At 56.2% G+C, this 57,671-nt stretch carries 47 protein-coding genes and 2 tRNA genes (2 of these 49 running past the window's edge); 34 read left to right on the top strand and 15 right to left on the bottom strand.

The genetic code is table 11. The features are described 5' to 3' along the window. Both fixJ and C7H08_RS17440 read left to right on the top strand, forming a co-directional pair. Positions 1-596: the 3' portion of a response regulator FixJ gene (gene fixJ, locus C7H08_RS17445; protein WP_106673482.1), read on the top strand. Its footprint begins 25 nt before the window's first position; the window shows 596 of its 621 coding nt (coding positions 26-621); its start codon lies off the left edge, out of view; its stop codon occupies positions 594-596. Positions 597-647: 51 nt separating this feature from the next. Continuing rightward, a complete protein-coding gene (locus tag C7H08_RS17440) occupies positions 648-2,213 on the top strand; it encodes an ATP-binding response regulator (protein WP_106673481.1) in 1,566 nt (521 codons plus the stop codon). Between the two features lie 3 nt (positions 2,214-2,216). Here C7H08_RS17440 and C7H08_RS17435 read toward each other — a convergent pair whose 3' ends face one another. After that, positions 2,217-3,089, bottom strand: a complete 873-nt coding sequence (locus C7H08_RS17435) for a MaoC family dehydratase (RefSeq protein WP_106673480.1) — start codon at positions 3,087-3,089, stop codon at positions 2,217-2,219. A gap of 245 nt (positions 3,090-3,334) precedes the next feature. On the opposite strand from C7H08_RS17435, the gene C7H08_RS17430 reads away from it, so the two are divergent. Both C7H08_RS17430 and C7H08_RS17425 read left to right on the top strand, forming a co-directional pair. Beyond that, positions 3,335-4,366 carry an AraC family transcriptional regulator gene (locus tag C7H08_RS17430; RefSeq protein WP_106673479.1) on the top strand — a complete coding sequence of 344 codons (1,032 nt, stop codon included), beginning with the start codon at positions 3,335-3,337 and terminating at the stop codon, positions 4,364-4,366. Between the two features lie 121 nt (positions 4,367-4,487). After that, positions 4,488-4,564, top strand: a tRNA-Asp gene (locus C7H08_RS17425). Between the two features lie 23 nt (positions 4,565-4,587). Here the strand turns inward: C7H08_RS17425 and C7H08_RS17420 are convergent. Further along, on the bottom strand, positions 4,588-5,628 hold the full coding sequence (locus C7H08_RS17420) for an AraC family transcriptional regulator (protein ID WP_106673478.1): 1,041 nt from the start codon (positions 5,626-5,628) through the stop codon (positions 4,588-4,590). Between the two features lie 141 nt (positions 5,629-5,769). On the opposite strand from C7H08_RS17420, the gene C7H08_RS17415 reads away from it, so the two are divergent. The 21 genes from C7H08_RS17415 to C7H08_RS17315 all read left to right on the top strand — a co-directional run bounded on the left by C7H08_RS17415 (position 5,770) and on the right by C7H08_RS17315 (position 32,603). Then, positions 5,770-7,833: an NADPH-dependent 2,4-dienoyl-CoA reductase gene (locus C7H08_RS17415; protein WP_106673477.1), complete on the top strand. Its 2,064-nt coding sequence runs from the start codon at positions 5,770-5,772 to the stop codon at positions 7,831-7,833. A gap of 140 nt (positions 7,834-7,973) precedes the next feature. Beyond that, entirely contained in the window at positions 7,974-9,206 is a 1,233-nt protein-coding gene (locus C7H08_RS17410; protein WP_106673476.1) for a DNA repair protein, read from the top strand. 113 nt (positions 9,207-9,319) lie between these two features. Further along, a complete protein-coding gene (locus C7H08_RS17405; protein ID WP_106673475.1) occupies positions 9,320-10,204 on the top strand; it encodes an NAD(+) kinase in 885 nt (294 codons plus the stop codon). A 2-nt stretch (positions 10,205-10,206) separates the two neighbouring features. Further along, entirely contained in the window at positions 10,207-11,220 is a 1,014-nt protein-coding gene (locus C7H08_RS17400) for a metallophosphoesterase (RefSeq protein ID WP_106673474.1), read from the top strand. 17 nt (positions 11,221-11,237) lie between these two features. Further along, entirely contained in the window at positions 11,238-11,912 is a 675-nt protein-coding gene (locus C7H08_RS17395; protein WP_106673473.1) for a rhomboid family intramembrane serine protease, read from the top strand. A 174-nt stretch (positions 11,913-12,086) separates the two neighbouring features. After that, positions 12,087-12,377 carry a YeaC family protein gene (locus C7H08_RS17390; RefSeq protein WP_106673472.1) on the top strand — a complete coding sequence of 97 codons (291 nt, stop codon included), beginning with the start codon at positions 12,087-12,089 and terminating at the stop codon, positions 12,375-12,377. Then, on the top strand, positions 12,374-13,210 hold the full coding sequence (locus C7H08_RS17385) for a DUF2797 domain-containing protein (RefSeq protein ID WP_106673471.1): 837 nt from the start codon (positions 12,374-12,376) through the stop codon (positions 13,208-13,210). The genes C7H08_RS17390 and C7H08_RS17385 overlap by 4 nt, the downstream gene beginning before the upstream one ends. Positions 13,211-13,278: 68 nt before the next feature. Continuing rightward, on the top strand, positions 13,279-15,918 hold the full coding sequence (gene pepN / locus C7H08_RS17380; RefSeq protein WP_106673470.1) for an aminopeptidase N: 2,640 nt from the start codon (positions 13,279-13,281) through the stop codon (positions 15,916-15,918). 177 nt (positions 15,919-16,095) lie between these two features. Further along, complete coding sequence (locus C7H08_RS17375; RefSeq protein ID WP_106673469.1) at positions 16,096-17,484, top strand: DUF1329 domain-containing protein; 1,389 nt, start codon at positions 16,096-16,098, stop codon at positions 17,482-17,484. 142 nt (positions 17,485-17,626) lie between these two features. After that, the gene (locus C7H08_RS17370; protein WP_227663326.1) at positions 17,627-18,775 is read left to right on the top strand and encodes a YCF48-related protein; all 1,149 of its coding nucleotides are present in this window, start codon (positions 17,627-17,629) and stop codon (positions 18,773-18,775) included. Between the two features lie 46 nt (positions 18,776-18,821). Next, on the top strand, positions 18,822-21,206 hold the full coding sequence (locus C7H08_RS17365; protein ID WP_106673467.1) for an efflux RND transporter permease subunit: 2,385 nt from the start codon (positions 18,822-18,824) through the stop codon (positions 21,204-21,206). Between the two features lie 185 nt (positions 21,207-21,391). Continuing rightward, positions 21,392-22,375, top strand: coding sequence for a TAXI family TRAP transporter solute-binding subunit (locus tag C7H08_RS17360; protein ID WP_106673466.1), 984 nt, complete (start codon positions 21,392-21,394; stop codon positions 22,373-22,375). Positions 22,376-22,456: 81 nt separating this feature from the next. Then, complete coding sequence (locus C7H08_RS17355) at positions 22,457-25,057, top strand: TRAP transporter permease (protein ID WP_106673465.1); 2,601 nt, start codon at positions 22,457-22,459, stop codon at positions 25,055-25,057. A gap of 153 nt (positions 25,058-25,210) precedes the next feature. Further along, entirely contained in the window at positions 25,211-27,136 is a 1,926-nt protein-coding gene (thrS, locus tag C7H08_RS17350; RefSeq protein ID WP_106673464.1) for a threonine--tRNA ligase, read from the top strand. Positions 27,137-27,138: 2 nt separating this feature from the next. Then, positions 27,139-27,678, top strand: a complete 540-nt coding sequence (gene infC / locus C7H08_RS17345; protein WP_106673463.1) for a translation initiation factor IF-3 — start codon at positions 27,139-27,141, stop codon at positions 27,676-27,678. A gap of 95 nt (positions 27,679-27,773) precedes the next feature. Continuing rightward, positions 27,774-27,965 carry a 50S ribosomal protein L35 gene (gene rpmI / locus C7H08_RS17340; RefSeq protein WP_106673462.1) on the top strand — a complete coding sequence of 64 codons (192 nt, stop codon included), beginning with the start codon at positions 27,774-27,776 and terminating at the stop codon, positions 27,963-27,965. Between the two features lie 50 nt (positions 27,966-28,015). Further along, positions 28,016-28,369: a 50S ribosomal protein L20 gene (gene rplT, locus C7H08_RS17335; RefSeq protein WP_106673461.1), complete on the top strand. Its 354-nt coding sequence runs from the start codon at positions 28,016-28,018 to the stop codon at positions 28,367-28,369. Between the two features lie 138 nt (positions 28,370-28,507). Then, a complete protein-coding gene (gene pheS, locus C7H08_RS17330) occupies positions 28,508-29,506 on the top strand; it encodes a phenylalanine--tRNA ligase subunit alpha (RefSeq protein ID WP_106673460.1) in 999 nt (332 codons plus the stop codon). A gap of 72 nt (positions 29,507-29,578) precedes the next feature. After that, positions 29,579-31,951 carry a phenylalanine--tRNA ligase subunit beta gene (gene pheT, locus C7H08_RS17325; RefSeq protein WP_106673459.1) on the top strand — a complete coding sequence of 791 codons (2,373 nt, stop codon included), beginning with the start codon at positions 29,579-29,581 and terminating at the stop codon, positions 31,949-31,951. 3 nt (positions 31,952-31,954) lie between these two features. Beyond that, entirely contained in the window at positions 31,955-32,257 is a 303-nt protein-coding gene (gene ihfA, locus C7H08_RS17320) for an integration host factor subunit alpha (RefSeq protein WP_044386556.1), read from the top strand. Further along, positions 32,238-32,603 carry a MerR family transcriptional regulator gene (locus C7H08_RS17315; protein WP_106673458.1) on the top strand — a complete coding sequence of 122 codons (366 nt, stop codon included), beginning with the start codon at positions 32,238-32,240 and terminating at the stop codon, positions 32,601-32,603. The genes ihfA and C7H08_RS17315 overlap by 20 nt, the downstream gene beginning before the upstream one ends. A 111-nt stretch (positions 32,604-32,714) precedes the next feature. Here C7H08_RS17315 and C7H08_RS17310 read toward each other — a convergent pair whose 3' ends face one another. Further along, complete coding sequence (locus C7H08_RS17310; protein ID WP_106673457.1) at positions 32,715-32,903, bottom strand: YgaP family membrane protein; 189 nt, start codon at positions 32,901-32,903, stop codon at positions 32,715-32,717. A 113-nt stretch (positions 32,904-33,016) separates the two neighbouring features. Here C7H08_RS17310 and C7H08_RS17305 point away from each other — a divergent pair, with 113 nt between their 5' ends. Continuing rightward, positions 33,017-33,658 (top strand): Crp/Fnr family transcriptional regulator, encoded by a 642-nt coding sequence (locus C7H08_RS17305; RefSeq protein WP_106673456.1) that lies wholly within the window; start codon positions 33,017-33,019, stop codon positions 33,656-33,658. On the opposite strand, the gene C7H08_RS17300 is transcribed toward C7H08_RS17305, so the two are convergent. Both C7H08_RS17300 and C7H08_RS17295 read right to left on the bottom strand, forming a co-directional pair. Beyond that, on the bottom strand, positions 33,644-34,783 hold the full coding sequence (locus C7H08_RS17300) for a glycerate kinase (RefSeq protein ID WP_106673641.1): 1,140 nt from the start codon (positions 34,781-34,783) through the stop codon (positions 33,644-33,646). The genes C7H08_RS17305 and C7H08_RS17300 overlap by 15 nt on opposite strands. A 41-nt stretch (positions 34,784-34,824) precedes the next feature. Further along, complete coding sequence (locus C7H08_RS17295) at positions 34,825-35,277, bottom strand: Lrp/AsnC ligand binding domain-containing protein (RefSeq protein WP_106673455.1); 453 nt, start codon at positions 35,275-35,277, stop codon at positions 34,825-34,827. Positions 35,278-35,479: 202 nt separating this feature from the next. Between C7H08_RS17295 and putA the strand changes: the two genes are divergently transcribed. Continuing rightward, positions 35,480-39,106, top strand: coding sequence for a bifunctional proline dehydrogenase/L-glutamate gamma-semialdehyde dehydrogenase PutA (putA, locus tag C7H08_RS17290; protein WP_106673454.1), 3,627 nt, complete (start codon positions 35,480-35,482; stop codon positions 39,104-39,106). Between the two features lie 40 nt (positions 39,107-39,146). Here putA and C7H08_RS17285 read toward each other — a convergent pair whose 3' ends face one another. Continuing rightward, a complete protein-coding gene (locus C7H08_RS17285; RefSeq protein ID WP_106673453.1) occupies positions 39,147-41,675 on the bottom strand; it encodes a chemotaxis protein CheB in 2,529 nt (842 codons plus the stop codon). Beyond that, positions 41,675-42,289 carry a PAS domain S-box protein gene (locus tag C7H08_RS17280; RefSeq protein WP_106673452.1) on the bottom strand — a complete coding sequence of 205 codons (615 nt, stop codon included), beginning with the start codon at positions 42,287-42,289 and terminating at the stop codon, positions 41,675-41,677. The genes C7H08_RS17285 and C7H08_RS17280 overlap by 1 nt, the downstream gene beginning before the upstream one ends. 269 nt (positions 42,290-42,558) lie before the next feature. Between C7H08_RS17280 and C7H08_RS17275 the strand changes: the two genes are divergently transcribed. The 3 genes from C7H08_RS17275 to C7H08_RS17265 are packed head-to-tail and all read left to right on the top strand — an operon-like array spanning position 42,559 to position 45,198. Beyond that, positions 42,559-42,960 (top strand): DUF4398 domain-containing protein, encoded by a 402-nt coding sequence (locus C7H08_RS17275; RefSeq protein WP_106673451.1) that lies wholly within the window; start codon positions 42,559-42,561, stop codon positions 42,958-42,960. Continuing rightward, positions 42,957-43,823, top strand: coding sequence for an OmpA family protein (locus C7H08_RS17270; RefSeq protein WP_106673450.1), 867 nt, complete (start codon positions 42,957-42,959; stop codon positions 43,821-43,823). The genes C7H08_RS17275 and C7H08_RS17270 overlap by 4 nt, the downstream gene beginning before the upstream one ends. A 4-nt stretch (positions 43,824-43,827) precedes the next feature. Beyond that, on the top strand, positions 43,828-45,198 hold the full coding sequence (locus tag C7H08_RS17265; RefSeq protein WP_165793980.1) for a diguanylate cyclase domain-containing protein: 1,371 nt from the start codon (positions 43,828-43,830) through the stop codon (positions 45,196-45,198). Here the strand turns inward: C7H08_RS17265 and C7H08_RS17260 are convergent. From C7H08_RS17260 to C7H08_RS17250, 3 genes are all read right to left on the bottom strand, one after another. After that, positions 45,180-45,917, bottom strand: coding sequence for a Crp/Fnr family transcriptional regulator (locus tag C7H08_RS17260; RefSeq protein WP_165793979.1), 738 nt, complete (start codon positions 45,915-45,917; stop codon positions 45,180-45,182). The two genes, C7H08_RS17265 and C7H08_RS17260, sit on opposite strands and share 19 nt — an antisense overlap. A gap of 226 nt (positions 45,918-46,143) precedes the next feature. Then, positions 46,144-46,220 (bottom strand) — tRNA-Pro (locus C7H08_RS17255). Between the two features lie 116 nt (positions 46,221-46,336). Then, on the bottom strand, positions 46,337-47,980 hold the full coding sequence (locus C7H08_RS17250; protein ID WP_106673447.1) for an FMN-binding glutamate synthase family protein: 1,644 nt from the start codon (positions 47,978-47,980) through the stop codon (positions 46,337-46,339). 280 nt (positions 47,981-48,260) lie between these two features. On the opposite strand from C7H08_RS17250, the gene C7H08_RS17245 reads away from it, so the two are divergent. After that, positions 48,261-49,853 (top strand): BCCT family transporter, encoded by a 1,593-nt coding sequence (locus C7H08_RS17245; protein WP_106673446.1) that lies wholly within the window; start codon positions 48,261-48,263, stop codon positions 49,851-49,853. Positions 49,854-49,916: 63 nt separating this feature from the next. Here the strand turns inward: C7H08_RS17245 and C7H08_RS17240 are convergent, their stop codons facing one another. The 4 genes from C7H08_RS17240 to C7H08_RS17225 all read right to left on the bottom strand — a co-directional run bounded on the left by C7H08_RS17240 (position 49,917) and on the right by C7H08_RS17225 (position 53,700). Then, positions 49,917-50,864: an alpha-L-glutamate ligase-like protein gene (locus tag C7H08_RS17240; RefSeq protein WP_106673445.1), complete on the bottom strand. Its 948-nt coding sequence runs from the start codon at positions 50,862-50,864 to the stop codon at positions 49,917-49,919. A 1-nt stretch (position 50,865) separates the two neighbouring features. Then, positions 50,866-52,383, bottom strand: a complete 1,518-nt coding sequence (locus C7H08_RS17235) for an inactive transglutaminase family protein (RefSeq protein ID WP_106673444.1) — start codon at positions 52,381-52,383, stop codon at positions 50,866-50,868. Further along, positions 52,380-53,180, bottom strand: coding sequence for an ATP-dependent zinc protease family protein (locus tag C7H08_RS17230; protein ID WP_106673443.1), 801 nt, complete (start codon positions 53,178-53,180; stop codon positions 52,380-52,382). The genes C7H08_RS17235 and C7H08_RS17230 overlap by 4 nt, the downstream gene beginning before the upstream one ends. 145 nt (positions 53,181-53,325) lie before the next feature. After that, complete coding sequence (locus C7H08_RS17225) at positions 53,326-53,700, bottom strand: hypothetical protein (protein ID WP_106673442.1); 375 nt, start codon at positions 53,698-53,700, stop codon at positions 53,326-53,328. A gap of 439 nt (positions 53,701-54,139) precedes the next feature. Here C7H08_RS17225 and C7H08_RS17220 point away from each other — a divergent pair, with 439 nt between their 5' ends. Continuing rightward, complete coding sequence (locus C7H08_RS17220) at positions 54,140-55,537, top strand: DNA recombination protein RmuC (protein WP_373284932.1); 1,398 nt, start codon at positions 54,140-54,142, stop codon at positions 55,535-55,537. Between the two features lie 4 nt (positions 55,538-55,541). Next, positions 55,542-56,423, top strand: a complete 882-nt coding sequence (locus C7H08_RS17215) for a tetratricopeptide repeat protein (RefSeq protein WP_106673441.1) — start codon at positions 55,542-55,544, stop codon at positions 56,421-56,423. On the opposite strand, the gene C7H08_RS17210 is transcribed toward C7H08_RS17215, so the two are convergent. Then, positions 56,424-57,443, bottom strand: a complete 1,020-nt coding sequence (locus C7H08_RS17210; RefSeq protein ID WP_106673440.1) for an AraC family transcriptional regulator — start codon at positions 57,441-57,443, stop codon at positions 56,424-56,426. It lies immediately after the preceding gene. A gap of 188 nt (positions 57,444-57,631) precedes the next feature. Between C7H08_RS17210 and C7H08_RS17205 the strand changes: the two genes are divergently transcribed. Then, on the top strand, positions 57,632-57,671 hold the 5' end (the start) of the coding sequence (locus C7H08_RS17205; RefSeq protein WP_106673439.1) for a CaiB/BaiF CoA transferase family protein. The gene runs 1,046 nt beyond the window's last position; the window shows 40 of its 1,086 coding nt (coding positions 1-40); its start codon is at positions 57,632-57,634; the stop codon falls past the right edge of the window.

Genomic DNA, 57,671 nt, shown 5'->3' with positions numbered 1-57,671 from the left:
ATGTGGTAGAGGACGACGAGGCAGTCCGCGATTCACTCGAATTGTTGCTGAAATCTGACAGCAAGCCGGTGAAACCCTATGAGAGCGCCAATGCGTTTCTTGCCGACTATTCCGACAAGATGGCTGGCTGCATTGTGCTGGATATCCGTATGCCGGGTATGGATGGCATGGAGTTGCAGAAAAGGCTCAACGACAAGCATTCTATTCTGCCCATCATCTTTGTGACCGGTCATGGCGATGTACCCATGGCAGTCGATGCCATGAAAGAGGGCGCGGTGGACTTCATCCAGAAGCCCTACCGCGAAGAGGCGCTGCTGGAAAAAATTGAAGCGGCGCTTGAGCAGGACCGTGAGCAACGTAAATCTCTTGGTGAAAGGCAGGAGATCGTTCGCCGGGTTAAAAGCCTGACGCCCCGTGAGCGAGAAATCATGGACCGCATGATCGCCGGGCAGGCCAACAAAGTGATCGCGATTGAGCTGGAAATCAGTCAGCGGACGGTTGAAATCCATCGCTCCAGAGTCATGCACAAGATGGGCACCCATTCATTGGCACATCTGGTGCGTATGGTTCTGTCCGTAAAGGAACTTATCGACTAGGTCTGTCGACGTCGTCATGATACGACGACGTTTTTAACCGGCCATGTTTCTATGACTGAAGTTGTCACTGAGAACTCCGAGGTGACGGTTCTGCTGGTGGATGACAATCCGCAGAACCTGAAGGTCCTCTACGAGACCCTGAAAGACAAAGGTTACCGGTTGCTCATCGCCAATGAAGGCGAGAAAGCACTGGACCTTGCTCACCGCCATCACCCTGAAGTGATTCTGCTCGATATCATGATGCCGGAAATGGACGGCTATGAAGTGTGTGAGCGCCTCAAAGCCGACCCGGAAACCTCAGACAGCGCGGTGGTGTTTCTTTCTGCGCTTGACGATCTGCAAGCCAAAGTCAAAGGTTTCAGCCTTGGCGGCGCCGATTACATCTCCAAGCCCTTTCAATCCCAGGAAGTGATCGTACGGGTCAAAACCCATGCCCGGGTGATCCGTCTGGAGCGGGAACTGCAGGCCCGTAATCGCGAACTTCAGGGCGACCAGGCCCGCATACTGAACTCCATCAACGAGGGCATTTACGGCCTCGACGAGCAGGGTGTTATCGAATTTGCCAACCCGGCGGCGGCCATGATCATGGGCTGTCCGGCGGAAGACTTGATCGGTAAGAGTTTTTTCAATCTGCATTTTTCAACTGCGGCCGAGTGTCAAGACAGCCTCCCGGTAATGGCAACCTGCGGCCAAGGTGTGGCAGAAGGCCAGCGTGATATCCGCATGTTGCGGGCCGATGGCAGCGGCTTTCCGGCCGAGTATCGTTCGACCCCCAAACTGGATGATGGCGAACTACATGGCGCCGTAGTGGTGTTCCGGGATATTACCGTTGAGCTGACGAACGAGCAGGCGCTGGACGACGCAAGAGCGCTGGTGCAGGAGCAGCGTGATCAGCTGGCGCATACCTCTCGGCTGACCACCATGGGTGAGATGGCGGCGGGCTTTGCCCATGAGATCAATCAACCGCTGACCGCCATTACCAATTATGCCCGTGTTTCCAAGCGCATGATGGCGAAAGAACAGCCGGATCTTGCGCTGTTGCAGGAGACGCTGGACAAAATTGAAGCGCAATCGCATCGGGCCAGCGAAATCATCCGGCGGATTCGCCGGTTCATGAAAAAGCCGGCGACTGGCAAAGAGATTGTTTCGCTACCAGCTTTGCTGGAAGACACCCGGCAATTCGCCGAGGTGGATATGCGTAACAACGACGGTGGCATCGAAGTATTTTTCGAAGAGGCTTTGCCGGATGTGCTGGCAGATCCGATTCAGGTGCAACAGGTTGCGCTTAATCTGATTCGTAACGCGCTGGAGGCGACGCGCAGCGCGGACTCATCGACACCGGTGGAAGTCAGCGCTCGCCGCTGTGCCGAGCATTGCGTCCGGATTCAGGTGCTGGATCACGGAGTCGGAGTGCCTGAAGACGCAGTAGAAAAACTTTTCCATCCTTTCTACACCACCAAAGATGACGGCATGGGCATTGGATTGGCCACCTGTCGCTCACTGATTCAGGCTCAGGGCGGCGATATTGGTTATGAGCGCCCTGAGCGGGGCGGGGCATGCTTCTTCTTCACCCTGCCGATAGCCGGCGCCGAGGGCCAGTCCTGCGTGACGGACTAGGCCTCAGAGCCATTCGATGCGGCCACTCAGGTGCGGCGCATCACCCTGAGCGTTGAGTAACTGATAATCCCAGCTGTCATCGCTGGTTCGCCAGTTCAGTTGAGCGGTACCCGGCAGAAACAGTGGTTTCTTGAATTGACAGCTTACCCGCACGGGCCCCGCTTTCCATTCATTCTGTTGCTCCAGTAAGGCCAGGATCCGGGCCTTGCTCCACATACCGTGTGCAATCGCCCGAGGGAAACCAAACGCCTTGGCGCTGAGCGCGTGCATGTGGATCGGATTGCGGTCGCCGGATACGCGGGCATACTGTCGCCCAAGGTTTTCGGCCACGGCAATGGTCTCGGAACAGGGATAGATCTCAAGCTCTGGTGGCGTTGATTTCGGCTTGCTACCCTTTTCGCTGGCGATCCGAAACAGGTTGGTGCTGCTCTCTTCCCAGATCAGTCGACCGGCCGAGCGGGCTTCCGTGATCAGGTCAAATTCAATGCCGCGGTTGGTGTTCTGCTGGTTGCCCAGCGTTACCCGGATGTCCAGGTTCTCGCCGGTGCTGATCGGCCGGTGCTGGGTGATCGTGTTGCGCAGGTGCACCAGGCCCAGCAGGGGCAACGGAAACTGGCTGTCTGTCAGGAGTTTCAGGTGCAGCGGAAAGGCCAGGATGTGGGGCCAGGTCAGGGGCAGCATGGAACCCGTGGAAAACCCGCAGACACTGGCGTAGCGTGGCAATACAGGCGTATTGGTGGCGGCGCCGAGCAGATCGACCTGCAACTCCGGTATTTTCGTGTTCACACCCGGCGTCTGCGATTTTGGCCGCAATGCCCGGCCGAACAGCGGCAGCAGCGCAGGTGCCTTGCTGTGGTAAACCAGTGGCTCTGTCATGTTGGCTATCTCCCGAACCGGTCTCGTCGACCGGATAGTTTCCCGTGAATCGTTAACGTAACTAAAGATTTACTCTACATTCTGGTACAACTGTGCGTTCGTGGCCTGATATGCTCTAATATGCGACGAAAGTCTTGACGGTCAAGTAGTCTGGCAAACCCGACCAGATCGGGCATTGACCGGCCGAGCCAATGGCACCGTCCGGCGGGTCAAAGTAGTAACCAATAAATAAAAAGCGGGATACTATGCAGGAATTACGTGATGCAGGTGTGATGTTGCGCCTGATATACGAGGCGATGAAAAAGAAGGGCGTGGATACTGACGCCATTTTCAGCCGCCTCGGCGTTGACGAGAAGTATGTATACACCGACCAGCTCCGAACTCCTCACAGCGCCCAGGTTTTTTTCTGGCAGGCAGTGGAAGATGTTTCGGGTGATCCGGACATAGGGTTGCACCTCGGTCCGCTTCTGCCAGCCTACAAGGGGCAGGTTCTAGAGTACCTATTCCTCAGCAGCTCTACTTTCGGCGAAGGTTTGCGCCGCGCCCAGAATTACCAGCGCCTGCTGAGTGACGCCGCTAACACCGAGTTCTTCATTGAGGGCGACGAAGCCTGCATGGTTCTGGATGCTGCATCGGATGAAATTCGGCGGCTCCGGCATTTCAACGAATGCTTCGTGCAGGGCTTGATCACCTTTTTCAAATCCATCACTGACGGCAATTTCTATCCATCCCGGATCGAGTTCGAGCACCAGCGGGAGCAGGGCCAAGACCATGTCAGGGAGCTGGTTGGCTGTGATGTGGTGTTTGGTGCCGAGGAGAACCGGTTGTACTTTCCGGTGGACATGCTCTCCCACGCATCGCCTCATGCCGAGCCGGAATTGCTGGCCTTGCATGAGCGCTTTGCCAGTGAGCAAGTGGCGCGACTGGAGAAGAAGGACATTGTCGGGCAGGTGGAACGTATCATCGCTGAGTTGTTGGACAGTGGCGAAGTGACGCTGGATGCCGTGGCCGAGCGCCTGGGTATCAAACCACGAACGCTGCGCACCCGGCTGACCGAGGCCGAGACCAGCTTTAATCAGGTGCTGGCGGATTTCCGCTATCGGCTGGCGCGCCAGTTGCTGGCAACTACGGATGAGTCCATTGATGAGATTGTTTACCTCACAGGATTTTCAGAGCCCAGTACCTTTTATCGTGCCTTCAAGCGTTGGTCGAATATGACGCCGATCGAGTACCGTAAAACAGCTCAGGGCAAAGACGCGATGGTTGATGCCATGTGACCGCCCGGAAGGGAAAAGTGAAAAAAGTTCGGAAAAATCGTTGACATAGCCGGGGGCCTCTATATAATTCGCCCTCGTTGTCACAGAGCAGTTGCAAAGCGGCTCAGTAGGCAACCCGCGCGGAGCGGTAGTTCAGTTGGTTAGAATACCGGCCTGTCACGCCGGGGGTCGCGGGTTCGAGTCCCGTCCGCTCCGCCATTTTTTCTCCCCCCTGTTATTCTTTACATCCCTTGTATCTGTTTTCTGCGCTCTCCAGGGCTTACGCCATGCCAGCGTTGATACGCCTTGTGAAATGCCGGTGGATTGGCAAAACCAAGCAGCCACGCAATTTCCGATAAGGAGCTGCCCGTTTCTTGGAGGTAGTCCTGAGCCAGTTGTTTTCGTGTGTCATCCAGCAATTGCCGAAAGCCGGTGCCTTCACTGGCCAGTTGTCGCTGCAGCGTCCAGGGTGTAGTCCCCAGTCTCGTGGCCAGTGCCTCCAAGGTAGGTGTCTCGCCTTTTAGCAGCGGAGTCATCAGGTATCTGGCCCGATCGGCAACACTCCAGCCTTTACGTAGTTGCTTGAGCTCCTGCTCGCAGCCATTGGTCAGTTTCTCGTGCATGCCTTCGTGCGCCTGGAAGGGCACCTGCTCCCAAACGCTTGCCTTCAAGCGTATCGAGTTCTCGGTTGCTCCGAATTCAACCGGGCAACGAAACCAGCTTTCGAACACCTCATCCAGCCCGATTGACGGGTATTCAATGCGCACCTGCTCCAGCACATCGTAGCGACCGGTCATATGGCGCACCATTTGGGTCCAGGCAGCCAGAATCGAATCCACCACAAAGCAGTTGTAACGGTTATAGGGTCGGATCGAATAGAACCGGGCAGTGCGTTGCTCCGGGCTGAGAGTGGATTCGCCACGGGAATTCTGACTGCTTAAAAGCGCGTAGCGGATCAGGGTGGCCAGTGCCTGCCCGATGGTGGGGCCGGTCTCGGCGGCGACACCGGCAATGCCGGCGTCAATCGGCCGGGTAAGCGCACCCATCCGCAAACCCAGGGCTTTATTGCCGGTGAGGGTGATCGCGGCATGGCCAAGGCGCATGAACCTGGGAATGCTGATCCGGGCATCTGGCGACGCCAATGCCGAGTCGCTCAGGTGATACTGCGTTTTTAGAGTGTTGGTATCGCCACCTTCCGCTTCTGTGGCTCGCAGAAGTACCAGAACATAGAGCAGGCTGATATCGCCGAGCCCGTTCTGTTTGGGTTTGTTGGTTTTGGTCATGCGCTTATTATGGGTGTTGTTTTAAGATAATTAAATGTAAGTTTTGGATATTGTTGGTGTGGACGATGCTGGGTACTGTAACGGCCATAACAACGGGAACCCTGGGTTACCCGGACTGACAATACGATGAGGAGATTACCGATGACCGCAAACGCTGGCGTCAACAAGTACCCGCACCTGCTCGAGCCCCTGGACCTGGGTTTTACCACCCTGCGTAACCGCTCGTTGATGGGTTCTATGCATACCGGCCTGGAAGAAGTGAAGAACGGCTTCGAACGCCTGGCCGCGTTTTATGCAGAGCGTGCCCGCGGCGGCGTTGGCCTTATCGTCACAGGCGGCATCGGGCCCAATACGGAGGGCGCTGTGTTCCAGCATGCGGCCAAGATGAGTACCGAGGAAGAGTCCGACAAGCACAAGGTGATCACTCAGGCGGTGCACGAAGCAGACGGCAAAATCTGTATGCAGATTCTGCACGCCGGCCGCTACGCCTATTCTCCGGAGCTGGTTGCTCCGTCCGCCATTCAGGCCCCGATCAACCCGTTCAAGCCCAAAGAGCTGGATGAAGCGGGCATCGAGAAACAGATTGACGATTACGTGAACTGTGCCGCCCTGGCCCAGCGTGCCGGCTATGACGGTGTCGAGGTTATGGGTTCTGAAGGTTACTTTATAAATCAGTTCATCGTTAAACATACTAACCACCGCACTGATCAGTGGGGCGGCAGTTATGAGAACCGAATTCGCCTGGCCATCGAAGTTGTTCGTCGGGTACGAGAGCGAGTGGGCGAAAACTTTATCATCATCTACCGCTTGTCCATGCTGGATCTGATCGAAGACGGCAGCACCTGGGAAGAAGTGGTTCAGCTGGCCAAAGCCATTGAAAAGGCCGGTGCCACGATTATCAACACCGGCATCGGTTGGCACGAAGCCCGCGTGCCCACCATTGCCACCTCTGTGCCCCGGGGTGCTTTCAGCAAGGTGACGGCGCGTCTGAAAGGCGAGGTCAGTATCCCTCTGGTGACCACCAACCGTATCAACATGCCGGACGTGGCCGAGAAGATTCTGTCTGAAGGCGATGCCGACATGGTATCCATGGCGCGGCCCTTCCTGGCGGACTCGGATCTGGTGCTCAAGGCCGCTGAAGATCGCGCCGATGAGATCAACACCTGTATCGGCTGTAACCAGGCGTGCCTGGACCACACCTTCAGCGGCAAGCTGACCACGTGCCTGGTCAATCCCCGCGCCTGTAACGAGACCGAGCTGGCCTATGTGAAAACGTCAGCGCCCAAGTCGATCGCGGTGGTCGGTGCGGGTCCTGCCGGTCTGGCTTTTGCCTCTGTGGCCGCAGAGCGTGGCCACAAGGTGACCATGTTTGACGCAGGCAGCGAGCTTGGTGGCCAGTTCAATGTGGCCAAGCGCATTCCGGGCAAAGAAGAATTCTATGAAACCCTGCGGTACTACCGGGTGATGCTCGACAAGCATGGCGTGGATGTACGTCTCAATACCCGGGTCTCTGCCGACGACCTGAAAGCCGGTGGTTTCGACGAAGTGGTTCTGGCAACCGGGGTCGAGCCACGGATGCCGGATATTGACGGCATCGACCATCCGAAAGTGATCGGCTATCTGGATGCCCTGCTGGAGCGTAAACCAGTGGGTCAGCGAGTGGCGGTGATCGGGGCTGGCGGTATCGGTTTTGACGTGTCTGAGTTTATCGTGCACAAGGGTGAGTCGCCTGCCTTGAACACCGACCACTTCATGAAAGAATGGGGTGTCGACCTGACGGTACAGCACCGTGGTGGTATTCAGGGTATGACACCGGAGGTTCCGGAGCCGGCTCGCGAGGTTTACCTGCTGCAGCGCAAGGCTTCTAAGGTGGGCAAGAATCTGGGTAAGACCACGGGCTGGATTCACCGCACGTCGCTGAAGAACCGCCAGGTTCAGATGGTTCCCGGGGTCAGCTATCGCAAGATTGACGACGAAGGCCTGCACATTACTGTCACGCCGAAGGGTGCCGAGCACGGCGAAGACAAACTGCTGCCAGTGGATACCATCATTGTATGCGCCGGTCAGGAGCCGTTGCGGGAACTGCAGTCGGGCCTCGAATCCGCAGGTGTACCAGTACACCTGATTGGTGGCGCAGACGTAGCGGCGGAGCTGGATGCCAAGCGGGCCATTAACCAGGGTAGCCGCCTGGCAGCGGAGATCTGATCACAAAACGTTGCAGTATTTCGCTGTGTTTCGGTAAAGGTCTGACTAGACTAGGGGAAAATCGGTCGGGTGAAAAACGGAACCTTTCACCCGGCCCAGGCGTCCCATAACAGGATCTTTCTGGAGCATGGAGATGGTGAATGGTTAGTGCCGGTCAGGCAGCCGACGGTTACTCGGCGGTTTACTTTATGGATGGCAGCCAGGTAGCCCGGCAGATGCGTTTGTCAGAGTTTGGCGCGTTTCTGGATGGCTATGTTGGCTTATCAGATCTGGCAGAGACCGATGTGAGGGCCATTCTGGTCAATATGAGCACTGATCTCAGCGTTCGTTCGTTGGTTTTCTTCCAGATCTGGTTTGATGAAGAAGGCAGGGCAGACAGCAGCTGGAACGTCCCCATCGAAGCGCTGGCGGAAAAGGGCGCCAAGGGTCCGAACATGGGCGGTGGCGCCATTAAGCTGGTATGCCGGAGCCAGTGTCCGGATCCTGCTTATGCCGAAGAGCTCTGGGATCCGGATATGACCCCTGGCAGCAACCATTTCCAGGCAATCCGCAAGGCAGTAGCTGCCAATACATTGCATTTTACGAAAATTGAGCCGGAAGAAGAAAATATTCCGGTTCTGACCACGTCCAATTCGCATCACGCTAATGACGACGATGAGCGAGATCGTTCGCGCCTCGCGCAGGTGCTCCGGGAGCAGCGGCTCCGGATCAAGACCCTGCAGAGTGTGCATCGGGATTCGCTGGCCGACCTTCAACGCGAACATCGTCTGGAAATGCAGGCGCTGCGCAGCGATTTGTCAGCTCTGGAGCAGCGTCATGAGCGCGTGCGGCTGAGTAATGAGCAGCTCAAAACACGGCTGTCACAGCGAAATGAACAGTACCTGTCGATGCAGGAAAAAATGGCCGAAGGCGATGCCCGGCAACGCCAGGAGTCCAACGCCGATGCCGAAACCGTGCTGTTGCGAGAGCAGCTTGAGCGTAAGCAGCGGGAGTTGGAGCTGCGGGATGAAAAAATCGTTGCCCTTGAACAGGAGAATCATGAACTCAGCCACCGCGAACCGCCCGAGGATTCCTTGCTTGAGCATTTGCGCAGTCAGGCGGTCTTTCTGGTGGCCTACCATCCCGGTGTCGGTCATATCACCCTGCCATACAGCGACATCGAAACCTATTTTGGTAACCCTCTGGCCTATGCCGCTGAGCGCTGCGGCATGAATGAGCCCGCTTACAAACAATGGCTCGCTCATTACGAGCACCCGGTCTGCGGTCACCTTGACGACGACGGAAAGGCCTGTGGCGAACCTATCATGCGCGTCACCCAGCCGGCGGAATTTCAGTCCGGGGTAGACGATCGTTGCGACCAGCATAAAGCCTGACGTGGATCTTTTTTCAGTATCTGCCTGAGTTTCGTTAAACTGTGGTTCTGTTTCGCACGGATCAGGGTTGGCGCAGGCCTTTCCTGTCTCATTCAGACACCACAGGATACTTCATGGACCAGTTCAGGAATATCGGCATTGTAGGGCGCATGGGCAGCGTCAAGGTGGTTGAATCGCTGCGGCAGTTGAAGCAGTACCTCACTGCCAACAACTACCAGGTGATCATCGAAGAAGACACCGCGACCATGATACCGGGCCACGGTCTTCAGGTGGCCAGCAAGAAGCTACTGGGCGAGATTTGCGATCTGGTCATCGTAGTGGGTGGTGATGGCAGTCTGCTGGGCGCCGCCCGGGAGCTGGCCAAATCCAAAATTCCCATTCTTGGGGTGAACCGGGGGCGGCTCGGCTTTCTCACCGATATTTCACCGTCTGATCTGGAAGAGCGCCTGGGCCAGGTACTGGCTGGCGAGTACATTGAGGAATCCCGCTTTCTGCTCGACGGTCATGTCGAGCGCAACGGTCAGCCTTTGGGCTTCGGCTCAGCCTTGAACGATGTGGTTCTGCACCCTGGTAAGTCCACTCGGATGATCGGCTTTGATCTGTATGTGGATGGCCATTTCGTATACAGCCAGCGATCTGATGGCCTGATTGTGGCGACGCCGACCGGCTCCACGGCTTACTCGCTCTCTGCCGGTGGCCCGATCATGCATCCGAAACTGGATGCCATTGTGCTGGTGCCCATGTTCCCCCATACCCTGAGCAGTCGCCCGATCGTGGTGGACGGCAAGAGCGAGATCAAACTGGTCATCGGGGAAACCAACGAGACCTATCCGCAGATCAGCTTTGATGGTCAGATGAACATCGCCTGCGCGCCCGGCGACATTATCCGTATCACCAAAAAGCCTTTCAAGATCCGTTTGATCCATCCGACCGATCACAACTTCTACGCCACCTGCCGTGACAAGCTGGGTTGGGCAAGCGAAATAGCAGCGAGTTGATTATGGCGGGCAAGACTTCAGCCGCGAGCCGCGGTTACGACATCATTGGTGATATACACGGTTGCGCGCGCACTCTGGAGCGGTTGCTTGAGCATATGGGCTACCGTAAACAGAATGGTATCTACAAGCATCCGCGCCGCCAGGCTATTTTCATCGGCGACATCATTGACCGCGGTCCGCGAATTCGCGAATCGCTGCACCTGGTCCGTGATATGGTTGAGCACGGCTCGGCCCAGATTGTGATGGGCAACCATGAGTATAACGCACTCGGGTATTGTACCCGGGCCCGACCTGGCAGTGGCAAACAGTTCTTGCGGGAGCACAATGCCCGCCACGACCGCCTGATCAAGGAAACTCTTGAGCAGTTTGATGCGTATCCTCATGAGTGGAACGAGTTTCTGGAATGGTTTTACACCATCCCGCTGTTCATTGAGGAAGATCACTTTCGGGCAGTGCACGCTTGCTGGGATCAGGAACTGATCGACAAGTTCCGGCACAGTCAGGGTGGCGCCTGCATCGATGAAGACTTCCTGCACGCGTCAGCAGCCATTGAATCCTTCGCGGGCCAGGTAATGGATACACTGCTGCGGGGCACGGACTTGCGGTTGCCGGAGGGGGTAAAAATTACCGGTCGTGACGGTTATGTGCGTGAGTTTTTCCGCACCAAGTTCTGGTCCGATAATCCGATAACCTACGCTGACGTGGTTTTTCAACCCGATCCCTTGCCCCCGGAAGTCGCCCGCATGGAACTCAGGAACGATGAGCTGAAACAGCTGACCACCTATTCGCAGGATGCGCCTCCGGTTTTTGTTGGGCATTACTGGATGGAGGGCGAGCCGGCCCCCTTGAAGCCAAATGTCGCTTGTATCGACTACAGCGCGGTGAAGTATGGCAAGTTGGTGGCATATCGGCTGGACGATGAAACGATACTTTCCCGCGACAAGTTTGTCTGGGTAGAGGTAGATCGGCCAGAACAGCCGGATTATCCCACCAGCGAAGACAGCGTGGCACGTTAACGATCAGCGAGGTCAACTTGGATCAACAGACATCTTCTCCGATTACCCCGAGTGGACGCTGGCAGCCGGCACCACAGCATGCACCTTTTGTGGTTGCCCTGATTGCGATCGCCTTGGTGATGGTATGGTTTACCTCGATGGGGCAGAACTCTGTGGCGGCCGCGATGATGGTCGTGGACCCACGGTCGCTGCCCTGGTACACATTCGACTCACTGGGTGGGCGTCTGGATGCGCTGTCCGCCACCATGGCGAGCGGTCAGATCTGGCGATTGATCACACCGGACTTTCTGCACTTCAGCTGGACCCACCTTATCTTTAATTCGGTGATGTTGTGGTTCCTGGGTAGTCAGATTGAATGGATTGATGGCCGGCCCCGTCTTATCGCCTTGTTTTTGGTGACCAGTCTGGCGTCTAACGGTCTTCAGTATCTGGTCTCCGGCCCGTTGTTTGGTGGTTTGTCCGGGGTGGTTTACGGCATATTGGGGTATTGCTGGCTGAGCCAGCGGCGCGGGCCCCGATTCCAGTTTCCCCCGGCGCTGGTGACCTTTGCCTTGGTGTGGATGGTCATCGGCTTTACGCCGCTCCCGGAAATGATTGGGGTGGGGCGCATGGCTAACGAGGCGCATCTTGGCGGTTTTGTCGCGGGCCTGGCTCTGGCTGCCATCATCCCGCCGCGGCGCAAGATAGGGTGACAGCACAAAAAAAGCCCCGCACAGAGGCGGGGCTGAAAAGAGCGTATAGCTCCTGATGAGAGAGACCAAATGATACGACCTTCTGTCATTTGGTGAAGTAATGATAATCGTTATCATTTGAGTCTGTCAAACGGATTTGCCGGTTTATTTATGAATCATTGTTCAGGAGGCATCATGACCTACGACGAATTGATCGAACGGCTGGACCCGATGGTGTATCGGAACCTCAAACAATCCATCGAACTGGGTAAGTGGCCGGATGGCCGGGCCATGACCCGCGAGCAGCGGGAAATCAGCCTGGAGGCGGTTATCTACTACGAGAACAAGCACGACATCCCGGAACAGCAGCGGGTGGGTTTTCTGGACCGCGGTGAAAAAGCCGGCACCGCATGCGATCCTTCGGTAAAGTTCAGCAAGCGCAAAAATGACGTCGACCCGGACCAGTTCGTCGAGGTCAAGGTTTGAGCGCAGTCATCGATGTTACTGGCCGGTTGAGAAAAATGCCGGCCGAAGCCGGAGACCCAGTGTCCTACACGCTCAAAGTGGGCGACACGGCGATCCCGTTAAATGAGCTGATTGGTCGCAAGGTGCGTCTGGATTTTGACGGTGTGATCCGTTGTATTCATTGCGACCGGATCACCAAGAAGAGTTTTAATCAGGGGTTCTGCTATCCGTGTTTTCGAAAGCTGGCCGCCTGCGACAGCTGCATTATGAGCCCGGAGAAGTGTCACTTTCATTTGGGCACTTGTCGGGAGCCCGAATGGGGCGAACGCAATTGCATGGTGGAGCATGTGGTCTACCTGGCCAATTCCAGTGGCTTGAAAGTGGGCATTACCCGAGGCACTCAGATACCGACCCGCTGGATTGATCAGGGCGCGGTGGATGCGATCCCCATGCTTCGCGTTGCCAGCCGTTATTTGTCGGGTCTGGTCGAAGTGGCCTGCAAAAACCATGTAGCAGACCGCACCAATTGGCGGACCATGCTAAAAGGCGACGTGCCGGAGCTGGATCTGTTGGAAGAACGAGGCAAAATACTGGCTCTGATTGCAGGCGATCTGGCGCAATTGAAGCAGCAGCACGGTGACAGCAGCATTCAGGTGGTCGACGAAGCTTCTTTAAACCTGGGTTATCCGGTGCAGGTGTGGCCATCAAAAGTGGCCAGTCACAACCTGGACAAGACCCCGGAAGTGGAAGGGCTGCTTGAGGGCATCAAGGGCCAGTATCTGATGCTCGATACCGGCGTTATCAATATCCGAAAATTCACCGGTTATGAAGTCCGGTTCCGGGTTCTTGACTGAACCCACAAGTCTTTTGTCTGGCCCAACACTTTTTATTCGGCCCGGCACCTTTTGTCTGGAGAGTGTGAATGCGTACCAACCAGCCACAAACGATCTACCTCAGCGACTATAAGGCCCCTGCGTTTCTTGTTGATCAGGTGGACCTGTGCTTTGAATTGTTCGAGGACGGCGCCCGCGTGCATAGCACGCTGTCTATGCGCCAGAACCCTGAGTCCGGCAGTGGTGCGCCACTGGAGTTGCATGGCGACAGCCTGAAGCTGGAATTTCTGGCGCTCAACGGCACGCCATTGTTAGCCGGTGCCTATCAGGACGAGGGCGACAAACTGGTGATCCCGGAGGTGCCGGCAGAATTCGAACTTGCGGTGGTGACCTGGATCGAGCCCCAGAACAACACCCGGCTGGAAGGTCTTTACAAGTCATCCGGAATGTTCTGCACCCAGTGTGAGGCCGAGGGCTTCCGTTGCATTACTTACTACCCGGATCGCCCCGATGTGATGGCGCGGTTCCGTACCCGCGTTGAAGCCGACAAGAGCGCGTATCCGGTGCTGTTGTCTAACGGCAACCCGGTTGAGCAGGGTGATCTGGACAACGGCCGGCACTTTGTGACCTGGGAAGATCCGTTCCCCAAGCCGGCGTATCTGTTTGCGCTGGTGGCTGGCGACCTGCTGGAGAAGCGAGATACCTTCAGCACCTGCTCGGGCCGGAATATAGAGCTGCGCATGTACGTGGAGCCCCGCAACTCGGAAAAATGCGAGTACGCGATGGATGCGCTCAAACGCTCCATGCGCTGGGACGAAGAGGTCTACGGCCGGGAATACGATCTGGATATCTTCATGATCGTGGCGGTGGATGACTTCAACATGGGCGCCATGGAAAACAAGGGCCTGAATATCTTCAACTCCTCGTGCGTGCTGGCCAGCCAGGATACCGCCACCGATGCCGCCTTCCAGCGCATCGAAGCCATTGTCGCCCACGAGTATTTTCATAACTGGTCCGGCAATCGGGTAACCTGCCGGGATTGGTTTCAGCTCAGTCTGAAAGAAGGATTTACTGTCTTCCGTGATTCGCAGTTTTCAGCCGACATGGGCTCGCCCACGGTCAAGCGGATTGAAGACGTCACCCTGCTGCGTACCGCACAGTTTGCCGAGGATGCCGGCCCCATGGCCCATCCGATTCGCCCGGCGTCTTATATGGAAATCACCAACTTTTACACCTTGACCATTTATGAGAAGGGTGCGGAAGTGGTACGCATGATTCATAACCTGCTGGGGGAAGAGCTGTTCCGCAAGGGCAGCGATCTGTATTTTGAACGTCACGATGGCCAGGCAGTAACCACCGACGATTTTGTTCGCGCCATGGAAGACGCCTCTGGCCGCGATCTCAGCCAATTCCGCCTGTGGTATGAGCAAGCCGGCACGCCGGTGGTCGCTGTGACAGACGACTATGATGAAAGTCGCGGTGTTTACCGCCTGACCATCAGGCAGTCGATTCCGAATACGCCGGGCCAGACCGATAAAAAACCGCAGCACATTCCCTTTGCAATTGGACTGCTGAATAGCGCAGGTGACCCTCTGCCGCTGAACCTGAATGCCGAAGAGCGCAATGGTCCGCTGGAGCGGGTGTTGGAACTGACCGAGACGGAGCACAGCGTGGAATTCCATGGCCTGCCAGAGCGGCCGGTGCCGTCGTTGCTGCGGGATTTTTCAGCGCCGGTTCGGGTGCAGTATCCCTGGACCCGCGAGCAGCTGCTGTTCCTGATGAGCCACGATCCGGATGGTTTCAATCGCTGGGATGCCGGCCAGCGGCTGGCGGTAGACGTAATTCAGTCCCTGCTGGGTGCGCCGGATGACGCAGCGGTTGAGCCCCGCCTGGTAGAGGCCTATCGCCATTTGCTGAATGACATTGAGCTGGACCAGGCACTGGTGGCCAAGATGCTGCTGTTACCGTCAGAAGCTTATCTGGTGGAGCTTTCTGATCAGGCCGATGTACCGGCCATTCATGACGCCCGCGAACAAGTGATGAAGCATCTTGCGCACGCCCTGCGCGATGAGCTTGTTGCCTGCTACCAGCGCAATCTGGATCAAGGCGATTATCAGCTGTCGTCAGAGGCCATTGCCCGTCGGAGCCTGCGCAATATCGCGCTGGCCTGGCTGCTGCATATTGACGATGAACAAGCGCTGGCACTGGCCGGCGAACAGTTCGACAACGCCGACAACATGACGGACCGCCTGGGTGCGTTGCGGGCGTTGGTGAATTCCGGCTTTGAGCATGAGCGTAATCAGGCGTTAGCGGCGTTCTATCAGCGTTTCAGCGAAGATCCGCAGGTCGTCGAACTGTGGTTCTCGGTGCAGGCCTCCAGCGATCGGGCAGGGCAGTTGCCGCAGATTCAGCAGTTACTGCAACATCCGGCCTTCGACTGGAAAAATCCGAACAAAGTGCGCTCCGTGGTGGGGGCCTTTGCGGGCCAGAACCTGGCGGCGTTCCACAGTCCGGATGGCAGTGGTTACCAGTTCCTGGCAGAGCAGGTGTGCCGGTTGGATGACAGCAACCCGCAGATTGCGGCACGGTTGGTGTCACCGCTGACCCGCTGGAAGAAATTTGCACCGCATTATTGTGAGCAGATGAAAGCGGCACTTGAACGCATTCGCGACAAGAGTGAGTTGTCCCGCGACGTATACGAAGTCGTCCACAAGAGCCTGGCAGACTGAGGCTCGGCCCGTATCCGGCGGTGATTGTAATGCCGTCGTCATCGCTGGATACAAAATCGCACTTTCGGTCGATAGACAATGTTGGTCAATCGGCTAATCTGGGTGAAAGTCTGCGATTGCATCAGACCATAACAATAAAGCCCAGCAAGGGCTTCCAGACGGATTTAAGGTTGCACAATGAGATACAACAAGAACGCACTTTTTGGCGGGCTGCTTGCGCTTTCCTTTGCAGCGGCCCCAGTCCACGCCGCGGTGTCCGCAGCTGAGGCCAATCGCCTTGGTAAGGATCTTACGCCTTTCGGTTCGGTGAAAGCCGGTAACTCAGCGGGCACCATCCCTGCCTGGAATGGCGGGCTGACGCAAGCACCGGCCGGATATCAGGGCAGCGGCCAGCATCACGTCAATCCTTTCCCGGATGACCAGGTTCTGTTCACCATTACTGCGTCCAATATGGATCAGTATGGTGAGCATCTGACCGATGGTGTCAAGGCTATGCTTAATACTTATCCCACCACGTTCCGCATCCCGGTCTACGAGTCGCGCCGCACCCACGCGATACCGGAATGGGTGGCAGACAATACCCGCAAAAATGCTGTTAATGCCGAAATTGAAGGCCAGGCTGAGGGCATCAGTGGCGCATTTGGCGGTTATCCGTTCCCGATCCTGCATGGCACCGATGAAGAAAAGGCCTGGCAAGTTGTCTGGAATCATCTCACGCGCTGGCGCGGCGTTTCCGTTACTCGTCGTTCCAGTGAGGTGGCGGTACAGACGAACGGTGACTACGGCCTGGTGACGTCTCAGCAGGAAGCTTTCTTCAACTTCTATAACCCAGAAGGTGGTGAAAGCGATCTGGATAACATTATCTTTTACTACCTGTCGTTTACCCAGTCTCCGCCCCGCCTGGCCGGCGGCGCCATTCTAATTCACGAAACCCTGAACCAGATTATCAATCCGCGAAATGGCTGGGGCTACAATGCCGGCCAACGCCGTGTTCGCCGCGCACCCAATCTGGGCTACGACTCGCCGATAGCGGCAGCCGACAACCTGCGCACCGCGGATGATACCGATATCTTCAACGGGGCCATGGATCGTTATAACTGGAATTACGAGGGAATGAAGGAAATTTACATTCCTTACAACAATTACCGGATTGGTGAAAAAGGTACGCCTTACTCCGAGATTCTGGGAGTTTCCCACCTGAATCCGGATCTGACTCGCTGGGAGTTGCATCGCGTTCACGTGGTTGAAGCAGACCTCAAGCAGGGCGAGCGCCATATTTACGGCAAGCGCCGTTTCTATGTGGACGCCGACAGCTGGAATACAGTGCTGCTGGACCAGTATGACGGGCGTGGTGAATTGTGGCGCGTGACCATGGGTATTCCGAAGAATTATTATGAATTACCGGGAGTGTGGACAGTGCTTGATGTATACCATGACCTTCAGGCTCGCCGGTATCACGTATTGGGACTGGACACTGAAGAGTCCGGCACCCGGGTGTTCACTGATGATGTGCCCAATGTACGTTATTTTTCACCGGCCTCGCTGCGTCGGCGGAGTGTACGCTGAGATTCCGGCGCACAACCTGATCCCGGGGTAGCGGCTGTGGTTTCACAGACGCCGGCGGCCGTACGGCTGCCGGTTTGCTTGTGTTTCTGCCACGCTACCGGGCGAAGCGTAACAAGATACAATCAACGGAAAGGCAATCTGAATGGCTAATAGGTTCATGTGCGAGACACTGGGGACTGCCTGTGTCGGGCTCTCCATGGCGCTGGCAGCGCCCGCGGCATTTGCGCTGCCAGATATTCTTGAAACCCCTGCGCGTACCACGCTGCTCGCTCCAAAATCATTGCTCAATGATGCAACCCGGGCCGGTGAGCGCATTGTCGCTGTTGGTGAGCGTGGACACATTATTTTCTCGGATGATGAAGCACAAACCTGGACTCAGAGTTCTGTTCCGGTTGCGCTGACACTGAACGCTGTCGATTTCGGATCTGAACAGCACGGCTGGGCCGTCGGCCACAGTGGCGTGGTGCTTCATTCCAGTGACAGGGGTGAAAACTGGTCCCTGCAGCTGACGGGCATTGAAGCCTCCGGACTGGCCATAGAAAGCAAGGAAGAACAGATTGCTGAAATGGAAGAACGGATCGAGCAGGCCCCGGAAGAAGAAAAGGCCGATCTCGAGTGGGCTCTGGATGATCTTCACTTCACGCTCGAAAACATGCAGGCCGATCTTGATGTCGGACCGGTCAACCCGTTCCTTGACGTCTGGTTTGAGGATGACAGCCACGGTTTTGTGGTGGGTGCCTACGGCATGATCCTGAGAACTCAGGATGGCGGCGAAACCTGGAAAGACTGGGCCCCGAAACTCGACAATCCGCAAAGCTTCCACATCAACAGCATTACTCAGGTAACTGGCGGTGCGCTGGTGGCGGTTGGTGAAGCGGGTCAGATCCACGCGTCTGTGGACGGTGGTGATACCTGGGAGCGTCGCGAAAGCCCTTACACCGGCTCTTTGTTCGGCGTTATGGGCACTGGCCAGGTGAATGAAGTAATCGCTTTCGGGCTCCGGGGTAACATGTTCCGGTCCACCGATCTCGGTCGCAGCTGGACGGTTGTGCCCAACGAGGGCGGGGCAACACTGAACAATGGTGCCGTGGCTGATGACGGCAGGATCACCCTGGTCGGCAACGGCGGCGCTGTGTTGATGAGCACGAACGCTGGAGAGAGCTTCCGTGTGACTTTCCGGAACGACCGGGAGGGCCTGATGGCCGTCGTTCCGCTGGCCGGTACCAACTTACTTCTGGTGGGCGAAGGCGGAGTTGTAATCTCCGACGCTCGTGGCCGGAATCCGAACTAACGCCCTGGTGTGGCATCAACAGATTAATGGATAGAGGGGCTTTTTAATGTCTAACCCGATGCACGACAGGGGTGAACATTACCTGACGACGCCAAAGGCGGAGCCGTTTCTTGAACGGCTGATTTTTAACAACCGGGCTTTAATCCTGGTTGGATTTTTTATTCTGACACTGTTTCTTGGCTACAACGCTACCAAGATCCAGCCGGATGCCAGTTTTGAGCGGATGATTCCGTTGGAGCATCCTTACATCGTCAACATGCTTGAGCACCGGGATGATCTGGATAACCTCGGTAACTTTGTCCGGATCGCGATAGCGGTTGAAGACGGTGACATCTTCACTGCCGAGTATATGGAAACGCTTAAACTGATCACTGATGAAGTGTTCTATCTTGATGGCGTTGACCGGTCAGGCCTGAAATCGCTCTGGACCTCGAACGTCCGCTGGGTAGAGGTAACCGAGCAAGGCTTCCAGGGCGGCACGGTGATCCCGGACGGCTATGACGGCAGTCGCGAGAGTCTGGAGCAGTTGCGCCAGAATGTGTTGCGCTCGCCCGAAGTCGGACGCCTTATTTCCGACAACTTCCGCTCAACCATCGTTTATGCACCGCTGTATGAGAAAAACCCGGAAACCGGCGAAGCGCTGGACTACGGTGAGTTTTCCCGTCAGCTGGAAGAGAAAATCCGCGACAAGTATCAGGCACAGAATCCTGATATCAGCATTCACGTGGTCGGTTTTGCCAAAAAAGTCGGCGATCTGATTGAAGGCATCGCCTCCATTGCCTGGTTTGCCGGCATTACCATCCTGCTGACCACGCTGTTGCTGTTCTGGTATTCCCGGTGCATCGCGGGCACGCTGGTACCGGTATTCACGTCGATTGTTGCGGTCTTCCTGCAGCTCGGCACGCTCCGTCTTCTGGGCTACGGTCTGGATCCGTACTCGGTTCTGGTGCCGTTCCTGGTCTTTGCGATTGGCATCAGTCACGGCGTGCAGATCGTTAACGCCATGGCGGTTGAGGCCGGCAAGGGCTTTGATGCCGTCACCTCGGCACGTCTGGCGTTCCGGGCACTTTATATACCGGGTATGCTGGCCCTGATTTCGGACGCTTTCGGCTTCCTGACGCTGGTCTTTATTGAGATTGATGTTATCCGGGATCTGGCCATTGCGGCCGGCCTGGGTGTTGCCTTCGTAATTCTCACCAACCTGGTGCTGCATGTTCTGATCATGTCGTACATCGGCATCACCAAAGGTGGTATCCGGCACGTTCAGAATCACGGTGAGAAACAGGACCGTAAGTGGCGCGTGATGTCCTACTTCTCGCATCCAGGTGTGGCACCGATTTCTCTGCTTATCGCGGTTATTGGCTTGGGTCTGGGGCTTTACTACAAGCAGGATCTGCAGGTGGGGGATCTTGATGAAGGTGCTCCGGAGCTGCGTGCCGATTCCCGCTACAACGTAGATAACTCCTACATCATCAACAATTACTCGACCAGTGCCGATGTTCTGGTGGTGATGGTGAAAACGCAGGAAGAGCAATGTACCCAGTACAATGTGCTGCGTTCGATGGATCGCCTGCAGTGGGAGTTGCAGAACACCCCGGGTGTCCAGAGTTCTGCCTCACTGGCCGACGTGTCGAAACTGGTGACCAAGGCTCTGAACGAGGGCAGCTGGAAGTGGTATGAGATTTCCCGCAACCAGACCATCATCAACGCCTCCATTCGTGATGCGCCGGCTGGCCTGATTAACACGACCTGTGACCTGACGCCAGTACTGGTTTTCCTTGAGGATCACAAAGCGGAAACCCTGCAGACCGTTGTTGACCGGGTTGAGGAATTTGCCGAAACCTATAACAACGAAGAGCACACCTTCCTGCTGGCAGCTGGCAACGCAGGTATCGAGGCAGCCACCAACGAGGTTATTTCGAACGCGAAAAATCTCATGCTGATACTGGTTTACAGTGTGGTCAGTTTGCTGTGTTTTGTGACCTTCCGTTCCATTCGTGCGGTTGCCTGTATTGTGATTCCGCTGGGCCTGACCTCCATTTTGTGTGAGGCGATCATGGCGGTGTCTGGTATCGGTATCAAAGTGGCAACGCTTCCGGTCATTGCGCTGGGTGTCGGTATCGGTGTCGACTACGGCATCTACATCTACAGCAAGCTGGAGAAGTTCCTGCTGGAAGGCAAAACCTTGCAGGAAGCCTACTATGAGACTCTGCGCTCTACCGGTAAGGCGGTCATCTTCACCGGTGTAACTCTGGGCCTGGGTGTGGTGACCTGGATCTTCTCACCCATCAAGTTCCAGGCAGACATGGGCTTCCTGTTGTTCTTCATGTTCCTCTGGAACATGATCGGAGCGATCTGGTTGCTGCCGGCACTGGCCCGGTTCCTGTTGCGTCCTGACAAGATGCTGGCAAAAGCACGAGCTGTGAAGTAACAGCCTGAAACAACAAAAAAGCCCGCAATTGCGGGCTTTTTTGTTTTTAGGTCAAACGCTTAGCGAGCTAACGCTTTCTTTATTTATGGCCAGAAGTGGTCTATCTTCTAAGACGAACGATAGGTTTGTCCGTAATTAAAAGCGGACATTCGATTATAACGACCAAGAAAAAAGGAAGAGCACACATGACACTGAAACTCAGAGCGTCCGTTTTCGCTGTTGCCGCTGCAGTTAGCTTAGGCGCGGTATCGACGGCCGTATCGGCCCAGGATCAGCGTTTCGTCACCATCGGCACCGGTGGTGTAACCGGCGTTTACTATCCTGCAGGTGGTGCCATCTGCCGCCTGGTCAATATGGATCGTAAGGAGCATGGCATCCGTTGCTCCGTTGAGAGCACCGGCGGTTCCGTTTATAACCTGAATGCAATCCGTGCCGGCGAGCTCGATCTGGCCGTTGCCCAGTCTGACTGGCAGTTCCATGCCTATAACGGCACCAGCCAGTTTGAAGACAGTGGCAAGAACGAAAAGCTGCGGGCTGTTTTTTCGCTGCACCCGGAACCGTTTACCGTTGTTGCCAGCAAGGGCTCGGGCATTAAAAACTTTGAAGACCTCGAAGGCAAGCGTGTTTCCGTGGGTAACCCGGGCTCAGGCCAGCGCGCCACCGCCGAGGTTCTGATGAACGAAATGGGCTGGAGTCTGGATAAATTCTCGCTGGCGGCCGAAATTAAGGCGGCAGAGCAGTCTCAGGCATTGTGTGATGGCAACATTGATGCGTTTTTCTACACTGTTGGCCACCCCTCCGGTGCGATCAAGGAAGCAACCACTTCCTGTGACAGCGTACTGGTGAACGTGGACAACTCGGCCTCTAAAAAGTTGATCGACGACAACCCGTATTACCGCAAGGCCATAATTCCGGGCGGAATGTACCGTGGTTCAGATCAGGACGTAACCACCTTCGGTGTGGCGGCAACCTTCGTGTCGTCCACTGATGTGCCCGACGATGTCGTCTACGCAGTCGTCAAGGCCGTGTTCGAGAACTTCGACAGTTTCAAGCGCCTGCACCCGGCCTTTGGCAACCTCAATAAAGAAGAGATGGTCTCTGATGCCCTGAGTGCGCCCCTGCACCCGGGTGCTGCCAAGTACTATCGTGAGGCTGGCCTGATCAACTGATCGGATAAGCATCCAACAGAGCGGGCGTCCGGCCCGCTCTGTTGATTCCAGTCTGGCTATATCCCACCACAGGAACATGCTATGGCAAAGAACGACCCCGGTGCCGGGGCGGGTACTGATGCCGCCAAGGTCAATCAAGTTTTACAGACAGAAGTCGGAGGCAGGGCGCTCACCGGACCCGCGTCTGTCATCCTCTTTGTCATACCGTTGTGCTGGTCACTGTTTCAGCTCTGGATCGCCTCACCGCTGCCTTTTATTCTGAATTTTGGCATATTCAATTCCACCGAAGCGCGCTCCATTCACCTCGCCTTCGCGGTTTTTCTGGCCTTTTCTGCCTTCCCGATGATCAAGGGCGTGCACGCCAACAAAGTGCCGGTCTATGACTGGGTACTGGCGCTGGCTGCGGCTTTTACGGCTTCTTACCTTTACGTTTTTTACAACGAACTCTCAACACGCCCGGGGGCCCCGATTACGGTGGATCTTTGGGTTTCTATGGCTGGTCTGGTCCTGCTCCTTGAAGCCACCCGCAGAGCGCTGGGCCTGCCGCTGGCGATTGTTGCTGCCATCTTTATTACCTATTCGCTGGCCGGCCCGTACATGCCGGATGTCATTGCTCACAAGGGTGTCAGTCTTAACAAACTGGCGTCACACCAATGGCTGGGTACGGAAGGGGTATTTGGTGTTGCGCTGGGCGTTTCCACCAGCTTCGTCTTTCTTTTTGTGTTGTTCGGCGCTCTGCTTGAACGGGCAGGGGCCGGTAACTATTTCATCAAGGTGGCCTATGCCATGTTGGGGCATATGCGCGGAGGCCCGGCCAAGGCTGCCGTCGTGTCCAGCGGCCTGAGCGGTGTGATCTCCGGATCCTCTATCGCCAATGTGGTTACAACCGGCACCTTCACCATTCCCCTGATGAAACGCGTCGGATTTCCAGCGGTCAAGGCTGGTGCCGTTGAAGTGGCTGCTTCGACCAACGGCCAGCTGACACCTCCCATCATGGGGGCCGCGGCTTTCCTGATGGTGGAGTATGTGGGTATTTCTTATCTGGAGGTCATCAAACACGCTATCTTGCCGGCGCTGATTTCCTATGTGGCACTGATCTACATCGTCCACCTGGAAGCCTGCAAGCTGAAAATGGAAGGTGTGGAGCGCCTGAACCGGCCAACTCTGGCCCAACGCATGCTGAATTGGGTGGTGTTGCTGATCGGGCTGATCGTGCTGACCTTCGCCGTCTATTACGGGGTAGGCTGGGTCAAATCCGCTTTGGGTGAGGCCGCGCCCTGGGTGCTTGGGCCTCTGTTAATCGCGGTGTATGTGGGTCTTATTGGCTACGCAACACGGTTTCCCGAGCTGGAGGAAGACGAGCCGGAGGCCGATTTGGGGGCGCTTCCCGAAGTTGGTCCTACGGTCAAAACCGGGCTCTATTACCTGTTGCCGGTGGTGGTGCTGGTCTGGTGCCTGACGGTGGAGCGCTTCTCGCCCCAGTTATCTGCCTTCTGGGCGACTTTGTTCATGATCTTCATCGTGGTCACTCAGCGACCTTTGAAGGCTTTTTTCCGTAAACACAGCGGCATGCTCAGCGAGTTCGCCGGGGGCTTTATGGATCTTGCGCACTCACTGGCCACCGGTGCCCGGAATATGGTGGGTATTGGTGTGGCGACGGCGACCGCAGGCATTGTGGTTGGCACTGTCACTCTGACTGGCATTGGTCTGGTGATGACCGAGTTTGTCGAGTTCCTGTCGGGCGGCAACCTGCTGCTGATGCTGATCTTCACTGCCGTAATCAGTCTGATACTGGGTATGGGCTTGCCCACCACGGCCAACTATATTGTAGTGTCCACCCTGATGGCCCCGGTCATCGTGACTTTGGGCGCCCAGAATGGGCTGTTGGTGCCGCTGATCGCTGTGCATCTGTTTGTGTTCTATTTCGGGATACTGGCGGATGATACGCCGCCCGTTGGTTTGGCCGCCTACGCGGCGGCCGCCATTTCTGGAGCTGATCCGATACGAACGGGTATCCAGGGTTTCGCCTACGATATCCGTACCGCAATCTTGCCGTTCATGTTCATCTTCAACACCCAGTTGTTGCTGATCGGCCTGACCGGCTGGGTAGATCTGTTGATCACCATTGCGAGTGCGGTCACCGCTATGCTGGTCTTCTCAGCGGCGACTCAGGGCTTCTGGTTTACCAAAAGCTACAAGTGGGAGAGCCTGTTGCTGGTGCTGATTACTTTCACCCTGTTTCGGCCCGGGTACTGGTGGGATATGGTTTATCCCCCATACGAAGAGCGGCAGGGTACCGAAATCATGGAGTATGTCGAAACCGTCCCCGTCGATGAGCCTGTAGTGTTCAGGGTCTCTGGCATGGGGTTTGATGGCAGAGACACCACCACCTATGTGAAATTTGACATGCCGGCGGGTGATTCGGCTCAGCAGCGGATGTCTGCGGTCGGCCTCGATGTCACGGATCTCGGAGACCAGCTCTCGGTTGGCTTTGTCGATTTCGGAAGTCCGGCACAGAAAGCCGGTATTGAATTTGGCTGGAACATCGAGGCAGTTCAGGCCACGCTTGACCGTCCACCCCGTGAGCTGATGTTCATTCCTGCCCTGCTGTTGCTGGCCATGGTGGCCTTTGGTCAGCTCAAGCGTAAGGCTCGCGAGGACGCCCAACCAGAGCCCGCCTGACGGATTCCTTGGAACTACTCAAAAGCCCGGCATTGTTGCCGGGTTTTTTTCTGGTAAACTCGTCTGCAAACCAGCCCGCGGTTTGTATCGCGGACGCTGGCAACCATGTGATCTTTGGTATAGATCACCGCTGAGAAACCACAGGAGAATTCCATGCCCGTCATTACCCTGCCAGATGGCAGCCACCGCAGTTTTGCAGAATCCGTTACCGTTCATGACGTTGCCGCCGACATTGGCGCAGGTCTGGCGAAAGCCGCCTTGGCTGGCAAAGTTGATGGCCAGCTCGTTGACACCAGCCATCTGATTGAAACCGATGCCGAACTGGCCATTGTGACGGAGCGAGACGAAGACGGCGTGGACATCGTTCGCCACTCCACTGCTCATCTGTTGGCCATGGCGGTCAAAGAGCTTTTCCCGGAGGCGCAGGTCACGATTGGCCCGGTGGTGGATAACGGTTTCTACTACGACTTCAAATACGACCGCCCGTTCACCAATGAGGACCTGGCGCGTATTGAAAAACGCATGGAAGAGCTTGCCAAGCAAGATCTGCCGGTTTCCCGGTCGGTTATGTCTCGCGAAGAAGCGGTCAAGCTGTTTGACGGCATGGGCGAAGAGTACAAGGTTCGTATTATTGAGGACATTCCTGGCGAAGAGGATTTGTCATTCTACCGCCAGGGTGACTTCATTGATCTGTGCCGCGGCCCGCACGTACCCAGTACTGGCAAGCTCAAAGCCTTCAAACTGACCAAGGTTGCTGGCGCGTTTTGGCGCGGTGATCACAACAACGAGCAGTTGCAGCGGGTTTACGGTACCGCTTGGGGCAACAAGAAAGACCTCAAAGCCTATTTGAATCGTCTGGAAGAAGCGGAAAAGCGCGACCATCGCAAGATCGGCAAAAAGCTGAAACTGTTCCATATGCAGGAAGAAGCGCCGGGCATGGTGTTCTGGCACCCGGATGGCTGGTCGCTGTATCAGGAGATTGAACAGTACATGCGGGGCAAACTGCACCGCCACGGTTATAAAGAAATCAAAACACCGCAGGTGGTTTCCCGCACACTGTGGGAAAAATCCGGGCACTGGGACAAGTTCCAGGACGCCATGTTCACCACCGAGTCGGAAAAGCACGACTACGCCATTAAACCCATGAACTGTCCCTGTCACGTACAGGTGTTCAATCAGGGCCTAAAAAGCTACAAGGATTTGCCGCTGCGGCTGGCCGAGTTCGGCTCCTGTCACCGCAACGAGGCCTCTGGGGCGCTGCACGGCCTGATGCGGGTGCGTGGCTTTACCCAGGATGATGCCCACATCTTCTGCGAAGAAGATGCGATTCAGGAAGAAGTGTCTGCGTTTATCAAGCTACTGCATGAAGTCTACGAGGACTTCGGGTTCAGCGAAATCCTTTACAAACTGTCGACTCGCCCCGAGAAACGTGTCGGTTCTGACGAGGTCTGGGACAAATCGGAAGCTGCTCTGGAAGAAGCGCTCAATAGAGTCGGTGTTGACTGGGAGCTGTTACCAGGTGAGGGCGCTTTCTATGGCCCGAAAATTGAGTTTTCTCTGAAAGACTGTATCGGCCGGGTGTGGCAGTGCGGTACTATTCAGGTCGATTTTTCAATGCCGGGTCGCCTGGGCGCTCAGTATGTGGCCGATAATTCCGAGCGGAAAACGCCGGTTATGCTACATCGGGCAGTTCTCGGGTCTTTTGAGCGGTTTATCGGTATACTGATCGAAGAATATGAAGGTGCATTCCCCACTTGGCTGGCGCCAACACAGATTGCGGTGCTGAATATCACCGACAATCAGCGTGATTACTGTCAAAATCTGGCCAAAAAATGGGATTCTTTGGGTTATCGGGTTAATGCTGACTTGAGAAACGAGAAGATCGGCTTTAAAATCCGCGAGCATACTCTTAACAAGGTTCCCTATCTTGTCGTTGTCGGCGACAAGGAAATCGAAAACAATGCGGTTGCTGTACGTACCCGCAAAGGCGAAGATTTGGGAACCCTATCGCTTGAAGCGTTTGAACAGCTGTTGGCTGATGACATTCAACGCAAAGGCAGAACCAAAACGGAGATCTAATTATTAAACAGCGAACGAATCGGGGTGGACGTACTCCAAAAGCGCCTATCAATGAGAATATTGACGCAACGGAAGTCCGCCTGATTGATGCCGAAGGCAATCAGGTTGGGGTTGTATCGATCGAGGAAGCCATCCGGATGGCGGAAGAAGTTACCCTTGATCTGGTGCAGGTTACGGATTCTGATCCGATCGTCTGTAAGATAATGGATTACGGCAAGAAGATCTTCGACGAGAAGAAAGCGAAGGCGGCTGCCAAGAAGAAACAAAAGCAGACGCAGGTCAAAGAGCTTAAGTTCCGTCCAGGAACTGAAGAAGGGGATTATCAGGTAAAACTACGCAACCTGATACGTTTCCTTGAAAACGGGGACCGCGGCAAGATCACGATCCGTTTCCGTGGCCGTGAGATGGCACACCAGGAAATCGGTATGAAGCTCATGGAGCGGATTGAAAAGGATCTCGAAGAGATTGCAACGGTTGAGATGCGGCCAAAAATGGAAGGCCGGCAGATGACCATGATTGTGGCTCCCCGCAAAAAGAAGTGAACCTGATCCTGTGATGGGTCCCCCGCACCAGCGGGGGATTTGTCGTTCAGGGGCACAAATTGTTTTACTTAAAATAGAATGCGGAGTTTTAAAAAATGCCTAAGATGAAAGCGAAAAGCGGAGCTACCAAGCGGTTCAAGAAAACCGCGACTGGCTTCAAGCACAAGCAGTCCTTCACCAGTCATATCCTGACCAAGAAGAGCCCGAAGCGTAAGCGTCAGCTGCGCGGCACCAAGCTGATTGCCAAGTCTGACGTGGCGTCTATCAAGCGTATGACGGCTTGCTGATTCAGCCGCCAACCATTCTTGCTCAGGTATAAAGGTAAAAGGACAAAAGTATGGCTCGTGTAAAACGTGGCGTGGTAGCACGTCGTCGTCACAAGAAGATTCTCAATCAGGCCAAAGGTTATTACGGCGCTCGTAGCCGTGTATACCGCGTTGCCAAACAGGCGGTTATCAAAGCCGGTCAGTACGCTTACCGCGACCGTCGTAACCGCAAGCGTGCTTTCCGCGCACTTTGGATCGCCCGTATCAACGCTGGTGCCCGTGCCAACGGTTTGTCTTACAGCCGTCTGATCGCTGGTCTGAAGAAGGCGAATGTTGAAATTGATCGTAAGGTTCTGGCCGATCTGGCCATGAACGAGCAGCAGGCGTTTACTGCTGTTGTTGAGAAGGCCAAGGCGTCTCTTTGATCGCTTAAGCTCTTTCATCGATTACTGATCGATCAGGGCGCCTCATGACATCATGGTGGCGCCTTCTGATAGGGGAAGGGCACGCTCTTCCCCTATTTTTGTTTTAACCTACCCCATTTCTGGTTTGGAGCAGGGTCAATGGAAAACCTGGAGCAACTGGTTCAGGACGGTTTGAACGCGGTAGAACAAGCGGACAACCTTCAGGCACTTGATCACATTCGCGTGGAATATCTCGGCAAGAAAGGGGTCATCACCCAGCAGGCGAAAACCCTGGGCAAGCTTTCTGCGGATGAGCGTCCTGCCGCCGGCCAGAAAATCAACGAAGCCAAGGGTCAGGTTGAACAGGCCATCAATACGCGCCGCACGGATCTTGAAAAGGTCGCGCTTGAGGCGAAGCTGGCCGGTGAATCCATTGATGTGACTTTGCCGGGCCGAGGTCAGGATCTGGGGGGGTTGCACCCTGTGACCAGAACCCTGCAGCGCATTGAGGATATTTTTGCCCGCGCCGGCTACAGCGTGGAGCAGGGGCCTGAAATCGAAGATGATTATCATAACTTCGAAGCCCTTAACATTCCGGGTCATCACCCGGCCCGTGCTATGCACGATACCTTTTATTTCGATCCGGGTACGCTGCTGCGCACTCATACCTCTCCGGTTCAGATCCGCACTATGGAAGCCGGTAAACCGCCGTTCCGAATGATCTGCCCGGGCCGGGTCTATCGCTGCGACTCTGATATGACCCACACTCCCATGTTCCATCAGGTTGAAGGCCTGTTGGTCGAGAAAAACGTCAGCTTTGCCGACCTCAAAAGCACGGTGGAAGAGTTTCTTCGGGTGTTCTTCGAGCGTGATTTGAAAGTACGTTTCCGCCCCTCCTACTTCCCATTTACCGAGCCATCAGCGGAAGTGGATATTGAGTGGGGCCGGGAGCCGGATGGCAGCATCAAATGGCTGGAAGTGATGGGCTGCGGCATGGTGCACCCGAAAGTGTTCGAGCATTGCGGTATTGATGCCGAAGAATATCGTGGCTTTGCCTTTGGCCTGGGTGTTGAACGCCTGGCCATGCTCCGCTACGGCGTGAAAGACCTGCGCATGTTCTTCGAAAACGACCTGCGTTTTTTGCGCCAGTTCCGTTAAGCCTGAGGGCAGGCCGGCGCACACAGGACTCCGAATCAACCGCATAAATCGCATCAGGACAAGGCAAGAACGATGAAATTCAGTGAACAGTGGCTGCGCGAGTGGGTTAATCCGAGCATTGGCTCTCAGGAGTTGATGGATCAGATCACCATGGCCGGCCTGGAAGTAGACGGTTTTGAACCAGTGGCGGGCGAATTTACCGGTGTGGTAGTGGGCGAAGTGCTCTCGGTTACGCCACATCCGGATGCCGACAAGTTGCGCGTTTGCCAGGTCAGTGATGGCACCCAGACGGTTCAAGTGGTCTGCGGTGCGCCTAATGTGCGCGATGGTCTGAAAGTACCGTTTGCCGTCGTGGGTGCCGTCCTGCCCGGCAATTTCAAGATCAAGAAGGCGAAGCTCCGCGGCCAGCCCTCTGAAGGCATGCTCTGTTCCGAATCCGAACTTGCTCTGTCTGAAAACCACGACGGCCTGATGGAGCTGCCAGCCGATGCCCCAACCGGTCAGGACGTGGCTGAATACCTGAAGCTGAATGACATTACCATTGATGTTGACCTGACCCCGAATCGCAGCGATTGCCTGTCCATCCGCGGTCTGGCGCGGGAAGTGAGTGTGTTGAACCATCTGGTCACCAATACACCTGAAATCGTAGCTGTCGAGGCGGTGCACTCCGAAGTGCCGGACATTCGGGTTGAGGCACCCACAGGATGCCCCCGTTACCTGGGCCGTATTCTGCGCAACGTGAATTTGCAGGCAGAAACACCGCTGTGGATGCAGGAAAAGCTGCGCCGCTCCGGTATCCGTTCTATCGATGCTGCGGTCGACGTGACTAACTACGTCATGCTGGAGCTGGGCCAGCCGATGCACGCCTTTGACCGTGATGAGATTGCCGGTGGTATCGTCGTGCGCATGGCCAGCACTGGTGAGAAGCTGGTGTTGCTGGATGGTCAGGAAGTGGCATTGACCCCGGACACCCTGGTCATTGCCGACCATGAAAAGCCGGTGGCTATCGCCGGTGTCATGGGAGGTGAGCATTCCGGCGTGAGCGCGAAGACCCGCGATCTGGTGCTGGAATCGGCTTATTTTGATCCGATCACCCTGGCCGGTAAGGCGCGACAGTTTGGTCTGCACACCGACGCCTCCCACCGTTTTGAGCGGGGCGTGGATTATCAGTTGGCCCGTGACGCCATGGAGCGTGCGACTCGCCTGCTGATGGAAATCGTGGGCGGTGAGCCCGGAGAGATTGTTGAGGTGGCGAGTAACGATCGCCTGCCCGAAGCCCGAATCATTGATCTGCGGGAACAGCGTCTGGCCAGCGTTCTTGGCCTGACCATTCATCGCACCACCGTTGAAGAGATCTTGTCCCGTCTTGGTTTGCACGTCGACAAGTTACTGAAGGACGGCTGGCGAATCAGTGTGCCGAGCTTCCGCCCGGATATCTCCATCGAGGAGGATCTGATCGAGGAAGTGGGGCGCATCTATGGCTACAACAATCTGCCGGTTACCGAACCCACCGGCTCTCTGGGCCTGAAGGCCCGGGACGAGGCTGTGCGGCCATTGTCGGCGATCCGGAATTTCTTTGTGGCCCAGGGCTATCAGGAAGCAATCACCTACAGCTTTGTAGACCCGAAGGTGCAGCAGATGCTCGATCCGGAGCGTGAGGGCATTGCTCTGGCCAATCCGATCTCAGCAGACCTGTCGGTCATGCGCACCACCTTGTGGAGTGGCCTGTTGAAAACAGTCATCCACAACCAGAATCGCCAGCAGCCACGCATTCGCATGTTTGAGACGGGTCTGCGTTTTGAGAAAAACGGTGCTGATATCAATCAACAGCCGATGCTGGCTGGTGTGGTGGCTGGCAACCAGACTCAGGAAAATTGGGTGAACGGTCGCAGAACGGCCGACTTCTTTGATGTCAAAGGAGAACTGGAAAGCTTGTTCCGTTTGCTGGGCATCGAGATTCAGTTTGTTGCCAGCCAGCACCCGGCATTGCACCCGGGCCAGACCGCAGAATTGCTGCGCAACGGCGAACATGTGGGCTGGTTGGGAACTCTGCACCCACAAGTACAGAAAAATCTTGAACTTAATGGCACGATCCTGATGTTTGAGCTATTCTTGGATTCGATCGTTACTGGATATGTGCCTAATTTCAAAGATGTTTCAAAATTTCCGGAAGTCCGGCGAGATTTGGCTATTATTATCGGAAGCGATGTGGCGTTCGCACAGGTTGAGCATGTGGCCCGTAAGCATGCCGGCGAACATCTGACGGCGTTGCGTGTGTTTGATGTATATGAAGGGGACAACCTGGGCGAGGGTAACCGCAGCCTGGCGCTGAGCCTGTTCTGGCAGCATCCTGAGCGCACACTCAACGAGGATGAAGTGCACTCGCTCTTTAATGGGGTTATCGAGGCCCTGCAAGAAGAGTTGGAGGCAACACTGAGGAGTTGACAGATGGCGGCTTTGACGAAAGCGGACATGGCCGAGCGCTTGTACGAAGAGCTGGGACTTAACAAGCGCGAAGCCAAGGAGATGGTTGAAGCTTTCTTCGATGAAATCAGAGGCGCACTCAGCCACAACGAACAGGTGAAATTGTCAGGCTTTGGCAATTTTGACCTCAGAGACAAAAAGCAACGGCCGGGAAGGAACCCGAAGACGGGTGAAGAAATCCCCATCAGCGCACGACGTGTCGTTACGTTTCGACCAGGCCAGAAACTGAAGCAGAAAGTAGAAGCGTATGCTGGAACCGAGTCATAACAACGAACTCCCCACGATCCCGGGGAAACGCTACTTTACGATTGGTGAAGTCGCTGAGCTGTGTGCGGTAAAAGCACACGTGCTGCGGTACTGGGAGCAGGAGTTTCCCCAGTTGTCGCCGGTCAAGCGCCGGGGCAATCGCCGTTATTACCAGCGGGCAGATGTGATCACTATCCGTCAGATCCGCAGCCTGTTGTACGAACAGGGCTATACCATCGGCGGTGCCAAGCAAAAGCTGAGCAGCTCCGAAATAAAAGACGACACTACCCAGTACAAGCAACTGATCCGTCAGATGATCACCGAGCTTGAGGAAGTGCTGGACGTGTTGAACGCACCTGTTCGCTAACCGCTAACGGTGAGGGTGAGGTGCCAAAGACCCCTTGCAGGTACACGCTGAAAAAAGGCCGGAGGCGACAATCGCCCCGGCCTTTTTGCGGTCATGTCCGGCCAGAGCCGCTCACTTGGTCTTGCAGGTTTTAATGCCGATCAGAGAGTAGGCCGGGCAATTGCCGATGGCCGCGGTGGCTAGTGGTACCAAGCCAATCCAGCCCCAGGCCGTTTGTGGTCCCACAAATACCAGGGCAATCAGGACAATGCCTACAATCGCACGGATGATCCGGTCCGCTGAACCCATGTTTACCGTCATCTTTATCTCTCCTGTGTGATGTCGGGTGATGGTCTGACTATAGGCCTGCAGTGGCGTTGCTTCAGTGATAAAGTCACAGAGGGCAAAACTTTTTAGCACTCAGGGCGTCGTTCATGGCAAAGCACAGCATTCTTGAAACTCTCAATGACAGCCTCCGCAAAGACACTCTGGATGAAATCAGCACAATGCGTTTTCCGCCCGGCCAGGTTTTGTTCAGTGCGGGAGAGCATTGCAGAGGATTGCCGCTGGTGCTAGGTGGCAGCATTAAGGTGCAGATGACCGGGGTGTCAGGGCATGGCATCGTGCTCTATAGAATGGGCGCCGATGACATCTGTACTCTGTCGATCGGGTGTCTGATGACTGGCCGTGGTTACCGTGCCGAAGCGGTGGTTGAGGAAGCGGCGGAAGTGGCGATTATTCCCAAAGGGCTGTTCGACCGGTTGATGGATCAGTCAGCAGATTTTCGGTTGGCCATTATGGAGTCTTATGGCCGGCGCCTGGATGATCTCATGTTGTTGGTGGAGGAAGTGGCCTTTCACCGCATGGATGAGCGCCTGGAAGAGTGGTTGCTGGCCCGGGCTACCCAGGGCCAGCGAGTGCTGACCATCACCCATCAGGAACTGGGGGTTGAACTGGGCACGGCCCGCGAAGTGGTCAGTCGATTGCTCAAGGAGCTTGAAAGGCGACAGCAGGTCAAGCTGGCACGAGGCAAAATTGAGCTGACCGGATTGGTCAGCGGTCTAACGACCGCCTGACAGGCTGTGCACCAGTCGGGCCAGCTGCTCGGCAGCTTGCTCAAGGTTGTCGGCCGCCTTGGCGTAAGCTTCCTGAAGATCCATTGGCGCAGGGGTAATCGAAAACGCCGCCGACAGCCCCGAATCATGCAATGCCTGCAACTCACTGCCGAGTTTTCCCGCCAGGCCGATCACCGGCACGCCGTATTGTTTCGCTAGTGCCGAAACCCCCGCAGGTGTTTTGCCATAGGCACTTTGGGAATCCATCGCGCCTTCGGCGGTAATGACCAGATCTGCCCGTTGTACATGGCTCTCCAGTGCCACCGTTTCCATCACCAGCTCAATACCCGGGCGTAGCTCCGCGCCCAGAACGCCGGCAACCATCCCGCCGATGCCTCCGGCGGCGCCACTTCCGGGGAAACTCGCCATATCCATGCCTTGGGCCTGAACCAGGCGGGCAAGGTGTGCGAGGTTATCGTTCAGTTGAATCACTTGATCGGCATTGGCACCTTTTTGCGGGCCGAAAATGGCGGCGGCACCGTCAGAGCCGAGCAATGGGTTACGGACATCGCAGGCCACCACCAGGCGGGTAGTACCCAGGCGATCCAGTGCCGGTTTCAAGTCCATGCTGGCGAGTTGTGCCAGGCCCGCGCCACCCGGCGGGATATCCTTGCCCTGGCTGTCCAGTAACCGGGCGCCCAAGGCCTGCAAAATGCCTGCGCCGCCGTCGGTGGTGGCACTGCCGCCCAGCCCCATGACCAAAGTGTCCGGACCATGTGCCAGCGCTGCCAGCATCAACTCACCAGTGCCATAACTGGAGGCATTCAGCGCATCGCGGGCTTTCGCCGGCACACAATGCAGTCCGCTGCCTTCGGCTACTTCCACAATCGCAAGGCGATTATCATCTACCAGTCCATAGTGTGCGGTGACCGTATCACCAAGCGGCCCGCTGACCGTAACCGCATGAAGTTGCCCGTGGCGTGCTTCGGTCAGCGCCACTGTGGTGCCTTCGCCACCATCAGCGAGAGGCACTTCCACAATATTGTCATCTGGGGCTCCTCTGCGCCAGCCGCGCGCGATGGCGCTCGCCACCTGTTCGGCGGGCAGGCACTCCTTGAACGAATCCGGGGCAATGACAACCCGCAATATGGATGGTTCATTCGGGCGATCCATGGTCTATCCTTACCTTAAAGGCCCCGGTCTTTAACGCTTTCCATCACCACAAAGGTACTGGTTTGCAGCACATGGGGCAGGCTGGAAATCTGTTCGCCAAGTACCTGTCGGTATTCGGCCATGTTCTTGGTGCGAATCTTCAGCAAGTAATCGAAGTTGGCCGCCATCATGTGGCATTGCTCTACCGCTGAAATCTGCCGCACTGCCTCGTTGAAGGCTGCCAGTGCTTTGCTGCTGGTGTCATTGAGAGTGACTTGCGCGAACGCTACGTGAGACAGGCCCAGCTTGGTCTGATTGACCATCGCACTGTAGCCGGTGATGTAGTTCTGTTCTTCCAGGCGTCGCATGCGTGTCTGGCAGGGCGTCTTGGACAGTCCGACTCTGGAGGCCAGGTCTGTCACCGTGATCCGGCCATTTTTCTGCAACTCCCGGATGATGGAGAGGTCAATTCTGTCCAGATCCGCCATGACTGCTATCCTTGGTAATAACCGGTCTGATTTTTCATTAAAAGGTGATAAGTCCCAAGTTTAGTGAATTTGTAGCCGAATAGGTATTTATAATCGGTTCAATAAAGGACAAAAGTAAACCAGATTTGGGTTTAACAGGTAAATACCTTGTGCGGGCTTCGTTAGAATGCAGTAAGCAAAAAATAATCAGGAGGGTACACCCATGAGTCCACAGCAATCCGTGATGCCAGAGCTCAGCACTATTCGTAAGGCGATTCGGGAGAACTACCTGGCAGACGAAGTTGAAGTCATTCACCGGATGATTGCTGAGGCACAGCTTTCTGATGACGAACGGCGTGCTATCTCCGCCCGGGCGGCCGAACTTGTGCGCGACGTGCGTAACGGCGCCCGCCCCACCATTATGGAAAAATTCCTGGCAGAGTATGGGCTGACTACCAAAGAAGGGGTCGCCCTGATGTGCCTGGCAGAGGCCCTGCTGCGGGTGCCAGACAACCTGACTATTCATGATCTTATAGAAGATAAGATCACCTCCGGAAACTGGGGCGCCCATGTCGGTAAAGCCAAATCCGGCATGATCAACTCGGCCACCCTGGCTTTGCTGATGACCAGCAATTTGCTAAAGGATAACGAGCGCCAGAGTGTAGGTGACACCCTGCGCAAGCTGGTCAAGCGCCTGGGTGAGCCCGTGGTCCGCACCGTTGCCGGTCAGGCCATGAAGGAAATGGGCCGACAGTTCGTTCTCGGCCGTGATATTGATGAGGCTCAGGAGCGGGGCAAGGCCCAGGAAGCGCAAGGCTACACCTATTCGTACGACATGCTCGGTGAAGCGGCCCGCACCGATGCCGATGCGCAGCGTTATTACGACTCCTACTCTGACGCGATTGACAGTATCAGCGAGCGGTGCAAGGGCGATGTGCGCACCAACCCCGGCATCTCCGTCAAATTGTCGGCTTTGCTCGCACGCTATGAATACGGTCACAAAGATCGGGTGATGAGTGAGCTGGTGCCGCGGGCCTTGAAATTGGTCAAGAAAGCGGCCGCTGCCAACATGGGCTTTAACATTGATGCCGAGGAACAGGATCGTCTGGACCTGTCCCTGGATGTGATTGAAGCGATTCTGTCGGATCCCGAGCTGAAAAACTGGGACGGTTTTGGCGTGGTGGTGCAGGCTTTTGGCAAACGCGCCTCACAAACACTGGACTGGCTGTATGCTCTGTCTGAGAAGCTGGATCGCCGTATCATGGTGCGCCTGGTTAAAGGTGCGTATTGGGATGCAGAAATCAAACGCGCCCAGGTGATGGGCCTGAGTGATTTCCCGGTGTTTACCCGCAAGGCCTGTAGTGACGTATCTTACCTTGCCTGTACCCGGCAGTTGTTGGGCATGACGGATCGGATCTATCCGCAGTTTGCGACCCACAATGCTCACTCGGTATCGGCGGTGCTGGAGCTTGCCAAAGACCTTGGCCGGGACAAGTTTGAATTCCAGCGACTGCACGGCATGGGCGAATCCCTGCATGATCAGGTAATGAAAGATGGCAAGGTACCTTGCCGGATTTACGCCCCCGTGGGTGCTCACAAAGACCTGCTGGCCTACCTGGTGCGCCGCCTGCTGGAGAACGGCGCCAACAGTTCGTTTGTAAACCAGATTGTCGACACCAGCATTACCCCGGAAGAAATCGCCAAAGACCCGATTGACGCGGTCAAGGCGCTGGGCCGAGACCTCTCCAGTAAGGCGATTGTGCATCCGTCCAAACTCTTTGGAGAGCACCGTCGCAACTCTAAAGGTTGGGATATTACGGATCCGGTGACGGTGGCGGAAATAGATGAAGGCCGCAATCGCTACAAGACTTATCAGTGGCAAGGAGGGCCATTGCTGGCGGTGCCGACGGCCAGCGATGAGGTTCAGGAAGTGCGCAACCCTGCTGATCCGGATGACCTGGTAGGACATATTACTTATACCTCAAAAGCGGACATCAGCGCTGCGCTGGACGCGGCTCAGCAAGGCTTCAGCCATTGGTCCACGGTGCCGGCGGAAAAACGCGCCGAATTGATTCGCAGGGTGGGTGATCTGTATGAAGAAAATGTGCACGAGCTGTTTGCTCTGACCACCCGGGAAGCCGGCAAATCCTTGCTGGACGCCGTGGCCGAAATCCGCGAGGCGGTGGACTTCGCGATGTATTACGCCAACGAAGGTATCCGCTACAAGGATGACGGCCAGGCCCGGGGTGTGATGTGCTGTATCTCCCCGTGGAACTTTCCGCTGGCCATCTTTACCGGCCAGATTCTGGCGAACCTGGCCGCCGGTAATGCGGTGGTAGCCAAGCCGGCCGAGCAGACCTCGTTGCTGGCGGTGCGGGCCGTTGAGCTGATGCATCAGGCGGGTATTCCGAAAGAAGCCATCCAGTTACTTCCGGGTGATGGCGGTACCGTGGGCGCGGCGTTGACCTCGGACTCACGGGTTGCGGGTGTGTGCTTTACCGGTGGTACTGATACCGCCAAACTGATCAACAAGGCGATGACCGAGAACATGGCGCCGGATGCACCGCTGGTGGCGGAAACCGGCGGCATGAACGCGATGATTGTCGATTCAACTGCCCTGCCAGAGCAGGTGGTGCGTGATGTGTTGGCATCCTCGTTCCAGAGTGCCGGCCAGCGCTGCTCGGCACTGCGCATGTTGTATGTGCAGAGCGACATAGCCGATAACCTGCTGGAAATGCTCTACGGCGCCATGGAAGAACTGGGTATTGGGAATCCCTGGCAGTTGTCCACAGACGTGGGCCCGGTGATTGATGAGGAGTCGCGCAAGAAGATTAACGATCACTGCGACAAGTTCGAGCAACAGGGTAAGTTGCTGAAGAAATTGCCCGTGCCGGAGAAAGGCCTGTTTGTGTCGCCGGCTGTGCTCAAGGTGAGTGGTATCGAGGAGATGGAAGAGGAGATCTTCGGCCCGGTGCTGCACGTGGCGACTTTTGAAGCGAAGAACATCGACAAGGTGGTGGATGCGGTCAATGCCCGTGGTTACGGCCTGACCTTCGGCATTCACAGCCGGGTCGATCGCCGTATCGAGCACATCTCCAGCCGCATCAAGGTGGGTAACACCTACGTTAACCGTAACCAGATTGGCGCCATTGTCGGTTCTCAGCCGTTCGGCGGCGAGGGCCTGTCGGGCACTGGCCCGAAAGCTGGTGGGCCGCAGTACGTGCGCCGGTTCATCAAGGGCGATGTGGTCGAGAAGGTAGCAGTTGATGGCAACGCGATCGCTGCAGGCAAGGTGCAGAAACTGATCGATCAGGTGGCCAGAATCGATGCGCCAGTAGCTGAAGGGCGCCGGGAAATGCTCAAAGTGTTTTTTGATTACGTGCCTGGGGCCCTGGATCTTGGCCATGAGGAAATGCCTGGCCCAACCGGTGAGCAGAACCACCTGTCCTGCCACGCTCGCGGTGTGGTTCTGTGTCTGGGCCCGGATGCCGAGTCGGCATTGGAGCAGGCCGGTACCGCACTGTCGCAAGGTAACAAGGTGGTGGTGGTTGCTCCAGGTACCGAAAAGGCCCTTGCCGACGCCATCAAAGCTGGCCTGCCCGTGGTCGCCTGCGACGGCCTACTGGAGCCGGAAGCTCTGGGCACGCTGGAAGGCTTTGAAGCGGTCGTCAGCGTGGCTGAAAAGCCCCTGTTGAAGCAGTATCGCCAAGCTATGCTCAAACGCGACGGCGCTCTGCTGCCGATCATCACGGAGCACAAGCTGGACCAGCGTTATGTGATCGAACGGCACCTGTGCATCGATACGACGGCCGCGGGCGGTAACGCCAGTTTGATTGCTGCTTCGGAGTAAAAGGGTCTGACCCTTCGGGGTCAGACCCTTTAGCCACAGCCTAACGCTCCCGCAGTGCCGACTCCAGTTTCTTGGTTGCGGTAATGTCCACCAGGGTTATCACTACGCCGTCAATGACGTTGTCCAGGCGCCGGTAGGGCATGATCCGCACGGAATACCAGCGATCATCCGTGGTGGTGATCTGCTTCTCACTGACCGCCAGGGTGTCCAGGGTTCGTCGGGCGTCTTTCTGTAATTCCGGGTAACGGAGGCTGCTGGTCAGATCACTGAGCGGGCGGCCAATGTCGCTTTCGCGCAGGCTGATGATGGTGGAGGTCCGTTCGGTATAACGCCGCACATTCAGCTCCTGATCCAGGAATAACACCGCAATTTCGATGCTGTTAAGCACGTTCTGCATGTCGCTCTGGGCCAGTGCCAGGTCATCCAGCTTGGTTTGCAGTTCGGTGTTGATGGTTTGCAGCTCTTCGTTCATCGACTGCATTTCTTCTTTCGACGTTGTCAGTTCCTCATTGGCGGACTGCAACTCTTCGTTGGTGGACTGAAGCTCTTCGTTAGAGGCTTGCAGTTCCTCCCGGGACTGTTTTGCCTGTTGCCGCAGACTGTCGATTTCCTCTTGATAACGCTGTACTTGAATCTGATACTCCGCTTCGGTGCCTGTGGCAGGTTTGCGGCGCCGGGACGTCACGGGTGTAGGCGCATCCCGGAACACCACCATGGTCATGTCTTTGAGAGCTTCGGGTTCACGGAGGCTCTGAATGGTCACGTCAACAGCCTGAGTCCCGGCACCGGTTTGCACCAACAACCCCTTGAGCTCCAAGGGCTCCGCCTGGTCTGGAGCCTGTTTCAAAGCGGTATACAGCGGCTCGCGCAGCCCTTCACGGGCCATGGCATGGATATTCCAGGTGGCCTTGCCAGCGGAGGGTTCAAGATATTTGCCGGTGCGCCCGCTGATGTACACGATGTCGGCGTCGGCATTGAGCACCACCGCAGCCGGTGAGAAGACCTGCAGCAGCACATTGTCCGCGGCAGACTGCAGGGAGTTGGTGGATTCCGGCGGTGGAACCTTGTTGGATGGCACGGAAAACTCCTTGGGCAGGGTAGACATGGGTGGAAACGATTTTAGCAGGAAGTCAGAGTGTCGGACCGACTCGAACTGCTTGCTGCGATAAAGACGTATTTTCGGTTTCAGAGGCTCGAACAGGTGGTTCAGTCGCCCGGTAGTTTCCGAGCCGCCCAGCAGCAGTAGTCCATTCGGAAGAAGGCTGTAGTGGAACAGAGGTAATATCCGTCTCTGCAGGGAAATATCAAAATAAATCAAAAGGTTGCGACAGGCAACCAGGTCCAGCTTGGTGAAGGGCGGGTCCAGAATAACATCGTGCTTGGCGAACAGGATTTTGTCCCGTACCGAGGGGGATATCTGATAATGGTCGCCGTGCTTGATAAAAAAGCGCGCCAGCCGAGCTTCCGATACTGAGTTCTCAATGCTGAGAGGGTACTGCCCGCGCCGGGCTACGGTAATGGCTTCCGGGCTGATGTCGGAGGCGAAAATTTGCAGATTGAAGTCTCGTACCGGTTTGACGTGTTCCACCGCTTCTGCAAAGGCCATAGCCAGAGAATAGGCCTCTTCCCCGGTTGAGCAACCCACTACCCAGGCGCGAAACGGATCTTCCGGTGGATGACTGGCAATCAATTCCGGCAGGCCGGTATTGATCAAATAGTCCCAGGTGTCCGGATCCCGAAAAAATTGGGTAACGCCAATTAATAATTCCCGGAACAACAGCTGGACTTCCTGGCTGTTGCTGGCCAGATAGTGGGTGTACTTCGCCAGGTCTGCAATGCCATGGATAGCCATCCGGCGCTCGATGCGCCGGTTCAGTGTGGTGGGCTTGTACAGGGAAAAGTCGTGCCCGGTATGTTGTTTCAGCAAATGCAGGATCGGGTCGAGCTGCGTCAGTGAGGATTCGGCGTATTGCTCCGGTTCAGCATGGGCCGGTTCTTGCTCCGGCTCGGGAACGCGGCGAACGTAGGCCAGTATGCGCGCCGGTAACTCATTTGCTGGAGCCACAATATCGCCACAGCCTGCGGCGATGGCGCTTTTGGGCATGGCATCGAATTGCGCCGTGCCGGGGCTCTGGACTACAGACAATCCGCCGGTGGCCTTGATGGCCTGCAGGCCGAGGGTGCCATCAGAGCCCATGCCGGAAAGCACCACCGCAATGGCTCGCTCGTTCTGGGCGCTGGCCAGGGATGAGAACAGCACATTGATCGGCAATCGTAGCCCCCGGGGTTGCGCTGGCGGCTCCAGTTTCAGGATTTCATTTTGCACCCGAAGTTCCCGGTTCGGTGGGATGACATAAACCGAATTGGGATGAATGGCCATATTCTGCCGGGCTTCTTGCACCGGCATTTCGGTATAGCGTTGCAGAAGTTCCGGCAGCAGGGCCTTCTGGGTGGGGTCCAGATGCTGAACCACCAGAAATGCCATGCCGGTGTCAGAGGGCGTATTGCGAAAAAAGTCCTCTAGAGAGACCAGCCCGCCTGCAGATGCACCAATGCCAACAATACGCATCACGGCATCGCGGAAAGTGTCATGGGACCGGTCAGGATCATCAGAATGCTGTCTCCGGTGGCGGCTGACCTTGCGCTTGCTGAGAGCGGCCCGTGGTCGATCAGTTCAAGCGAGTCTTTGGCGGCGCCTTTGCCCGCTTGCAGGCCTGCCGCGTTTTGCAGCAGCGCCTCCACCGCGTTGTTCTGACCCGGTGCCAGGAATGCAGACAATGCCATGCCAGTCAATTCCGCGGCGGGCCTCCCGAAAAGTTCGGCAGCGGCCCGGTTGCCCTGAATAATTTCGCCATCGTTAGCCAGAATCAGAAAGGCGGCAGGCGCCTGCTCATAGAGCGATTTGTAGTAAATGAGCTCTTCATTGATTTCATATTCATTGGCCTGAAGCTGTTCATAAAGAAGATCAAGCTCCACCTGATAGGTTTGTAGCTCATGCAGCAACTTGAGGGCGTCGGCCGCGGATTCCGGCTTGCTGGCACGTTCGTACAGTAATTGCAGGGCATCCACACTGAGGTTGCCACCGCCGTTGACTGGTGGCACACCGCTGTCGATCAAGTCCTTGGCGCATCGGCGCAGTCGGTCATGGCTTTCGGCATGCGTGTGGCCATTCTTGTCCGCCATAGAATCTCCTTATTTGATGCCTTGCTTTAGGTGCTTTCCTAATCGGCATCTGATTAACATCCCTTTGATACTACTCCAACTGAAGTCTTTGGAGTAGTAAGTGTAGGCTGTTTTTATAAATGAAATCATCTATGTGCGTTACCGTACGGACGCCCTCAGCGCCGCGCTTTAGCATCAGTGACAAGGAGAGTTGTCAGACCATCGGGGATGACATTACCTCGGGCTCATTCGTGAGCCTCAGGTAGATCTGTCTTACAAGGAGCCATGCTATGAATAACGTCATGATCCGGCGGGTTGCTGAGCGCGCTGGCCTATTTATCATGTTGATGTTTGCCACACTGACCCTGGTTGCTTGTGCGTCTGCACCAGTTCCACCCACCGAATCACTGAACATGGCCAGAGAGGCCATAACCAATGCCGAGCAGGCTGAAGCACGGCGTTATGCCGGTGCTGAGCTGGAAGAGGCTAACCGGCATCTGGACGCTGCCACAAAAGCCGCGGCGGCTGAGCGTATGACCGAAGCCGATCGCCTGGCCAAACAGGCCGTTGTGGCCGCTGAACTGGCCATGGCCAGAACAGAGGCTGCAAAGGCGACTGAAATCAACCGGGAAATGGGTCGTGGTGCCGAGGCTCTGGATGAAGAAATGCGCCGTCAGGGAGATCAGCAATGAATATTCAATCAGTTATCAAAACCATTCCCGGCAAAAAGACGGGTGCCGCTCTGGTGCTGTCCTCGTTGCTGCTGGCAGGCTGCGCAATGTCGCCAACCAGTCCCGATGGCTCTGAGGATGTGCGCAGCAAATTGATGGCACTGCAACAGAACCCGGACATGAGAACCCACGCTCGCATTGAATTGCGGGATGCCGAAGCCGCCGTCGAGCTTGCTGAACAGCCGCTGGGCAGCGGTGAAACTGCACTGGCAGAGCACCGGGTTTATATGGCCGATCGGATGGTTGAAATCGCTCGCGCCAAAGGCGAAACCCGGCTGATGGAAGCCGATCGTGAGCTGTTGGGAGAAGAGCGCGATGCCGCCAGGTTGGCCGCCAGAACCCGTGAGGCGGACCAAGCTCGCGCTGATGCCGAGAGTGCTCGCAGTTCACAAGTCGACGCCGCGGCAATGTCTGCCCGTGAAGCTGAAGAGCTGCAACGGCAAATCGACATGCTGGAGGCGAAAGAAACCGAGCGGGGGCTGGTGCTGACCTTGGGCGACGTGCTGTTTGCCACCGGCAGTGCACAGATTCAGGGCGGCACTAACCAGAATCTTGAAAAACTGGCCAACTTCCTGAACCAGTACCCTGAGCGTCGGGTGTTGATTGAAGGCCACACGGATAACGTGGGCAGTGCTTCGTTTAATCAGAACCTGTCACGCCAACGGGCTGAGTCCGTCCGCCAGTATTTGACAGGGCGAGGCATCGACAGCAACAGGCTGTCTGTGTCTGGATACGGTTTTGACCGCCCCGTCGCCAACAATGACACCACCATGGGCCGTCAGCAAAACCGCCGAGTTGAAGTCGTTATCCAAAATGGAGAGTAATACGATGCTGCGATATCGCGACTTCTTTCCGCTGGCAGCAGACCCGCAGTCTCATGCGGGTCTGGGTAAGGGGGTTCGGTTGAGTGATGCCTTGCCGTTGGGCATTCTGGTGACCGACCGCGAAGGCAAATGTCTCTACAGCAACGAAGCCTATCAGAAACTCTGTGGCTGGAGTGGCGATGAGCTGACGGGATCGCATTGGAGCGCGGTCATCCATCCGCAGGACCACGCCAAAGCGATCCAGCATTGGGATGCGGCGGTGCTTGGGCACGAAGCTTTTTTGTGTGAGTTCCACTTGAAGTGTATGGACGACAAAACAGTCTGGGTGCGGCACAACGCGGCCTTGTTAACGGACAACATACCGGGCGAGGGTTATGTGCACACGGTGGAAGATATCAGCGTTTATAAAGCTCATGAGCGGGCCAGAAAAAAGGCAGAGGAAGCGCTTTTCGAGGAGAAAGAACGGGCACAGGTAACCCTGGACTCTATCGGCGATGCGGTGTTGAGTACTGACATGCACGGCCGGGTGTCGTACATGAACCTGGTGGCAGAAACCCTGACTGGTTTTAATCGCCATGAAGCCATCGGCAGACCCTTGGGCGAAATTTTCCGGGTGGTCGATGCGGATACCCATTTGCCAACCGATGATCCTGCACGCCGAGCCATTCAGTCAAACAGCATTGTGGCGCTTGAGGCAAACGCCTTGCTGGTGGCCCGAAACGGCTCAGAGCTGGCCATTGAAGACTCGGCCGCACCGATCCACAATCGCTACGGCGCAGTTATCGGAGCGGTGATTGTGTTTCATGATGCCCGTTTTTCCCGGGCAACCACCGCCCGCATGGAGCATCTGGCGCAGCATGATGTACTTACCGGATTGCACAACCGCAACGCCTTTTATGAGCGATTTGACCAGTCTTTGGCCCTGGCGCGGCGCCATGACAAACAGATGGGTCTGTTATTCATTGACCTGGATAACTTTAAAACCGTTAACGACCTTCTCGGTCACGATATCGGCGACCGAATTCTGGTGGCGCTGGCGGACAAGCTGAAATCATCCGTCAGGACAACGGATACGGTATGCCGATACGGTGGCGACGAATTTGTGGTGTTGCTGGGCGAGATTGCCCAACCTGACCATGCCTACGCCGTTGCCGATAAAATCCGGGAGACCGTCGCTGTGCCCATGACTATCGGTGGCCATGATGTGGCGCTGCAGCTAAGTATCGGAGTGAGCGTGTTTCCGGACCATGGACAGACCGCTGATGAGCTATTGAAAAAAGCGGATACGGCAATGTATCGGGTCAAGGCATCTAATCGCAGGCCTGACCCAGAGAATTTGTTACTCGCTCACGAGTATCAGCAACAACTGATCTGAGGTTTGATATTGCCGACGACCAGGCGGTCAGTTTCACGCTTGACCACTGAGTAGCACTCACAGCATAGCTCCTCTAGCCCTGGTCGGTTAATGACGCGGATATGACCACGATGGTATTCGATAATTCCCAGGTTTTGCAGTTTGCTGGCGGCTTCGGTGACGCCTTCGCGGCGAACGCCAAGCATGTTAGCGATCAGTTCCTGGGTCATTACCAGATGATTGTCCGGGAGACGGTCCAGCGATAACAGCAACCAGCGACACAATTGCTGGTCAATCGTGTGGTGGCGATTACACACGGCGGTTTGGGACATCTGGGTGATCAGTGCCTGGGTGTAGCGCAGTAACAGCATGCGCGCTTCTGTATGGTTGTTGAACTCGGTCCGGAGCTCCGCAGCAGGCAAGCGATACATGGACCCCTTGCTCTGGACAACCATCCGGGTGGGGGTGCTCTCACCGCCCATAAACACCGCAATGCCCGCCATGCCGTCGTTGCCTACCACCGAAATTTCGGCCGAGGCGCCAGTGAGCGTGACGTAAAGCAGCGAAATGATGCAATTGGTCGGAAAATAGACAAATTCAATTGCCTGGCCTGATTCGTAAATGACATCGCCCAGCTTTACCTCAATCAGTTTCAGGTGAGGAAAAAGCCGTGTCTGGGCACTAGTCGGCAGGGCAGCCAACAAATAGTTCTGTCGGGGATGAGTCGGTGTGTCTGACAAAGTTGCCTCCCTGGCTAAGCTGTCATTGAAGTGGATCTGAAGATCGGCGACAGCCTGTACTACACACGCCAACAATGATTCTAATTTAGCACATAATGAGTATTCAAGCTTCAACAATAAATGGGGCAGCCCCCCACCCCATAGGCCAAACCCCAAGCACTTTGCTTTAACCTGACACATACGAAAAAGGGCCTGTCTGAAGACAGGCCCTTTTTCGTTTTGAATCTGGTCGGGACGGTAGGATTTGAACCTACGACCCCTTGCACCCCATGCAAGTGCGCTACCAAGCTGCGCTACGCCCCGATTCGCCGTAAGTCACCGAGTAAAACTTGAGAGTAATCTCAGTGGCTTAGCGGGAGCGAAGTCTACACCAGCCCATCAAAAAAATAAACAGGTGGCTGGCGTTTTTTCTTGGGCCGTTAACGCAGTTTGGTTTCTCTCAGTTTAAGGATGAATTCCGGCGGCTCGAAGGTGTCTGGTCGGGCGTCTGCCCAGTATTTATCGAACACGGTCAGCCCGATTTTGCCCTTGAGCAAAGCACCGGGTTCGAGGAACGGAAACAGATCCAGATAGGTGTGTACCTCGGTTTTAGATACCCGTCTTACAATGTGTTCCGGGCCCAGTTCGGAGGGGTGTCTCAGCCCGGAGGCCTCAAGCAGGTTTTGCAGCGCGTCCAGGGTGTTGCTGTGAAAGTTGAACACGCGTTCGCTTTTCAGCGGAACGTCCAGTTTGTTGCCGCGTCGCGGATCCTGGGTTGCGATGCCGCTGGGGCAGCGGCCGGTGTGGCAGTTCAGGGCCTGGATGCAACCCAGGGCAAACATGTAGCCGCGTGCGGAGTTACACCAGTCTGCGCCCAGCGCCAGGGTGCGTGCGATGTTGAAGGCTGAGGTGATCTTGCCGGCAGCGCCTATGGCAATGTCTTCGCGCAGGTTGGCGCCCACCAGGGTGTTGTGCACCAGCAGCAGGGCTTCGGTCATTGGCATGCCGAGTCGGTTAATGAACTCCAGCGGAGCGGCCCCGGTGCCACCTTCACCGCCATCCACCACAATGAAGTCCGGTTTTTTGCCAGTCTTCAACATGGCTTTGACGATAGCGAACCACTCCCATGGGTGGCCGATGGCCAGTTTGAAGCCCACTGGCTTGCCGCCAGAAAGCGTGCGTAGCTGGTCAAGAAACTCGAGCAATTCAATTGGGTTGGAGAAGGCCGAATGGCTGGCGGGAGATACGCAATCTTCACCGATCTGAACGCCACGGGCTTCGGCAATTTCCTCGGTTACCTTTTCACCGGGGAGTATGCCGCCGTGGCCCGGTTTTGCCCCTTGAGATAGTTTGACCTCTATCATTTTTACCTGATCCAACCTGGCATTTTCCTCGAACATAACCGGGTTGAAGCTTCCATCTGGATGTCGGCAGCCGAAATACCCGGAGCCGATTTCCCATACCAGGTCGCCGCCGGGCTCCCGGTGATAACGGGAAATAGAGCCCTCTCCGGTATCATGATAGAAGGCGCCTTTTTTTGCTCCGGCATTCAAACTGAGAATAGCGTTGGCGGACAGTGAGCCGAAACTCATGGCAGAGATGTTGAAAACGCTGGCGCTGTAAGGCCTTTCGCAGTGTTTGCCAATGACAATTCGAAAGTCGTTGGAGCCTATCCTGGTAGGGGTCAGCGAGTGGTTCATCCACTCATAACCCTCATCGTACATGCCAAGTTGGGAGCCAAACGGGCGCTTGTCCAAGATGTTTTTGGCGCGCTGGTAAACTATGGTGCGCTGTTCCCGGGAGAACGGTTGCTCTTCGGTATCAGATTGAATGAAATACTGCCGGATCTCTGGTCCGACCGACTCAAACAGGTATCGAAAATTGGCCATGATCGGGTAATTTCGGCTCACGGTATGGCTGCGTTGCAGAAAGTCTCGTGTGCCGAGGGCCGACAGGGCGGCAAAAATGGCAGGGAAAATATAGCCGGAGCCCGCCCAGAGTGACAAGGGCAGGGAAACGATCAAGCCAGTGATGCTGAGAGCATAAGCGGAATACCGAAGGGGAAACGTTGTCGTTTTCGCCATGGAAGCCTCTTGAGATGAGAACGAGTTTGGTATGTTTATGGATTTCAGCCAAAGTTGTTACGAATCCTGGTGGATTGGGGATTTGTTCGCCTTAAAACAGTAAAAACCTTGGGTTCGGTAAACTGGTCTACGCTTTTAAAGGAGATTTTGACAGGTATCGGATTTTGATGTTTTGAGTTCAAAGTAATAAGATGGCCGGCTTGTAATGTTTGAAGCTAAATTCACGGTTACATGACCGGAACGAATATTCAGTAGTCACACCAGATCAGGAGGCTCCCACGTGGGCAAGGTAGTGAAAGACGAATATCAGACGGACTATGTCGCAGGCCAAGATAATATCAGGCCCTTCGGTCTCGATCTTCATAACTGGGTTTTTCCGGTAACAGCAGTCCTTGTTTTGCTGTTTGTCGTTGGAACCCTGATTTTCCCCTCAGCCGCCAAAGAAATGCTCGATGGTCTCAAGTGGGACATTATTGGCATGTTTGACTGGTTTTTCCTGCTTAGCGCCAATATTTTTGTGGTTGTTAGCCTGGCGCTGATTTTCATGCCTGTTGGCAAAATCCGGATAGGTGGTCAGGAGGCAAAGCCCGAATTCTCCAGAATGTCGTGGTTTGCCATGCTGTTTGCTGCCGGTATGGGCATCGGGTTGATGTTCTGGGCGGTGGCAGAGCCGGTAGCCTATTATACCGGGTGGTATGAAACCCCGTTTAACGTGGAGGCCAACACGGCGGAAGCCCGGAACATGGCGATGGGGGCAACGCTTTATCATTGGGGTCTGCACCCTTGGGCGATTTACGCGATTGTTGCGCTGTCGTTGGCGTTCTTTGCCTACAACAAGAATATGCCACTGACAATCCGCTCGGCGTTTTTCCCGTTGTTGAAGGATAAAGTGTGGGGCTGGCCGGGCCACATTATTGACGTGCTGGCGGTGGTTGCCACCATCTTTGGTCTGGCAACGTCTTTAGGGTTTGGTGCCCAGCAGGCCGCGTCCGGCCTTGATTACCTGTTCGGGATTGGTGCCGGCATCAATGTACAGATGGCCATTATTGTCGGGGTGACCTTACTGGCGTTGATTTCCGTACTGCGAGGCCTGGACGGCGGCGTCAAGGTTCTCAGTAACATCAACATGATCACCGCCGGTGTGTTGCTGTTCTTCGTAATCTTCGCGGGCCCAACCCTCGCAATTGTTGAAACCATCTGGATCACCTCATCAATGTATGTGTCAAACGTGGTGCCACTCAGCAACCCGTTTGGTCGTGAGGATGAGGCCTGGGTTCATGGTTGGACCGTATTCTACTGGGCCTGGTGGATCTCCTGGTCGCCGTTTGTCGGCATGTTCATCGCGCGGGTTTCCAAAGGACGCACGGTCAGGGAGTTTGTGACCGCGGTACTGATTATCCCGACCCTGATCACCACGGTGTGGATGAGCGCTTTTGGTGGTTCTGCGCTTGAGCAGATTCAGCAAGGTGTGGGTGCGTTGGCGGACGAGGGTTTGACCAACGTGTCTCTGGCTACGTTCCAGATGTTCGCAAACCTTCCGTTAACCGAAATAGTTTCGTTTGTGGGGATCGTGCTGGTACTGGTGTTCTTTGTAACGTCTTCGGATTCCGGCTCGCTGGTGATCGATAGCATTACCGCTGGTGGTAAAACCGATGCACCGACTGCGCAGCGTGTGTTCTGGGTAGTAATGGAAAGCGCTATTGCGGCGGCCCTGATCTTTGGCGGAGGCGATGATGCCCTGGGCGCTATTCAGGCCGTGGCTATTAGTGCCGGTTTGCCGTTCACGGTAATACTGCTGATCATGACCTGGGGCCTGCTCAAAGGCCTTACCCAAGAGCGAAAGCTGATGTTGCAGCGAGGCGAGTTACTCTGACCCGCCAGCTTGCATAAAAAAACCGGAGCATTTTGCTCCGGTTTTTTTATGCTTCAGGATTGTTCAGTGCTTGCCAAACGCTTCCATGGCGTAATGTACTCGTTCTCTGGGGCTGAAGTGCGGGCGCTTGAGTGCTTCGATATTGGTTAGTCTGGGCAGCAGGCCTTCACCATTGGCCATCTGAATGGCCAGTCCTGGTCGGGCATTAAGCTCAAGCAGAAGCGGTCCTTCATTGGCATCCACCACCAGGTCAACACCCATATAGCCAAGGCCGGTTGCCTCGTAACATCTGGAGGCCATCTCGAGCATGTCCTCCCAACCGTCAATCTTTATATTCTCCAGTGGCAATCCTGTGTCTGGGTGCAGGGTAATGGGCCGATTGAACTGAACTGCATTGAGGCTGCGGCCGGTGCTGAGGTTAAGACCAACGCCAACGGCACCCTGGTGCAGGTTGGCCTTGCCGTCCGACGCTTTGGTTGCAAGCCGGAGCATGGCCATCACTGGATAGCCCTGGAAAATGATGATGCGGATGTCCGGAACGCCCTGAAAAGAGAACTTCGCGAGGGCAGGGGATGATTGCACCAGGCTCTCAATAATGGCGACATCCGGGGTTCCTGCCAGGGAATACAGGCCGGCGAGAATGTTGGTCAGATGGCGCTCAAGCATGGCGACGGAAATCCGCACGCCTGAGGCTTTGACGAAGTTGTCTTCATCGCGCCCGACAATGACGGTAATGCCTTTGCCGCCGGAGCCCTTGGCGGGCTTGATGGCAAAGCCGTCGAGGTCTGCTGACAACTCGCGAAAGTGGGAAATTTCATGTTGCTGGCGCACAATCTGCAGCAGTTTTGGCGTTTTCACGCCGTACTCGCTGACTGCCAGCTTGGTTTTCAGCTTGTTGTCGACCAGAGGGAATGATGACCGTTCATTGTACCGGCCAATGTAGCCCACATTGCGCCGGTTCATGTTCAGTATGCCCAGTTTTTTCAGTTTGCCCGGAGAGATCCAGTCCATATCAGTCGTAGACCTTCATCGGAGTGAAGCGACGCAACTCGCTGAGCTTGTAGCCGGTGTACTGGCCCATCAGCAGAATCACACCAAGCACCACCAGGTGCAGCTCCGGAAAGTTGAAGGTCAGATGGCTGGCCAGCGAGGTGCTCATGACCAGATAGGCGCAAATGGCCACAAACAAGCTGCCACTGCCTTGAGCCAGTACCTCCCGGGCGCCTTCCTCTTCCCACAGTATGGACATACGCTCGATGGTCCAGGCAATGATGACCATCGGGAAGAAGGTCACCGTCATGCCGGTATTGAAGCCCATCTGATAGCCGATGATGCTGAGCCCGGCGGTAATGAAAATGACCAGAATGATCAGCGCCGAGATCCGGGACACCAGCAGCAGGTTCAGGCTTGAGAGATAGCCCCGCAACACCAGGCCAATGGCCACCACTGACAAGAAGGCTATCAGCCCCGGCACCAGAGTGGTCTGGACAAACGCCACCGCAATCAGCACCGGCATGAAGGTGCCGGACGTGCGGATGCCAATCACGATGCGCATGAAAGCGACAATCAGGGCGCCCAGGGGCAACAGGAGTAGCATTCGGAACATGCTTTGTTCTTCGATCGGGAGCTGATAGAACCCGAGTACCCCCAGCCCTTTCTGGTTCGCTTCCAGCGTTGCTAATTGCAGTGCGGGCACGGTTTGCCTGAGCATGGAGAAGCTGACCTGAGAGTTGCCGCCACCAATCACATCCAGCAGAGATTCCGCGCCCTGGCGCCAGAGCAGCAGATTTTCCGGAACACCCTGTTCGGCAGTTCTCGGATCAAAGGTAAGCCAGCGTTCGCCGTTGTGAATCTGCAGGAAAGGCATTAGCTGCTGACGCCGGCGGGCATCTTCCAGCTTCAGGCCGTCGGCCGTGCGAGCGGGAATGCCGGTGTGATTGAGCATATGAACCAGCAGCTGCAGGTAGTTGTCATCAGACACCAGCAAGGTCGTGTTCTGGGTACGGCTGTCTGGCTGTAACAGCTGGATCAGCTCGCGGGTGAGGCTTTCCGGGGAGCTGGAGCGCTCGGTGGCTTGGCGCAGCAGCTCCCGCACCGCGGTTGCCTGGGGCTCTTCCCAGAATGCCGGGGTGGGTCTTGGTTTTCGGGTAAGGGCACTTTCGGTGGCGGATTCCTCGGGTACAAACTGCACCTTGAAGTACAGCGTTTGCGGCCCGGACACCTCGCGCTTGGTCCACTCGGCCCGACGGCTGGCTGAGGTTTCCAGAACCGAGAAGCCGTAACCAGGAGAGGCCGCCTGCTCGGTCAAAATGCTGAAGCCAGGTGGTTGCTCGGGGATGTGCAGGCTAACCTGAGCGGCTTCGTTAAGGCCTTCAAAATCGACGCGGGCTTCAATCATCCAGACCGGACGTTGTTCCCCGGTCATCCAGGGCACGCCAAGTTCGATATGTCGCCAGGTGGCGATGCTGATGCCGGCTGCGATTAACAGGAAGACGAAGACGTAAAACGGTGCTCTGGAGCGCACGATCATGAGTCATCCCCGGTTGTGGCGCGCTCACGGTAGGAGTCAGGGAGTTCAGTGGCAAATTCCTTGCCGACGTCTATCAGCATCACGTCTCGCAGAATGTTGCGTCCGATGAGGACTTCGTAGGTAAGGTTGGCGCGGTCGGCGAGGGTGAATTCGGCGACCTGTTGATGGTCGCCGATGGCAAACTGGAGCTCGACCACCACCCGGCGTTCGGCTTCTTCGGCGCTGGCCTGGATAACCCGAACCCGGCGAGAAATTTCCCGCTCCATGGTCGCCCATTCGCCGTCTGCTCCGGGCACCGGCACCTCAAAACGTACCCAGTTGCCGCCGTCGCGCTCAAAGCGCTTGACGTTGCGGGCGTGAATCGATGAGGTTTCGGCGCCGCTGTCAATGCGAGCGGTGTAGATATGCCCGGGACCGGCCAGATAAAACTTTTCCAGTTCACCCACAATGACCTTGCCTTTAAGCCGATCGGCCCGGCCCCGATCTTCCGAGACGCTCGGGCAGACCGGTTGGACTGCAGGCGGGCACGATGGCCGTTCTACCTGGGTACTGATGGCGTCAAGAATGGACTGGGTGGCAGTTTGGTTGTGCTGAAGCAGTTGCTCCTGCCGAACCGTTGCGTTGTTTTCCATGGTGACCAGAGTGGCCCTCTGGGTATGCACGGCCGCCCTGATGTCTTCTACTCCGTCCTTGGGAACCATGAAGTATCGATCTGCAGAACAGCCGGCAAGCACAAGCGCCAGCCCCGGAATCGCGAACATGATAAAACGCCGAGGCCGGAAGAACTTGTAACCCATTTAATTCCCCTGAAAAGGCTGCCGGACACTTGTGTAAACCCGGCAAGCGCGCAGCCGTTGAATGTGTTGCTGAGACAGGCGACAAAGTATACTACAACACACGTGTTCAGATACTTTACAGTTGGTTAAGGCCCGCAGGTCAGGCTCAACGCTTTACGCGACGGTCCTGACCTAATGCGGTTTCGGAGCGGAGAAATTCCTGGATAACCGGTGAGCAGTTCAGGTAGAACAACAAAAGCTCTCGCTGGATGTCCTGATCCTGAATCCGGGCGGCAAAACCGATCACATCTTTCAGGGTATGATCGCTGACCCCGGTGTGTTCCGGCACGGCCATGGTCTTGCCATAACGACGTTTAAGCAGGTGGGTGAGGCGCTCAAGGTGGAACTCGCCGGTGTGGGTGATATGTGGAACAACGCGAACGCCTTCGGCTCCGGAGTTGCGCATCTCGCCTTCGGCAGACGCCATGTCATCGGCCTGCATGAAGTCTGCGCCTAACTTTCTCCAGAGTTCTTTGAGCATGTGCTGGGCCCTGCCTTGGCGTGTTTGAATCGATCGATTCAGGTGCCGTTAAAAGATCCGTTTAACCCTTTTAGTGGAATTTACGGTGGCCGTCCAGAACTGGATTCCAGCTCTTTTCTGAAATGCCAATCAGTCGAGCCGCAAACTGCGAGGACCGTTGATTGTAAGGAGTTAACGGGCACAAAGTTGCGTGCTTGCGGTAAACTGTGGCGTTCTGATTTTCGTTCCGAACCCGTTGCAAAAGGAGCTGTCCGCTGTGGTCGACGTTTTGACCAATCTCATGGAGACCCGCCCGGAATGGCTGGCAAACTGGTTTGTGGTGGGCCTGGCTGCGGGTATTGCCGCACTTGTCGGGCTGGTGTGGGCGATGGTCATGATTCGCCGGTTAGGCCATGCCAATGAGCGGCAGGCGCAGGAGGTGGTGCGCCAGGACGACACCATGCGAGACGCAGAGCAGGCCCAGGCTCTGCAGCATCAGCAGATCAGCCATCTTGAAGCATTAGTGGCCGAGCAGAAACAACGGCTTGTCGAGCGGGACCAGGGGCTTGAGGGCTGGCGCCAGAAAGCCACAGGGCTGGAGAATCGATTGGCGTCGGCGGAGTCTGAGCTGGCGGGGCGGCGTGAACGGTTGGCGCAACTGGAGCAGGAAAACCGGGTGCTCCGGCAACGGGCAGACGCCCTGAGCGAAGACTTCAGCCAACTGAAAATAGAGCTGCGCGAGCAACAGGTCACGCTGGATAAAGAGCGCCGCTCTGCGTCAGAGAAGCTGGAGCTTCTGGAAAAGAACCGGGATGCGCTTAAGCAGGAATTTGAAAATCTGGCGAACCGGATTTTCGATCAGAAGAGCGAACGTTTTACCCAACAGTCAAAAACCAGCCTGGACTCTTTGCTCAACCCGTTTCGCGATCAGCTGCAGGACTTCCGCAAGCGGGTTGAAGACGTCTATACCACTGAAACCCGGGACCGCCAGGCCCTGCGCAGTGAAATCAAATCGCTGCAGGATCTCAACCGCCAGATCACCGAAGAGGCGGCCAACCTGACCCGTGCCCTGAAAGGTGACAAAAAGGTTCAGGGTAATTGGGGAGAGCTGATTCTGGAGCGGGTGCTTGAGCGTTCCGGCCTCAGAAAAGGCGTGGAATACGAAACCCAGGGCAGTTACCGGGATAGCGACAATCAGCTGTTGCGCCCGGATGTGATTGTGCACCTGCCGGATCAGCGCAACCTGGTGGTTGACTCCAAAGTATCGCTAGTGGCTTATCAACAATGGGTGGTGGCGGAGAACGATGGTGCCCGTGACGAGGCCCTGAAACAGCATGTAGAAGCGGTCCGGAATCACATCCGGAGCCTCAGTGAAAAAGACTACAGCCAGCTCAGCGGCCTGCATTCACCCGATTTCGTGCTGCTCTTCATGCCAATAGAGCCGGCGTTTGTGGCGGCATTCCAGCAGGACGAGAACCTGTTCTCAGAAGCCTTCGAACGAAAGATTATTGTGGTGACACCAACCACCTTGTTGGCGACCTTGCGCACCATCGAGAACATCTGGCGTTACGAACGTCAGAGCCAGAACGCCCGGCGTATTGCCGACAGGGCCGGCGCGGTCTATGACAAATTGAGGGTGTTTGTTGAAGCCATGGAACGCCTTGGCAGCCAGTTGCATACCGCCCAGGGAAGTTATGACAGCGCCATGAACACTCTGACCCGGGGCCGTGGTAATCTGATTGCCCAGGCCAACCGGTTTGTTGAACTTGGCGTGCGGGTCAAGAAGGAGCTTCCCAAGGCCATTGTCGATCAGGCTGAGGTGGATGCAGATGACGGCGAGAATGAGAATCAGGAGTAGCGGTATGTTTGCGTTCAATAAGTCCCGGCTGATCTCTGGCCGTTCGTTGCTGGCCGGGATAGTCATGTGCTCAGCTTTGGCGGCGCTTTCGGCGCCGGCGCTGGCATTGGCTCCGGAGCACGAGATCCGGCGACTGATGCTGGCCACAGAAGAGGCCGTAGCCACTGAGCGCTGGGGTGATGCCAGTGAGTACCTGAACCGGCTACAGAAAATGGAAGGCGAGAAGCCTGCCGACTATTTCTTCTACCGGGGCCGCGCCATGCTGCAGGCCGGGCATCTGAATGAGGCCCGTTCAGCGCTGGAAGCCTACGTAACCCGGGCCAGCACCGACGGCAATCATTATCAGCAAGCGCTGAAGCTTATCACGGACATCGAGAAGGAAAGTCGCGCCAGCGTGAGAGCGCTGGCAGACGGCAGTGGTCAGGTCAGAGAGCCTGTGGCGACCATTGAACCTGCCGGTGGACAAGACCTGACCGCGTTGCGTCAACTCTATCTGGCCAACTCGGACCGGGAGGCGTTGACGATCCACCTGAACGCACAACTGGAAATGGCTGGCTGGCGCCGGGATAAAGCGCTGGTTAGGCTGGACCGGCCGGCGGACATCCGGTACCGGGTAAGCGCGAATGACGGCACCCTGAACATTCAGGAAATCACCCGGAACACCGATGACACTACGGTGCAGACATCGTTATCCCTGGCGGTCTTCGGTATCAATCCGCAGCCGCGCTGGGACTGCGAACCGGCCGTTGGTGCTTGCTGGATTTACGACCCAAGGGACGGCTCGCGCCTGTTCCAGTTGGCTCAGAGCCGTAATCAGGTGAATGACATCGCCCTGACCCTGGGGCGGCTGATCCGCAAACTGCAGCAGGGCAGTTCAGGCTCCTGATCACTCCGCCAGGTCACCCCGCTCACCTTCACGCCAGGCGCCCGGGGTGACACCGGTCCACTTCTTGAAGGCTCGGTGAAAGGTCGAGGGCTCGGTAAAACCGACCCGCTCGGCAATGTCGTTGATCGGCAGTTCCTGGTGGCTCAGATAATAGATCGCCATATCCCGCCGCAACAGATCCTTGATCTCCTGAAACGACGTATTCTCCTGCTTCAGCCGCCGCCGAAGCGTTTGCGGACTGGTGTGCAGCTCCTGCGCAATCCAGTCAAAGTCCGGCATCGGTTTCGAAAAATCCCGGCCGATCAAGGCCCGGATGCGGCCAGTCCAGGTGTTGCTTTCATCCGGCCGGGATAACAGGTCGGCCGGTGAGGTTTTCAGAAACTGGCGGATCTCCGGCTTGTCCCGGATGACCGGCGCCGACAGAAAGCGCTTGCTGAAGGTGAGGGCAGTGCTATCGGCTTCGAACACCAGCGGGCAACGGAAAATGTGCCGGTACTCATCGCCGTGGGGCGGGCGTGGGTAATCGAACTCGGCCTTGTCCAGCTCCACCGGCTGGCCGATCAGCCAGCTGCCCAGGCGGTGCCAGATCACCGGAATGCTCTCCCGCAGGAAATAACTCGGGTCGTTAATCTCGCCCTCAATCCGGGTGACCAGCCGGGCGTTATCAGCGTTGATTTCCAACTCCATGCTGACCATCGGCTCGAACAGCCGGGAGAAGTGGAACGCCTGCTGGTAAACCTCTTCCAGCGTCTGGCAGCCGATCACCAGTGCGCACATGGTGGCGAAGGTGCCCGTTCGCGCCTTGCGCGGCCCCATACCCATGAATTCATCACCGGTGCGGTTCCAGATTACCTGCAGCAGCCGGCTGAACTGATCACTGTTTACCCGAGCCATCTCGATGCGCAGCAGGTCGGGAGAAATTCCCGCCTCCTGCAAGATGGCGCGGGTGTCCAGCCCGAGCCGCTCGGCGCCGGTGAGCGCTGCTTCCACAAAATGTTTTGAAACCGTCAGGGTAGACATAACCGCTGCCATCAAGAAGAACGACGTTCATCATAAGTGCCCGGGACGACAATGCAACCACCTGATTTAACGAAAGATGGAAGAATCGGCCAATGCGAATGACGTAACCGGCAGTTGGCCCTGTCTGCAAAACCCGGCAGCATGAACCAGAGTAAAAACAATGCCCCGATAAGATAGCGGAGATTGCTATGGCAGGCCCCCTGAACACCCTCAGAATACTCGATTTCA

It is taken from the genome of Marinobacter halophilus (genome assembly GCF_003007685.1).
Classification (GTDB): domain Bacteria; phylum Pseudomonadota; class Gammaproteobacteria; order Pseudomonadales; family Oleiphilaceae; genus Marinobacter; species Marinobacter halophilus.
This window is presented reverse-complemented; position numbering and strand designations above follow the sequence as displayed.

Bases quoted from the DNA above. Each gene is read 5' to 3' on its own strand.
- C7H08_RS17440 (WP_106673481.1), top strand. From the start codon at position 648: ATGACTGAAGTTGTCACTGAGAACTCCGAGGTGACGGTTCTGCTGGTG.
- C7H08_RS17435 (WP_106673480.1), bottom strand. From the start codon at position 3,089: ATGACAGAGCCACTGGTTTACCACAGCAAGGCACCTGCGCTGCTGCCG.
- C7H08_RS17430 (WP_106673479.1), top strand. From the start codon at position 3,335: ATGCAGGAATTACGTGATGCAGGTGTGATGTTGCGCCTGATATACGAG.
- C7H08_RS17420 (WP_106673478.1), bottom strand. From the start codon at position 5,628: ATGACCAAAACCAACAAACCCAAACAGAACGGGCTCGGCGATATCAGC.
- C7H08_RS17415 (WP_106673477.1), top strand. From the start codon at position 5,770: ATGACCGCAAACGCTGGCGTCAACAAGTACCCGCACCTGCTCGAGCCC.
- C7H08_RS17410 (WP_106673476.1), top strand. From the start codon at position 7,974: ATGGTTAGTGCCGGTCAGGCAGCCGACGGTTACTCGGCGGTTTACTTT.
- C7H08_RS17405 (WP_106673475.1), top strand. From the start codon at position 9,320: ATGGACCAGTTCAGGAATATCGGCATTGTAGGGCGCATGGGCAGCGTC.
- C7H08_RS17400 (WP_106673474.1), top strand. From the start codon at position 10,207: ATGGCGGGCAAGACTTCAGCCGCGAGCCGCGGTTACGACATCATTGGT.
- C7H08_RS17390 (WP_106673472.1), top strand. From the start codon at position 12,087: ATGACCTACGACGAATTGATCGAACGGCTGGACCCGATGGTGTATCGG.
- pepN (WP_106673470.1), top strand. From the start codon at position 13,279: ATGCGTACCAACCAGCCACAAACGATCTACCTCAGCGACTATAAGGCC.
- C7H08_RS17375 (WP_106673469.1), top strand. From the start codon at position 16,096: ATGAGATACAACAAGAACGCACTTTTTGGCGGGCTGCTTGCGCTTTCC.
- C7H08_RS17370 (WP_227663326.1), top strand. From the start codon at position 17,627: ATGGCTAATAGGTTCATGTGCGAGACACTGGGGACTGCCTGTGTCGGG.
- C7H08_RS17365 (WP_106673467.1), top strand. From the start codon at position 18,822: ATGTCTAACCCGATGCACGACAGGGGTGAACATTACCTGACGACGCCA.
- C7H08_RS17360 (WP_106673466.1), top strand. From the start codon at position 21,392: ATGACACTGAAACTCAGAGCGTCCGTTTTCGCTGTTGCCGCTGCAGTT.
- C7H08_RS17355 (WP_106673465.1), top strand. From the start codon at position 22,457: ATGGCAAAGAACGACCCCGGTGCCGGGGCGGGTACTGATGCCGCCAAG.
- thrS (WP_106673464.1), top strand. From the start codon at position 25,211: ATGCCCGTCATTACCCTGCCAGATGGCAGCCACCGCAGTTTTGCAGAA.
- rpmI (WP_106673462.1), top strand. From the start codon at position 27,774: ATGCCTAAGATGAAAGCGAAAAGCGGAGCTACCAAGCGGTTCAAGAAA.
- rplT (WP_106673461.1), top strand. From the start codon at position 28,016: ATGGCTCGTGTAAAACGTGGCGTGGTAGCACGTCGTCGTCACAAGAAG.
- pheS (WP_106673460.1), top strand. From the start codon at position 28,508: ATGGAAAACCTGGAGCAACTGGTTCAGGACGGTTTGAACGCGGTAGAA.
- pheT (WP_106673459.1), top strand. From the start codon at position 29,579: ATGAAATTCAGTGAACAGTGGCTGCGCGAGTGGGTTAATCCGAGCATT.
- ihfA (WP_044386556.1), top strand. From the start codon at position 31,955: ATGGCGGCTTTGACGAAAGCGGACATGGCCGAGCGCTTGTACGAAGAG.
- C7H08_RS17315 (WP_106673458.1), top strand. From the start codon at position 32,238: ATGCTGGAACCGAGTCATAACAACGAACTCCCCACGATCCCGGGGAAA.
- C7H08_RS17310 (WP_106673457.1), bottom strand. From the start codon at position 32,903: ATGACGGTAAACATGGGTTCAGCGGACCGGATCATCCGTGCGATTGTA.
- C7H08_RS17305 (WP_106673456.1), top strand. From the start codon at position 33,017: ATGGCAAAGCACAGCATTCTTGAAACTCTCAATGACAGCCTCCGCAAA.
- C7H08_RS17295 (WP_106673455.1), bottom strand. From the start codon at position 35,277: ATGGCGGATCTGGACAGAATTGACCTCTCCATCATCCGGGAGTTGCAG.
- putA (WP_106673454.1), top strand. From the start codon at position 35,480: ATGAGTCCACAGCAATCCGTGATGCCAGAGCTCAGCACTATTCGTAAG.
- C7H08_RS17285 (WP_106673453.1), bottom strand. From the start codon at position 41,675: ATGCGTATTGTTGGCATTGGTGCATCTGCAGGCGGGCTGGTCTCTCTA.
- C7H08_RS17280 (WP_106673452.1), bottom strand. From the start codon at position 42,289: ATGGCGGACAAGAATGGCCACACGCATGCCGAAAGCCATGACCGACTG.
- C7H08_RS17275 (WP_106673451.1), top strand. From the start codon at position 42,559: ATGAATAACGTCATGATCCGGCGGGTTGCTGAGCGCGCTGGCCTATTT.
- C7H08_RS17270 (WP_106673450.1), top strand. From the start codon at position 42,957: ATGAATATTCAATCAGTTATCAAAACCATTCCCGGCAAAAAGACGGGT.
- C7H08_RS17265 (WP_165793980.1), top strand. From the start codon at position 43,828: ATGCTGCGATATCGCGACTTCTTTCCGCTGGCAGCAGACCCGCAGTCT.
- C7H08_RS17250 (WP_106673447.1), bottom strand. From the start codon at position 47,980: ATGGCGAAAACGACAACGTTTCCCCTTCGGTATTCCGCTTATGCTCTC.
- C7H08_RS17240 (WP_106673445.1), bottom strand. From the start codon at position 50,864: ATGGACTGGATCTCTCCGGGCAAACTGAAAAAACTGGGCATACTGAAC.
- C7H08_RS17235 (WP_106673444.1), bottom strand. From the start codon at position 52,383: ATGATCGTGCGCTCCAGAGCACCGTTTTACGTCTTCGTCTTCCTGTTA.
- C7H08_RS17230 (WP_106673443.1), bottom strand. From the start codon at position 53,180: ATGGGTTACAAGTTCTTCCGGCCTCGGCGTTTTATCATGTTCGCGATT.
- C7H08_RS17225 (WP_106673442.1), bottom strand. From the start codon at position 53,700: ATGCTCAAAGAACTCTGGAGAAAGTTAGGCGCAGACTTCATGCAGGCC.
- C7H08_RS17220 (WP_373284932.1), top strand. From the start codon at position 54,140: ATGCGAGACGCAGAGCAGGCCCAGGCTCTGCAGCATCAGCAGATCAGC.
- C7H08_RS17215 (WP_106673441.1), top strand. From the start codon at position 55,542: ATGTTTGCGTTCAATAAGTCCCGGCTGATCTCTGGCCGTTCGTTGCTG.
- C7H08_RS17210 (WP_106673440.1), bottom strand. From the start codon at position 57,443: ATGTCTACCCTGACGGTTTCAAAACATTTTGTGGAAGCAGCGCTCACC.